Source organism: Stenotrophomonas terrae, assembly GCF_001431465.1.
Classification (GTDB): domain Bacteria; phylum Pseudomonadota; class Gammaproteobacteria; order Xanthomonadales; family Xanthomonadaceae; genus Stenotrophomonas; species Stenotrophomonas terrae.
In genome coordinates this window covers 1-57,671 of sequence record NZ_LDJJ01000032.1, presented here as the reverse complement: position 1 = coordinate 57,671, position 57,671 = coordinate 1, and the positions used below count along the sequence as shown (strand labels likewise).

Genomic DNA, 57,671 nt, shown 5'->3' with positions numbered 1-57,671 from the left:
GATCCACGCCACCCGCAGCGCCATCACCGAGCATGGCAGCAAGGTTGGCGGCGACGTGATCGGCAAGGTTGAAGCCGCACTGGCCGATCTGGAAACGGCAATGAAGGGCGACGACAAGGCGCAGATTGAAGCCAAGTCGAAGGTCCTGGAAGAAGCTGGTCAGGCGTTGTTTGCCGCCGCTTCGGCCGGTGAGCAGGGCCCGGCTCCGGGTGCTGATGCTGGCGCCCAGTCCAATGACGACGTGGTGGACGCCGAGTTCACCGAAGTCAAGGACGACAAGAAGTAAGCAAGGCCGGACTTGTGCCTGGGGATTCGGGATACGGAGCTGACGCTCCGGCTCCCGGGTCCCCTTCCGGTATCTGCAATACCCGGCTTTCCGAACCTGATTTCCAACCCCGATTCCAGAACCTCATGTGCCGATGAAACGCGATTATTACGAAGTACTGGGCGTAGCCCGCACCGCAACCGATGAAGAGCTGAAGAAGGCCTATCGCCGTTGCGCGATGAAGCACCACCCGGACCGCAACCCGGGCGATGCTGCTGCCGAATCCGCCTTCAAGGAATGCAAGGAGGCGTACGAAACCCTGTCCGACGGCAATAAGCGGCGCATGTACGACGCCCACGGCCATGCTGCGTTCGAGCACGGCATGGGTGGCGGCGGTGGTGGTCCGGGCGGCCCGGACATGAACGATATCTTCGGCGATATCTTCGGCAATATTTTCGGCGGAGGTGGCGGTGGTCCGCGCCAGCCGCGTCGCGGTGCCGATATCGGCTACGTGATGGAACTGGACCTGGAAGAAGCGGTGGCTGGCGTCGAGCGCCGCATCGAGATCCCGACCCTGGCCGAATGCGGTGATTGCGACGGCAGTGGCTCGGAAGACCGCAAGGTCGAGACCTGCAATGTCTGCGGTGGTCGCGGCCAGGTGCGCGTGCAGCGTGGCATCTTTGCCATGCAGCAGGCCTGCCACAACTGCGATGGTCGCGGTCAGATCATCAGCAAGCCGTGCAAAACCTGCCACGGCAACGGCCGTATCGAAGAAGACAAGGTGTTGTCGGTCAAAGTGCCGGCAGGCGTGGACACCGGTGACCGCATCCGCCTGCAGGGCGAAGGCGAAGCCGGCCCGGCCGGTGCACCGGCAGGTGACCTGTATGTGGAAGTGCGCGTGCGTGAGCATGCGATCTTCACCCGTGACGGTGACGACCTGCACTGCGAAGTGCCGGTGCGCATCTCGCAGGCAGCGCTGGGTGATTCGATCCGCGTGGCAACCCTGGGCGGTGAGGCGGAAATCCGCATCCCGGCCGAGACCCAGACCGGCAAGCTGTTCCGCCTGCGTGGCAAGGGTGTCAAGTCGGTGCGCAGCCGCACCGAAGGCGACCTGTACTGCCGCATCGTGGTGGAAACCCCGGTCAACCTGACCGCCGAGCAGCGCAAGCTGCTGGAGCAGTTTGAGTCCACGTTCAGCGGTGAAGAAGCGCGCAAGCACTCGCCGAAATCGGCCACCTTCATCGATGGCGTCAAGGGTTTCTGGGAACGCATGAAGTCCTGAGCGTCACTGTAGTGCCGAGCCATGCTCGGCATCAGCTCCACCGGTAGTGCCGAGCCATGCTCGGCAATGGCTTTACCGATAGAGGCCCTGCCGAGCATGGCTCGGCACTACATGATTCAAAAGCCGCGGCCTGCCGCGGCTTTTTTCGTTATGCCATCGGCGATTGGTTGCGCGCGCAAGCGTATGCAGTCGCAGCTTGTGCTGCGGACGTAGAATAGGGCGATGAACGAAGTCGACCACAGCCATCTCGTGCACGGTCGTCGGCAACGCCCGGATGGGCCGTCGCCGGTGGACGTGATCTCCGTGCAGTCCCAGCTGGTTTACGGCCATGCCGGCAACAGCGCGGCGGTGCCGCCGCTGCGTGCGCTGGGCCTGCGCGTCGCCGAAATTCCCACCACGCTGCTGAGCAATGCGCCGTTCTACGCGACACTGCGCGGCCGTGTGCTGCCGGCCGATTGGTTTGCCGAGCTGCTGCAGGGCGCCACCGAACGTGGTCTTCCGCAGCGCGCCGGCGCCCTGGTGTCCGGCTACTTCGGCAGCGTCGCCAACGGTGCTGCGTTCGCCGATTGGCTGGATGAGGTGCTGCCACTGTCACCGCAGTTGCGTTACTGCCTGGACCCGGTGATTGGCGATACCCATACCGGCCCCTATGTCGAGCCCGGGCTGGAAAAAATCTTCATCGAACGGCTGCTGCCGCACGCCTGGCTGGTGACGCCCAATGCCTTCGAGCTGGGCCGCCTGACCGGCATGCCGGCGTTGGAGCAGGACGACGCCATCGCTGCCTCGCGCAAGTTGTTGGAGCGCGGCCCGGAATGGGTGATCGCGCATTCGGTCTCCGGTGACCCTGGCGAGCTGGTGACCCTGGCCATTGGCCGCGAACAGATCTGGCGCTGGACCTCACCGCATCTGCCGGTGGATGTCGCCGGTACCGGCGACGTGCTGATGTCGCTGCTGGTCGCGTTCCTGCTCAAGGGCCATAGCTTCGAGGATGCGGTAAGCCGCGCCATCGCCGGTGTGCATGCGGCGTTGGAGGCGACCTTGGCCACCGGCGTGGAAGAGTTCGACGTGCTGGCGGCCGCACCGGCTGCCCTGGGTACGCCGTACCGGTTCCGCGCCGAGCGGCTGGCGTGAGTCTGCGCCCGGTCATCGGCATCGTCGGCAGCGGCGGTGCCTTCGGGCGTTGGCTGCGCGGTTTCTTCGAGTCGCGGATGGGCTTGCAGGTGATCGGTCATGATCCGATCGATCCTGCCTCGCAGACGCCAGAACAATTGCTGGAACAGGCCGATGTGCTGCTGTTCTCCGCGCCGATCCGGCATACGCCGGCACTGATCCGTCAATACATCCAGCAATCGGCCGGGCGTGAGCGCGGCAAGCTGTGGCTGGATGTCACCTCGATCAAGGCCGAGCCGGTGGCGGCCATGCTGGAATCGCAGGCCTCGGTGGCCGGCCTGCACCCGATGACCGCACCGCCCAAGGCGCCGACCTTGAAGGGCAGGGTGATGGTGGTCTGCGAGGCCCGCCTGGATGCACGTTGGCAGGCATGGCTGGACGAACTGTGCACCGCCCTGCAGGCCGAATGCGTGCGTGGCAGCGCCGAACACCATGACCGGGTGATGGCGCTGGTGCAGGCGATGGTGCACGCCACCCATCTTGCCCAGGCCGGCGTGCTGCGTGAGTACGCGCCGATGCTGGGCTCGCTCGCCGAATTGATGCCTTACCGTTCGGCCGCCTTCGAGCTGGATGCGGCGGTGATTTCACGCATCCTGTCGTTGAACCCGGCCATCTACGAAGACATCCAGTTCGGCAATCCGCACGCTGGCGAAGTGCTCGACCACCTGTTGCAGCAACTGCAGCAGTTGCGTGGGCTGGTGGGGCAGGGCGATGACGCCGCGCGTGCGGTCTTCCGCAAGCAGTACCTGGCCGACAACAAGACGGCCGTGGATGAGCAGACCCTGCGCGATGGCAATTACAGCTTCGAGCGCGTCGGCTACCTGCTGGCCGACCTGACCGACACCCGCGCGATGAGCGTGCATCTGCCGGAGGACCGCGCCGGTTCCTTGCGTGAGCTGCTGCATGTATTCGAGCGCCACGGCATCAGTCTGGCGTCGATCCATTCCTCGCGTACGCCCAGTGGTGAAGTGCATTTCCGCATGGGTTTCGTGCAGGCCTATGCCGCCGACGTGCTGCAAGCGGCGGCCGCGGAAATCAACAGCAGCGGTATTGGGCGCGTGCTGGAGCGCTAAAGCATTTGTAGGAGCGGCGTAAGCCGCGAAGCCAGATCATCGGCCGAAGCCGATAGCGCATTGCAATTGCGGAGGTGGGTTGTGGGAGCGGCGTAAGCCGCGAAGCTCACGCCACCCGCCAAAACCGATGGCGCATTGCAGTTTCCAAGGTGCGGTGTCGTCGAGGATCACCTGCTTCGCGGCTGACGCCGCTCCCACAAAAAGCCACCCCCAGCCTGTGTAGAGGGAGGGGGTCAACCCCATCCGCGTCTCACTGGCTGCGACTTAATCCACAGCGGAGTGTGTGCAAGCATGTGGATAATCGCTGACAAGCCTTGGGGCACAAGGCTGTCAAGATGGTTGGTGAAAAAATGAGCAGTCGCGGGCCGAATCGGCAAAGCGTATTCAGAATTACCGGATCAGGCTGCAATGCCAGCACCGGAAGGCGCGCCGGCAATGATCACGGCGCGCGGTTGAAGGGCGATCAGGCCCGGTAAGGCTGGTTCATCGAAAGGCTGACTTCGCCATCGGCACTGAACAGATTGCTGCCACGCCGCAGCAACGGACGGCCATCGGCAAGTTCATAGCGGGGTGGATGGGGGGTATTGCCGGCTTGGATGCTGCTTGGCTCATCAAGGAATTCGATGACGATGCAGCTCTCGCCATCGCGGGTGGTTGCCGGAAATTGTCGGAACGCCATAGCTCGACTCCAGTGCTGGAAAGGTGATCGCCATGCATCCGCTGCGACCACGCCTTGAGCTTGCCGCCGGCGATGTTAGCCATGCGTTAGCGCGATGTTAGGCATCTGAGAGAAAGAGCAGCAGTTATCAGAATGCACGTTTTGCGCGGCCATGGAAGTCAGCTGCCGCCCTCCCATCAGCAGAATGAGTACGTGCAGAAGCTGCATCGCAAGCGTAGTTCTTGAATGCAAACAACAAAGGCATTCAATCAAGCCGCCCCATGGAACGGGGTCGGCTTGACTCAATCGAGATCAATCAATGAACTGCAGCCGCGCCAATTCCGCATACAGGCCGTCCTGCGCCAGCAGCTCGGCATGGGTGCCTTGGGCGACGATGCGGCCGTGGTCCATCACCACGATGCGGTCGGCCTTGAGCACGGTCGCCAGACGATGGGCGATGACCAGCGTGGTGCGGCCTGCCATCAAGCGCTCCAGTGCCTGCTGCACGGCACGCTCGCTCTGTGCATCCAGCGCGCTGGTGGCTTCGTCCAGCAGCAGTACCGGCGCATCCTTGAGCAGGGCGCGGGCGATGGCCACCCGCTGCTGCTGGCCGCCGGACAGGCGTGCACCGCGCTCGCCCAGATCACTGGCATAACCTTCCGGCAACTGCATCAGGAAGTCATCGGCCTCGGCGGAACGGGCGGCGGCGCGGACCTCCTCGTCGCTGGCTTCCAAGCGGCCATAACGGATGTTGTCGGCGGCGCTGGCGGCGAACAGTGCCGGTTGCTGCGGTACCAGGGCGATGTTCTGGCGCAGCTGTGCCGGGTCCAGCTGGCGCAGATCGATGCCATCCAGCCGCAGGCTGCCGCTGTCCGGGTCATGGAAGCGCAGCAACAAGGACAACACGGTGCTCTTGCCGGCGCCGGAGGGGCCGACCAGGGCCACGGTTTCACCCGGCGCCACGGTCAGGCTGAAATCATCCAGCGCCGGATGATCGGGGCGCTGCGGATAGTGGAAGGACACATGCTCGAAGCGGATCTCGCCGCGTATCGGTGCGGGCAGGGGCGTGGGCTGCGCAGGCGTGGTGATCTGCGGGGTTTCGGCCAGCAGCTCGCCGATACGGCCCATGCCGCCGGAGGCGCGCTGCAGCTCGTTCCATACTTCGGCCAGTGCACCTACCGAGCCGCCGCCAATCAAGGCATACAGCACGAACTGCCCCAGCGTGCCGGCGCTCATGCGTCCATCCACGACGTCGTGCGCGCCGGACCACAGCACCGCGACGATGGCCCCGAACACCAGCACGATGGCGATGGCGGTAACAAAGGACTGGGTGCGGATGCGGCGCTTCGCGGTGGCCACGGAGACCGCCAGCGCCGCCTCGAAGCGGCCGCGCTCGTAAGGCTCGCGTGCATGCGCCTGCACCGTGCGCACCGCGCCCAGGGTTTCCGCAGCCAGGGCATTGGCATCGGCGACGCGGTCCTGGCTGGCGCGCGAGATCTTCTGCAACTGGCGTGCGCCGAGCACGATCGGCAGCACGGCCAGTGGAATGCCGATCAGCGAATACACCGCCAGCCGCGGGCTTGTGACGAACAGCATCACCATCGCGCCGACCACGGTCACGCTGCTGCGCAGCGCTACCGACATGGTCGAGCCGATCACGCTGCGCAGCAGTTCGCTGTCGGCGGTGAGCCGCGAGACCAGCTCGCCACTGCGGGTGCGGTCGTGGAAGCCGGCATCCAGTCCGATCAGGTGGGCGTAGAGCTTGGCGCGCAGGTCCGCGACCACTTTCTCGCCCAACAGGGATACAAAGAAGAAGCGCGCGGCGGTGGCCAAGGCCAACACCACCGCGACGATGAAGAGCAGCATGAAGGCACGGTTGATTTCGCCGCCGCCCGAAAAGCCGTGATCGATCATCTGCTTGACCGCCATCGGCAGGCTCAGCGTCGCCGTGGAGGATACCGCCAGTGCAACCAGCCAGGCGCTGAACAGGCCGGCGTGGCGACGAACGAAGGGCCACAGGGTTTTCAGGCTGCCGAGTTTCTGCAGCTTGCGCGGTGAGGGTGCGGTGGGGGTCTCAGTCATGGTCGACAGGTTCGCTCAGGCGTAGGCGGTCGCGGGTGGCGTCGCGCAGGCGCAATGCCAGCGCATCGATCTGGTCTGCCGGCAGGCGCACGTGCAGGCGCAGGCCTTCGGGCAGGAATTGTTCTTCAAGCTTCTCGGCACCGGCGCTGCCAAGCAGGGTGTGCACGATGCCCATGTCCTCGAAGCCGCATTGCAGGATGCGCTCGGTCATCGGCACCAGCGGGCTGCGTTGGGCAAGCCGCAGGCATTCGGCAGCGGTGCCGCCGTAGGCACGGACCAGGCCGCCGGCGCCCAGCTTGATGCCACCGTACCAGCGCGTCACCACCACCGCGATGCGGTCATAGCCCTGGCCGTCGATGGCGGCCAGGATCGGGCGGCCAGCGGTGCCGGCGGGCTCGCCGTCATCGCTGGAGCGGTATTCGTTGCCGTAGCGGTAGGCCCAGCAGTTGTGGGTGGCGTCGGCAACCGACACCGAGGCGATGAACGCCATTGCCTCGTCGGCGCCACTGATGGGCGCCGCCTTGGCGAGGAAGCGGCTGTGTTTGATGTCCAGCTCATGGCTGGCGGTAGCGGCAAGGGTGTCGAGCATTGCCGTCATTCTAGTGGCAGCACTGCAAAGCTGTAGCGGATGCGGCTCAATCCTTGAGCAGCGGCCGCAGGTCACGCGGAATGCGCGCTTCCGGGTAATCGTGGGCGAAACGACGCAGGCTGGCCTTTGCACCGTCCAGATCGCCGGCTTCATGGCGTTCGCGGATACGTTTGATCCATTGGTGGCGCGACAGCGTGGCATCGGCTTCGATGTCCGGGGTGCTGTCGGCGGCGATGGCGGCCGCACGCTGTCGGCGCGCCTCGGCTGCCTTTGTAACGGCCTTGCTGCCGGCATGCGGAATCGGTGCCGGGCCAGTGAACGCAGGGCGCGGTGGCGCCGTGCGGGCCGGTGCGCTTTGGCTGCGATAGAGGTCGCTCGGCGCGGCATCGGCGTTACCAGCCTGCTCGGCGTAGGCCGGGGCTGCGACAGGTGCCGGCATGACGATTGATGCTGGTGGTGCCGGCGGTGCCGGCGGTGCCGGCGGTGCGGGAGGCGCTGGCGGGGCAATGGCCGGCGCCGCTGAGAACGCACGCGGTGCGCTCTGCGCCATATTGCCGCTGGCGGGCTCGGCGACGGTGGCTTCGTCCTTGCGGGAGCTTCCTGTTGGCGCGGGTTGGGGCGTTGCCGCTTTGTGTTGTTTTGCGGCGGCTTCCGCTGGCGGCGAAGCGGCAGCGGGCGCGGCGGCCACGTCGGCCGGAAGCTGATCCATCATCGGAGCTGCGGGCGGTGCCGCGTTTGGCGCCTGCGCGGCTGCCGCAGCAGAGTCAGTAGAGGAATCAGCAGCTGCAACCGCCACGTTTGCTTCAGCTTGCGCTGGCATGGCGGGTGGTGCATCCAGTGGCCGCAGCTGCCAGGCCAGGCCAACCACCAGCACCAGCGATGCAGCCACCGCCAGCGACGACACCAGCCCGCGACGACGGCCCCAGCCGCTGCTGCGACGGGTAGTCGAAGGCAAGGGAATCGGTCCGGTGGCCAGGGTCTGCTCCGGGGCCGGGTTTTCGGTTTCGACGGCGGCCGGCGCCTGTGCTGCGTTGGCCATGGCGATGATCCGCGCATCGAGTTGCGCGCTGGGCGTAGCCGCGCCGCTTCCGGGGCGGCCGAGCAGTCGGGCCAGCTCGCGCTCTTCGGGGGTCAGCATGTCTGCGATCTTCATTCGCTCAACCTCGCGCGCAGCTTGTCCATCGCATAGCGCAGCCGCGACTTGACGGTTTCCCGGCCAACGCCGGTGATCTGCCCGATCTCCTCCAGGCTGAGTTCCTGTTCCAGTCGCAGGATTACGACTTCCTGTTGTTCCGGCGGCAACTCGGCCAAGGCCTGGCGCAGTTGCAGGCGCTGGGCTTGTTCGTCTGCCAGTAATTCGGGGGTGCAGGTATCGGCCAGGCTGGCGGTACGTTCGTCGGCATCGGCCGGTGCGGCAGGCCGATGGCGCGCCGCGCGCCAATGGTCGTTGAGGCGGTTGTGGGCGATGCGGAACAGCCAGGTGGAGAAGGCGGCATCGGGCTTCCAACCGGCCCGGGCATGGATCATTTTCTGCCAGACGTCCTGGAACAGCTCTTCGGCCAGGGGCCGGTCGCGCAGCTGGCCCAACAGGTAATGGAACAGGCGCGCCCGGTGCCGGGCATAGAGCTCGGAGAACGCATCGCTGTCGCCGTCGGCGTAAGCCAACATCAACACTTCGTCGGTAGGGGTCTGGACAGCGGTATCCACCTGCCAAGCGTAGTGGCTGGCTCGGGTTCTGCCTAGCTCGGCGAGGCGGGCGGGTGATGCTTATTCAGACTTGTGAAAGATAATCTTTTTTCTGCGACCCACTGCTCTTGACCGCTGTGAAAGGTATGCTGCGGGATCAGGGGGGAGTTCCGGGAGACCGGAATCCAGAGAGAACGGATAGATGTCGTATAGCGAGCTTGACGCGCGGGCCGAATCCACGCGCGCCGATACTTTTTCGCCGGTCACCAAGGTAGTGGCGACATTGCAGGGCTTGTTGCCCCGCGCCAGCAACGTTGCGCTGGCGTGGCGTGATGAGGTGCTGGGCGATGGCAGCTGCAGTTACCCGGAACCCGCCGAGGGGCTTTGCCGCTTGGCGCGTGAACGCTTGGCCGGGACCGGCGTGGACCTGCCGGGCAGCGTCTTCGAGCTGGCCTGGCGGCATGAGCTGGGCACCGATTGCGTGGTGCTGATCGATACCGACGAAGTGATGTCGATGGTGCGCCGCGAAGCCTGGCAGGGCACCGCGCGGGTACTGATCGGCTCGGCCATGGAGTTGATGCGCCAGCGCCTGCAGATTGAAGAGCTGCAGCGCTCCAAGCAGTTGCAGAAAGCGCTGTTCGAGATCGCCGACCTGGCCGGCGCCGACCTGGCGATGACCGAGATGATGGCGCACTTCCATCGGATCCTCGGCTCACTGATGTATGCCGAGAACTGCTACATCGTCGAGTGCGATGAGAACCAGCAGAGCCTGGAATTTCTGTATTTCGTCGATACCCACGACAGCTATCTACCAGAACCGAGGCGTCGCTACCGCTACGAGGAGATGCCGGCCAGCCTGACCTTTGCGGTGCTGCGCAACGGCCGGGCACTGAGTGGGCCTTCGCGTGAGTTGGCCAAGTTCCTGGAGAAGCAATACGAGGTGTCGGAAGGGGTCGAGAGCACCGATTGGTTGGGCGTGCCGATGTGGCGCGACAACCGCGTATGCGGCGCGATCGTGGTGCAGAGTTACGTTGCCGATGCCTGCTATGGCGAGGAAGAGCGTGCCCTGCTGAACTTCGTCGCCAAGCACATCCTCACCGCGATGGACCGCCATCAGGCACATGCGCAGCTGGAACAACGGGTCTGGCAGCGCACCCAGGACCTGGAGCACATCAACGGCCACCTGCAGGGCGAAATCATCGAGCGGCGGCGCGCGGAGTTGTTGCAGGCGGCGCTGTTCAATATCTCCGAGCTGGGGATGAGCGGCAAGGCCACCGGCGAGTTCTATGCGCAGGTGCACGGGATCATCGGTCGCTTGCTCGATGCCAGTAATTTCTACGTAGCGATGGTGACCGAAGATGCGGCAGGCATCGAGTTCGTCTATTCGGTGGACCGCTTCAATCGCGAACGTGCAACCCGGGTTTTCAGTGCCGGTTTGACCGAGTACGCACTGCAACGGCGCGAGCCGGTGCTGCTGGCGCGAGCGGATATCGATCGGTTGATCGCCGCGGGAACCTTGAAGGAGTTTGGTGCAAAGTCGCAATGCTGGTTGGGGGTGCCGCTGTTCAGTGATGATGAAGTGGTCGGCGTCATAGCCGTGCAGAGCTACAACCCCGAGGTGGCGTTCACTGCCGATGACCAGCGCTTGTTGGTTTTTGTTGCGCGCACCATCGGCAACAGCCTTGCCCGCCAGCGCGACCAGCAACGCCTGTTGCAGGCCCATGCCGAACTTGAGTTGCGGGTGACCGAGCGTACCCGCGAGCTGGGCGAGGTCAACCAGAAGCTGCTGGGGCAGATTGGCGAGCGCATGCGCGCCGAGCAACGGCTGACCCATCTGGCCATGCACGACGTACTGACCGGCCTGCCCAATCGCCTGCACCTGCAGGACCGCCTGGAACGGGCGATCGAGAATGCCGAGCTGGGTATCGCCCCGCATTTCGCGCTGCTGTTTCTCGATCTGGATCGCTTCAAGTGGGTCAACGACAGTATCGGCCACGCTGCCGGTGACCAGATGCTGGTCGAAGTGGCGCGCCGCCTGGTCGGCCTGGTGCGTGGCGAGGATGTGGTGGCGCGGTTGGGCGGCGACGAATTCGCCCTGCTGGTGCCCTGCGAGCGCGGCTCGAACGCGGCGATGGAGTTGGGGCGGCGCCTGCTCAAGGCCCTGGAAGCCCCGATGTGGGTGGACGGGCGCGAGCTGTTTCCGTCCGGAAGCATCGGCATCGCCGTCTGGGATGCGCGCTATACCTCCGGTGCGGATCTGTTGCGCGACGCCGACGCGGCCATGTACCGGGCCAAGCTCAAGGGCCAGGACCGCTGCGTGATGTTCGACGGTGCAATGCACGACGAAGCAATGCGCAGCCTGGAGCTGGAAGCAGACCTGCGCCGGGCGATCAAGAAGCGCGACTTCCTGCCGTATTACCAGCCCATCGTGTCGCTGCTGGATGGTGAAGTGGTTGGCCATGAAGCGCTGCTGCGTTGGCGGCACGAGCGTCGCGGCGTCCTGCTGCCTGGGCAGTTCCTGTCGCTGGGCGAAGAGAGCGGCCTGATCGAGCAGGTGGACTGGCAGATCTACGAGCAGGTGATGGAAGACATGGCGGCGTCGGCTGTCGGCTACATCTCGGTGAATGTCTCACCCCGTCACTTCCGCTCGGTTGAATTCGCACCACGGCTGTTGGGAATGCTGGACGCGGCCGGCGCGGACCCGGGCCGGCTACGCGTTGAGATAACCGAGATGGCCTTGCTTGACGACGAGCCGCGCACCTTGCGCGCCTTGCATCAGCTGCGTGAGCGCGGTGTTGTGGTGCAGTTGGATGACTTCGGTACGGGTTACTCGGCGCTGTCCTATCTGCACCGCTTCCCGATCAGCGCGCTGAAGGTGGATCGCAGCTTTGTTGCCGGCCTGCATGACGAGGGCAGCAACAGCACCTTCGCGCTGGTGCAGGGGGTGCTGTCACTGGCGCGCACGCTGGGCATCGAGACCATAGGCGAGGGCATAGAAGACCAGCGCCAGTTGCAGACCTTGAAGGAGCTGGGCTGCAATTTCGGCCAGGGCTACCTGCTTGGCTATCCCGCGCCGCGCGAAGAGACCCTGCAGCGCGCATAAGCGCTGGCTTTTTTGTAGGAGCGGCGTAAGCCGCGAAGCTGGTATTGCTGCCGCCGCGCATCAGCTGCAACTGCACGATGCATGGTGGTGGTTGCTGTTGCTTGCTTCAAAGACCCGAGGCCTGCGCAGGGTCCGAGCTTCGCGGCTTACGCCGCTCCTACAGCTTCCGCCCCCTCCCTTTTGCGTAGCAAAGGGGAGGGTTGGGCAGGGGGGCTTTGTGCTGTCGCAGTTGCGCCTTCATCGGCGCGGCGGGTGTGTCAGCCTCGCGGCTTACGCCGCTCCCACAGCTCCGACAGCTTCTGCCCCCTCCCTTTTGCGTAGCAAAGGGGAGGGCTGGGGAGGGGTGCTTTGCGCTGTTGCAGTTGCTTTTTCATCGACGCGGCGCGTGCGCCGGCTTCGCGGCTTACGCCGTTCCTACAAAGGCAAAAGCTCGCTGGTTCCTCAGCGCAGTGCGTTGCGCTTCTTCTCGTCGAACCACTTGTCGGCCTGGGCCGGCGAGTAGTTGCGCATCCACTCCAGCATCTGCGTGGCGTCTTCGCCGTACCACAGGTCATCGCGCTGTTCCGGGTGCAGGAAGCGCTCGCTGACCATGGTGTCGATCATGCTGATCAGCGGCTGGTAGAAGCCGTCGATGTCGAGGAAGGCGCAGGGCTTGTGGCCGATACCGAGCTGGCGCCAGGTCAGCATCTCGAAGATTTCCTCGGCGGTGCCGAAGCCGCCGGGCAGGGCGACGAAGGCATCGGACAGGTCGAACATGCGCGACTTGCGCTCATGCATCGAACCGACGATCTCCAGCGAGGTAACGCCCTTGTGCGCCACTTCCATGTCCACCAGATGCTGGGGGATCACGCCGGTGACTTCGCCGCCGGCTGCCAGCACGCCATCGGCCACCGCGCCCATCAGGCCGGTACGGCCGCCGCCGTAGACCAGGCGCAGGCCTTCGTTGGCGATGCGCTTGCCCAGTTCGGTGGCGCGTTCGACATAGATGGGCTTGGCGCCGGGGTTGGAGCCGCAATAGACGCAGATGGACTTCATGGAATATTCCTGATGAATGGGAAGAGGTGGTCGCTCTGTGGCCGCTGAACAGGCGCGCAGACCGGGGAATACAAAAGCAAGAAGGCTCCGCCGGGGCGGAGCCTTCAGGTCACAGGCCGTGGAGCTTAGTTGACCTTGTGGATGGCGCGCTTGGTCACTGCCATCGCCGCGTCGTGCACTGCCTCGGACAGCGACGGGTGGGCGTGGCAGATGCGGGCCAGGTCATCGGACGAGCCGCTGAACTCCATGGTCAGCACGCCTTCGTGCACCAGCTCGGAGACATTGGCGCCGACCAGGTGCATGCCCAGGACGCGATCGGTTTCGGCGTGTGCCAGCACCTTGACGAAGCCAGCCGGCTCGACCATGGCGACGGCGCGGCCGTTGGCGGCGAACGGGAAGCTGCCGGCCTTGTACGGGATGCCCTCGGCCTTGAGCTGGGCTTCGGTCTTGCCGACCCATGCCAGTTCCGGCTCGGTGTAGATCACCCACGGAATGGTGTCGAAGTTGACGTGGCCCGGCAGGCCAGCGATCAGTTCGGCCACGGCGACGCCTTCTTCAAAGCCCTTGTGGGCCAACATCGGGCCGCGCACGCAGTCACCCACCGCCCAGACGCCATCGACGCCGGTGTGGCAATGGTCGTCGACCACGATCTGGCCACGCTCATTGAGCTGCACGCCGGTACCTTCGGCCAGCAGGCCCTTGCTGGCGGCGCGACGGCCGACGGCGACCAGCAGCTTGTCGACGGTCAGGGTCTTGTCGCCCTCGGCATCGGTGTAGCTGACGATGACTTCGTTGCCCTTGATCTCGGTCTTGGAGACCTTGGCGTTGAGGCGGATGTCCAGGCCCTGCTTCTTGAATTCCTTGGCAGCAACCTTGGCCACTTCGGCATCGGCCACGGCCAGGAACTCCGGCAGTGCTTCCAGGATCACCACTTCCGAACCCAGGCGCTTCCACACGCTGCCCAGTTCCAGGCCGATCACGCCAGCGCCGATGACGGCCAGGCGCTTGGGCACTTCGGTGAAGTCCAGTGCGCCGACGTTGTCGACGATGAGGTTGCCGTCAAACTTGGCGAACGGCAGCTCGATCGAATCGGAGCCGGCGGCGATGATGACGTTGGTGCCCTTGAGCTCGACTTCCGAACCGTCGTGCTGCTTGACCTTGACCACGTTGCCGGCCTGCAGCTGGCCGAAGCCGTAGTAGGTGGCAACCTTGTTGGCCTTGAACAGCTGGGCGATACCGCCGGTGAACTGCTTCACGATGGCGTCCTTGCGGCCGACCATCTTGCTCACATCGATCTTGGCGTCGTTGAAGCTGATGCCGTGCTGATCGAAGATGTGGCCCATGTTCCAGTACTGGCGCGAGGAGTCCAGCAGCGCCTTGGACGGAATGCAGCCCACGCGCAGGCAGGTGCCGCCCAGTGCCGGCTTGCCGTCCTTGCCCAGCGCTGCATCGATGCAGGCGGTCTTCAGGCCCAGCTGTGCGGCGCGGATGGCCGCGTGGTAACCGGCCGGGCCAGCACCGATGACGACTACGTCGAATTGTTCAGCCATTTGAGATTCCTTGGTACCAATCCGTTCTCCCTGCGGGAGAAGGTGGCGCGTAGCGCCGGATGAGGGTGCGGGAGGGCCGAGGCCCTCACCCCAACCCCTCTCCCGGAGGGAGAGGGGCTTCGAGCGGAATTACAGGCCGAACAGCATGCGGCCCGGGTTTTCCAGCTGGTTCTTGATGTCCACCAGGAACTGCACCGAATCCTTGCCGTCGATGATGCGGTGGTCATAGGACATGGCCAGGTACATCATCGGCGCGATCACGACCTGGCCGTTCTCGGCGATCGGACGGTCCTTGATGGCGTGCATGCCGAGGATGGCGCTCTGCGGCGGGTTGACGATCGGGGTCGACATCAGCGAGCCGAAGGTGCCACCGTTGGTCACGGTGAAGGTGCCGCCCTGCAGTTCTTCCAGCGACAGCTTGCCGTCACGGGCCTTCTTGGCGTAGTCGGCAATGGCCTTTTCGATGTCGGCGAACGACATGCGCTCGACGTTGCGCAGCACCGGGGTCACCAGACCCTTTTCGGTGGACACGGCGATCGAGATGTCCGAGTAGCCGTGATAGATGATGTCGTCACCATCGATCGAGGCATTGACCAGCGGGAAGCGCTGCAGTGCGTTGGCAGCAGCCTTCACGAAGAAGCTCATGAAGCCGAGCTTGATGCCGTGGGCCTTGACGAACTCTTCCTGCAGTTCCTTGCGCGCAGCCGAGACCTTGGACAGGTTGACTTCGTTGAAGGTGGTCAGCATGGCGGTCGAGTTCTTCGACTGCATCAGACGCTCGGCAATGCGCTTGCGCATGCGGGTCATCGGCACGCGTTCTTCCGGACGTGCGCCGCCGGCCTTGCCGACGCCGCCGTTGCGGGCGAAGTTGACGATGTCTTCCTTGGTGACCGCGCCATGACGGCCGGTGCCGGACACGTCAGCCGGGTTCACGCCTTCGGTGATGGCCGAGAAGCGGGCGCCCGGGGGCAGGGTGTCGGCAGCCGACTTGGCAGCCGGGGCCGGTGCAGCGGCAGCAGCCGGAGCAGCGGCGGCCGGGGCAGCAGCCTTCGGCGCCTCAGCAGCAGCGGCCGGGGCGGCAGCGGCAACCGCGCCTTCCTCGATGATGGCCAGCAGCTGGCTCGAGGTGACGGTGTCGCCTTCCTGGAACTTGATTTCCTTCAGCACGCCATCAACCGGCGCCGGTACTTCCAACACGACCTTGTCGGTTTCCAGGTCGAGCAGGTTCTCATCACGCTTGACGGCATCACCCACCTTCTTGTGCCAGGTGGCGATGGTGGCGTCGGAGACGGATTCGGGCAGTACCGGTACTTTGACTTCGGTGGCCATTTGGCTGATTTCCTGGTTTCGTTTTCTTGTGGAAAAGGGGGCTTATTCGGCGTAGTTGTCGTCGATCTTGTTGACCAGCGCGTCGGCGAGCAGCTGTGCGAGTTCGCGCAGGTGATCGGACATGTGGCCAACAGCAGGCGACGGCGAGCGCGGACGACCGGCATAGTGCAGTGCCTGGCCATCGGCCACGCATGCCTGCAGGTGGTGCTTGATCTGGTACCACGCACCCTGGTTCATCGGCTCTTCCTGGCACCACACGACGTCGGTGGCCTTGCCGTACTTCTTCAGCTCGGCCGCCAGCGCCGGGCGCGGGAACGGGTAGAGCTGTTCGACGCGCACCAGGGCGACATCTTCCTGGCCACGCTTGGTCACGTCTTCCAGCAGGTCGTAGTAGACCTTGCCCGAACACACGACCACACGCTTGACCTTCTTGACGTCCGCGGTGGCATCGCCAATCAGGTGCTGGAACTCGCCATTGGCCATTTCTTCCAGGCTGGACACGGCCAGCTTGTGACGCAGCAGCGACTTGGGCGACATGACCACCAGCGGCTTGCGGGTGTCCATGCGCATCTGGCGACGCAGCATGTGGAATGCCTGCGCCGGGGTCGACGGCACGCAGACCAGCATGTTCTCCAGCGCACACAGCTGCAGGAAGCGCTCAAGGCGCGCCGAGCTGTGTTCCGGACCCTGGCCTTCATAGCCGTGCGGCAGCAGCAGGGTCAGGCCGGAGATGCGGCCCCACTTTGCTTCGCCGGAGGCGATGAACTGGTCGATCACCACCTGGGCGCCGTTGGCGAAGTCGCCGAACTGGCCTTCCCAGATGCACAGGGTGTTCGGATCGGTGGTGGAGAAGCCATATTCGAACGCCATCACGGCTTCTTCGCTGAGCAGCGAATCGATGATGGTGGCCTGTTCCGGCGACTCGACCAGCTGCCGCAGCGGCAGGTAGTAGTTGTCGGTCTTCTGGTCGTGCAGGATCGCGTGGCGGTGGGTGAAGGTGCCGCGGCCGACGTCCTGGCCAACCAGGCGCAGCGCATTGCCTTCGTCCAGCAGCGTTGCATAGGCCAGGTTTTCGGCAAAGCCCCAGTCGCCCAGGATTTCACCGGCGGCCATCTTGCGACGGTCGTCGTACACCTTGGCAACGCGCGAATGCACTTCCACGCCTTCCGGAATGGTGTTGATCATGGTGGCCAGCTGGGTCAGCTTGCCCATGTCGACCTTGGTGCTGACCGGATCGGACAGCTTGCCCGACAGGTACTTGGACCAATCCACGTACATCTTGCTGGTGGCCGGGGTCTTTTCGACTTTGGCCAGCTCGGTGGTGACTTCGCCCGAGTCCAGCTTGTTGCGGTAAGCGTCGACCATTTCCTTGCCGGCGCCGGCAGCGATGACGCCTGCGGCTTCCAGCTGCTCTGCGTAGAGCTCGCGGGTGGTCTTGTGCTTGCGGATCACCTGGTACATCAGCGGCTGGGTGATCGCCGGTTCATCGGCTTCGTTGTGACCCCAGCGGCGGTAGCAGACCAGGTCGATCACGACGTCCTTGTTGAACTGCTGGCGGAAGTCATAGGCCAGCTTGGCCGCGAACACCACGGCTTCGGGATCGTCGCCGTTCACGTGCAGGACCGGGGCAGCGACCATCTTGGCGATGTCGGTGCAGTACAGGGTCGAGCGCGAGTCGTCGCGGTTGGAGGTGGTGAAGCCCACCTGGTTGTTGATGACGATGTGCACGGTGCCGCCGACCGCGAAACCGCGGGCCTGCGACATCTGGAACAGCTCCATCACCACGCCCTGGCCGGCGAATGCGGCATCGCCGTGGATCAGGACCGGCATCACCTGCTTGCGCGCGGTGTCGTTGCGGCGTTCCTGGCGCGAGCGCACCGAGCCGACAACCACCGGATCGGCGATTTCCAGGTGGGACGGGTTGAACGCCAGGGCCAGGTGCACCGGGCCGCCATCGCTGGCGACGTCGGCCGAGAAGCCCATGTGGTACTTCACGTCACCGGCCACGGCGCGGTCGTCGTGCTCGAACTTGCCTTCGAACTCGTCGAACAGCTTGCGCGGGTTCTTGCCGAGGGTGTTGACCAGCACGTTCAGGCGGCCACGGTGGGCCATGCCGATGATCACGTCCTTGACGCCTTCCTTGCCGGCGTCACGGATGATGGTGTCCATCATCGGGATCAGCGAGTCGCCGCCTTCCAGCGAGAAACGCTTCTGGCCGACGTACTTGGTGTGCAGGTAACGCTCAAGGCCTTCGGCTGCAGTCAGGCGCTCCAGGGTGCGGCGCTTGGTGTCGGCATCCAGGTTGTAGTTGCCACCGGCAGCCTCAAGGCGCTGGTAGAGCCACTGGCGCTGCTCGACTTCGGCGATATACATGAACTCTGCGCCGATCGAGCCGGCATAGGTCGCCTTCAGGCGCGCAAGCAGGTCACGCAGCTTCATCCGCGGCTGGCCGCCAACACCGCCGGTGCTGAACTCGTCGTTGAGGTCGGCATCGCTGAGGTGGTGGAAGGGCAGGCCCAGGTCCGGCGGGTTGACCGGCGGGGTCAGGCCCAGCGGATCAAGATTGGCGCCGAGGTGGCCGCGCGAACGGTAGGCGGTGATCAGACGGCCGACATTGCGCTCGCGCTCGTCGCCGGAGCCGGCGTTGCCGCCGACCTTGCCGGCATTCCTGGCGGCTTCGGTGATGTGTGCGATGGCGGCAGAGTGCGGCACATCGCCCGCTTCGCGGCCTTTGAAGCCGTCAAAGTAGGACTTCCACTTGGGGTCCACACTGTCCGGGGAGACGAGGTACTGTTCGTACAGATCCTCGACATAGGAGGCGTTGCCGCCGGCGAGCTGCGATGATTGCGCAAACTGCTTCAGTAGATTGTCCACGATGGAGAGTCGGATTCACTTGTGGGGTAGTTCTGGGAACCGGCGGACCTTGCTGCAGCGTCGCGCGCGGGCGTGTTCTAACCACTGAATTATACCCCTCACTGGACAGGAAGGGGCATGCACTCTGTCCCGCGCATTAATACCTGACCGCATATTGTCCCGGCCCGGTCAGCGCTCAGACACCCAATACGCGAAGCCCGTTGCAATCGCGTGAACGCTCCCAGATGCGCTTGAACAACTCTTCCTGCTGATGTGCGCGGGCCGGCGCGTCCAGCCACAGCTCGCCTTCGACGCGGGCGCCTATTGGACGAAAGTAGCAGTCGCCGTGATCGTTGCCGACCGCGGCCGAGGCCACCTGGCAGTCCGCCGGGTCCACCGGTTCACGCAGCTGGAACACACTGGGCAGGCGCTGTGCCAGGGCGATGAAGGCCGCGGGCAGGGCCGGCAGGTCGGCTTCGTGCAGCAGCAGCTGGACCTGTTTGTCATGGCGGGCGGTGGCAAAGCGGCGCAATGCGTCCAATACCAGGGGCTGGCTGAGCAGGGCGTCGTTGCCCCGTAGCTGCAGCTGGAGGCGGCGGCGCGCGGCATGGATCACCGCTGCGGTTGCCGCACGGGCCTGGTCCGGGTCCTGCACGCGCATGGCGCCGTCCAGCCGCCGGCGCATGTTCTGGTGGCCGATGCCGGCCTCCTCGAATTCGGCCCCTTCCGGCAGAAAGCCGTTGCAGGCGTAGAAGTCGCGGGCATGCAGCTGGGCATGCAAGCTCACCTCGCCCCAGCCGCGTGCGCGGGCAGTGGCCAGCAGGGCGTTCAACAAGGCCTGGCCCACGCCTTTGCCGCGCCAGGCGGACAGTACCGCCATGCGGCCGATGCGCTGGTCCGGGGTGAGACGGGCGGCACCGATGGCCTGGCCGTCTGCGTCCAGCGCCAGGGCGTGGTCGCTGAGCGGGTCCAGGGCATCGATTTCAAGCTCGGCTGGAACGTTCTGTTCGCTGACGAACACCGTATGACGCACGCCGTGCAGCAATGCCTGCTGCACGGCGTAGTCGGCGATCTCTACGTGAAAGATCGCGGTTTGACTCATGCCGACGGCGTTTCCGCGTCGTCTTCGTCTTCTTCATCGCCGTCGTCGCAGATCACCACGACCTCGACGCCTTCCTCGCTGACCAGCACGGTCTCGATGCTGGCGCTGGACGGTTCGCCGTCAGCAGCTTCGCTGTACTCGATGACTTCGATCTCCACTTCCGGGGCATCGGCCTCGTCGTCGAAGTCCTCGTCCTCGAAATCTTCCTCGGCCACGTCTTCCATGGCTTCCAGCGCGTCCTGCTCGGCGAGCATGGCGGCAATGGTTTCAACGTCGAGCAGCTGGTAATGGCCGCCGGTGATCAGCTCCATCAGGGCGTCGCGGCCCTTGTTGCCGAGCTTGTTGAACAGGGCGATATCGATCTGCTCGGCGCCGGCCAGGGTCTGCGCGTCCTTGATCGACAGCTGGAAGGCCAGCCCGGAGCAGTACAGCGAGGCACCACGGGTGGCGCGGCGCCAGGCCAGGCGGGCCCAGGGGTGGCGCTCAAGCACGCCGCCGTTTTCCAGCTCGGCAGTCACTTCTTCCGGCGGCGGCGGGGCCTGCGAGGGCAGGATGTCGCCAGCGGCGCGGTAGGTGGTGATGAAGCGGCCGAACCAGTTGCCGAGGCGGTCCGGGTCATTCATGCGCAGCGCATTGAGCGCGGCGACGACGCGCTTCATGGCGGCTGCGTCGATCTCGTTCGGGTCTTCCGGCAGCTTCAGGTCCGGGTCCTGGAAGCGGATGGATTCGTCGGCATCGGCGACCAGATCGTCCAGGTAGTCGCTGATCAGCTCAGCCGAGGACGGCGCACGCATGCCGAAGGAGAAGGTCAGGCAGGGGTTCACGGCAACGCCGTTGTGCGGCACGTTCGGCGGCAGGTACAGCATGTCGCCCGGGCCCAGCACCCAATCGTGGGTCGCCTTGAACTTCTTCAGCAGCTTCAGTTCCACGTCGGGGCGGAACTCCAGCGACGGGCGCTTGCCCTTGGTCGACTCGCTGGCGTCGATCTGCCAGCGGCGCTGGCCATGGGCCTGCAGCAGGAATACGTCGTACTGGTCGACATGCGCGCCAACCGAACCGCCGGTGGCGGCAAAGCTGATCATCACGTCGTCCATGCGCCAGCGCGGCAGGAAGTTGAAGTACGAGGTCAGGGCGCGCACTTCCGGGTCCCACTTGTCCACGTCCTGCACCAGCAGGGTCCAGTCGTGGTCGGGCATGCCGGGGAAGTCTTCTTCCTGGAACGGGCCGGTACGCAGCTCCCAGCCGTCGGTGGCGCGGTCGTGGCTGACGATACGTGCCAGCGCGCCTTCCTCGCAGGCCAGGCCGGCCAGGTCTTCCGGCAGCACCGGGGTTTCAAAATCCGGGAAGGCGGCGCGGATCAACAGCGGACGCTTCTGCCAGTAGTCGCGCAGGAAGGTGGCTGGGGCCATGCCCAGCGGCAGGCCGGCGCGGGCCTGTACTTCGATCGGATAGGTCTTTTGCTTGCGTGCAGCCATGGGGGAAATCCTTTGCAACGGAGGTCGAACAGGGGTGCGCGTAGCGCACAGGTCCCCATTGTCCCCTTGTTGGCGACAATGCGCACGGCATGCGACTGATCTGAATCAAATGTAATGCCGCGCCAAGCTCGGCAAGAGGCGGTACAGCAATGCACCGTAGTGCCGAGCCATGCTCGGCAGGGGCTGTACCAGCAATGCATCGTAGTGCCGAGCCATGCTCGGCAAGGGCTGTACCAGCAATGCACCGTAGTGCCGAGCCATGCTCGGCAAGAGGCTCTACCAGTAAAGCCCTGCCGAGCATGGCTCGGCACTACAGTCGGTCTTTCCTGGGGGACGACTGGCTTCAGCATCTCGCGATGCTGAAAATTCAGATCGCCTTGGCCAGCTCGGCTGCCAGGCCGGCATAGCCACCCGGGGTCAGCTCGCGCAGGCGCTGCTTGGCATCGGCCGGCAGCTCCAGGGTCTCGATGAACGCGCGCATCGAATCGGCAGTGATGCCGTGGCCGCGGGTCAGCGCCTTGAGCTGCTCATACGGATTGGGCAGGCCATGACGGCGCATCACCGTCTGCACGGCTTCGGCCAGCACTTCCCAGGCTGCATCCAGGTCGGCGTCCAGGCGCTCCGGGTTCACGGTCAGCTTGCCCAGGCCCTTGGCCAGCGATTCCAGGCCGACCTGGCTGTGGCCGAAGGCGGTGCCCACGGCGCGCAGCACGGTGGAGTCGGTCAGGTCGCGCTGCCAGCGGCTGATCGGCAGCTTGGCGCTGAAATGCTCGAACAGCGCGTTGCCGATGCCGAAATTGCCCTCAGCATTCTCGAAATCGATCGGGTTGACCTTGTGCGGCATGGTCGAGGAGCCGACTTCACCTTCCTTGAGCTTCTGCTTGAAGTAGCCCAGCGAGATATAGCCCCAGATGTCACGGGCCAGATCGATCAGGATGGTGTTGGCGCGGCGGGCGGCATCACCGATCTCAGCGACGTTGTCGTGCGGCTCGATCTGGGTGGTGTAGGGGTTGAACACCAGGCCCAGCGAGGTGACGAAGCGTTCGGCGAAGGCCGGCCAGTCCACGTCCGGGTAGGACACGACGTGGGCGTTGTAGTTGCCGACGGCGCCGTTGATCTTGCCGGTCAGCTCGACCGCGCCGATCTGGCGGATCTGTCGTTCCAGGCGGGCGACGACGTTGGCCAGCTCCTTGCCCAGGGTGGTCGGCGAAGCGGTCTGGCCGTGGGTGCGCGACAACATCGGCTGCTCGGCCTGGGCGTGGGCCAGCGTGCGCAACGAGGCGGCGATGCCGGCATAGCCTGGCAGGATCACCTTTTCACGCGCTTCGGCCAGCATCAGGCCGTAGGACAGGTTGTTGATGTCCTCGCTGGTGCAGGCGAAATGCACGAACTCCAGGGCCGGCGCCAGCTCGGCGTCGTCCTTGAGCTGTTCCTTGATGAAGTACTCCACGGCCTTGACGTCGTGGTTGGTGGTGCGCTCGATTTCCTTGACGCGGGCGGCGTTGGCGACCGAGAAGCCGTCGGCCAGCGCGCGCAGCTTGGCCTTGGCGGTGGCCGAGAAGTCGGCCAGCTCGCTGATACCCGATTCGGCGCCCAGCGCCAGCAGCCATTCGATCTCGACCTTTACGCGAGCCTTGATAAGGCCATATTCGGAGAAGATCGGGCGCAATGCGTCGACCTTGCCGGCATAGCGGCCATCAAGCGGGGACAGGGCGAGCAGGGCGGCTTCTTGGCGGGACGTATCCGTCATGGCGGCAGGCGTTGGGCAGTGGCGGGGGCGCATATTCTACGCTGCCGGCGCGCCAGGCGTTGCTGGGCCGTTGTATCCCATCGGCCGCGGATGTCTTTGCCGGGGCGGGCGGGTATTGTGTCGATAGCCGCCAGCCGGGGAGTCTGCCCACCGCCAGCCGCAGCTTTCCCTTCCCCAACAATGAGATTGTGCGGAGTTGATGATGAGCAAGGTTTCCAAGAGTGGTTTCCGGACCGAACACGACAGCATGGGCGAACTGCAGGTGCCCGCCGAGGCCCTGTGGGGCGCACAGACCCAGCGTGCGGTTGAGAATTTCCCGGTATCCGGGCAGCGCATGCCGCGTGCTTTCATCCGTGCGCTGGGCCTGATCAAGGGCGCCGCGGCCGAGGTCAATACCGGCCTTGGGCTGCTGCCCAAGGGCGTGGGCAAGGCAATCCAGTCGGCGGCCACCGAGGTGGCAATCGGCGCGCATGATGGCCAGTTTCCAATTGATGTGTACCAGACCGGCTCGGGTACCTCGTCCAATATGAATGCCAACGAGGTCATTGCCACCCTGGCCAACCTCGGCGGCAAGGCCGGCAAGACCGCCGTGCACCCCAACGACCACGTCAATCTGGGGCAGAGCTCCAATGACGTTATTCCTACGGCTATCCGCGTCTCGGCCCAGCTCGAGGTGGTGGAATCGCTGCTGCCGGCGCTCAAGCACCTGCGCAAGACCATCGACAAGCGTGCCCGCAACCTGGGCAAGATCGTCAAGACCGGCCGTACCCATCTGATGGATGCGATGCCGCTGACCTTTGGCCAGGAGTTCGGGGCGTGGTCGGCACAGCTGGCTTCGGCCGAGGACCGGATTGAAGACGCGCTCAAGCGGCTGCGTCGGTTGCCGCTGGGCGGCACCGCCATTGGCACCGGCATCAATGCCGACCCGCGCTTTGGTGGCAAGGTGGCGCGGGCGCTGTCGGCCAGCACCGGGGTCAAGTTCGAGAGTGCGGCCAACAAGTTCGAAGGCCTGGCCGCGCAGGACGATGCGGTGGAGTTGTCCGGCCAGCTCAATGCGCTGGCGGTGGCCTTGATCAAGATCGCCAACGATCTGCGCTGGATGAATTCCGGGCCGCTGGCCGGGCTGGGTGAACTGGAATTGCCGGCGTTGCAGCCGGGCAGCTCGATCATGCCGGGCAAGGTCAACCCGGTGATCCCGGAGGCGACGGTGATGGTGGCCGCGCAGGTGATCGGTCACCACACCGCGATCACCGTCGCCGGGCAGACCGGCAATTTCCAGTTGAATGTGGCGCTGCCGCTGATTGCGGCCAATCTGCTGGACTCGATCCAGCTGCTGTCCAATGTGATGAACCTGCTGGCCGACAAGGTGTTTGTCGGGTTGGTGGTCAAGCAGGAGCGGGTACGTGAGGCACTGGCGCGCAATCCCATCCTGGTGACCGCGCTGAACCCGATCATCGGCTACGAGAAGGCGGCGGCAATTGCCAAGCGCGCCTACAAGGAACAGCGGCCGGTGCTGGACGTGGCGCTGGAGGACAGTGGGCTGTCAGAGGCCGAGTTGAAGCGGCTGCTGGATCCGGCGGCGCTGACGCTGGGCGGTATTCACGATCATTGAGGTTTGGCGCTACGTCAGGACCATTAGAGGTTCGGCGCTACGCATCTGCCCCCTCCCTTGCGCGTAGCGCAGGGGAGGGTTGGGGAGGGGTTGGCTTTCAGGCCTTGCTTCGCTGTGAATGCCGTTCGCGTATTGCGCAGGCATTGTTGGTAGGGCCCTTGCCGAGCATGGCTCGGCACTACACAGGATCTTTGGTAAGGCCCTTGCCGAGCATGGCTCGGCACTACAGGTCAGCGCAGGGCACGCAGGTTGGCCAGGGCTTCGTCGTACTTTTCGAACTCGGGGATCTGCTTGGCCAGGTCCGGCGGGAATGGCGACTGGCCTTGCGGGATCTGCAGCGGCAGTGAGCGTTCCTGTGCCAGCGCCGGGTCGGCGTCCACCAGCGTGTTCTGGCGCAGGATCTGCAGCTTGACGTAGCTGGTGTGCAGCAACTCCTGCTGCTCGGCGTTCAAGGGGATGACGATGTCATCAACGCGCAGGCGGCCGTCCGGCAGGATGTCCAGGTTCGGGTAGGGCGCGCGGCGGATGGCGATGCGCTCCAGGGTGACTTCGGTCTTGGGCTTGCTGCGCTCGCTGCGGTGTTCGGCGTACTTCTGGCGATCACAGCCGGTGGCCAGGGTGGCGAAGGCAACGAGGATCAACAACAGCAGTTTGTTCATGGCAAGGGCAGCAACAACGACGGAGCGGTGATTCTACCGCTCCGTCTTGCGTGCAGGGTCAGGGGACGTCGACGTTGCCCTCCCGGCAGTCGTCGATGTCACTCTGGTCCATCTTCGCGTAGGGCTTGAACGCCGGCACCGCTGCAGCCAGTTGCTGCTGGGTGACCATCAGGGCGGGCAGCTGGTCGCACAGCTTCATGGCGCTGGCCTTGATCTTCTCGGCCTCGGCATTGACGCGCTCCTCGATCTTGTCGGTATCGCCGGAGAACAGGCCCTTGATCGCCTCGCCGGCAGCCTTGGCGCCAAGGTTCGCACCCTGCACGCCAATTTCGATACCGGCTTCGGCGACGCCGATCATCTGCTTGCGGTATTGCAGGGTGATGGCGCGCTGGCTGTCGTTGAGCGGGATGGAGGTGCCGTTGATCAGCAGGTCACCGCTTGGCGTGAGCTCAACTTTGGCGCCATCGCTGCCAATGCTGACGTTGCCTTCGGCCAGTTCCTTGCGGGCCTTGTCGGTGGCCTCACGGACCTTTGCGCCGATGGTGGTTTCGGTGTCAGGTGCATTGGCCGCTGGCTTTTCGCCGCAGGCAGCCAACGGGATTGCCAGCGCCAGGGCCAGCAGGGGGGCGTTGAGGATCTTCATGGTGTGCGTTCCGTTGCGGTAAGAAGGAATCAGCGTTTTTTTGGCAGGTCGACGGCGCCGGTGATGCCGGAATGGTTCACCGAGCCGCTGCCGACCCGGTCCACCTTGAGGCTGGCGGCGCCACGCACGTCCAGGTCGCCCGAGCCCAGTGAGCCCAGGCTTACCGCGCCGCGGCTGTCGTGAATATCGACATCACCCGAGCCAATGCTCTCGATGCTCACCGCGCCCTGCACGCCGTGCAGCTCGACATCGCCGGAGCCGACGGTGCCGACGCGGGCATTGCCGCGCACACCATTGGCCTTGACGTCGCCCGAACCCACCGACAGCACATACAGCGAACCGATATTGTTGAATTCGATATCGCCCGAGCCCACCGCAGCGGTGGCCAGCCCCTTGATGTCACGGGCACTGACATCGCCCGAGCCGACATCGGCACTCATGCTCTGCGCACCGGCCAGCGAAGCATCACCGGAGCCGACCTTGAGCTGGACCAGGATGTCGTCAGGCAGGCTGCCGGTCAGGTCCAGGTAGGCGTAGGTGTTGCCGAGATTGAAGTGCAGCCCCTGGTTCTTGCGCTCAAGCGTCACCACCAGCTTGTCGCCGACCTTGCGCTGGGTCAGCGAAAGCTGGTCCAGCAGTTCCTGGCTGGAGGCGCAGGCACGTCCGCTGAGGGCGGCCTTGGCAGCGGGGCTGGCCTGCAGGCGCAGGTCATGGCTGTTGACCTCGAAGAGCACGGTCTTGCTGCCAGCCAGATCCAGGTTCAGCGACTGCGGGGCGGTTACCGCGCAGGGCTGGGTGGCGAAGGCGGCGCCCGGCGCCGCCAGCAATGCGGCCAGTAAAAACGTCTTGTGCATGAACATTCTCCTGAGCGAGGGTCAGATGTCGTCGCGACGGCGGCGCAGGTAGACAGCGCCAATGATGAGAGCGATGCCAACCACGGCGCCGATCCAGATGTCGGGGTTGGACAGCACCTTGCCAAGGCTGTGGTGCTGCAGCAGCCACTGCACCAGATCGGCGGGGCTTTGGATGTCATCGTTGCCGATATTGGTGTCAGTCAGGCCGCGCGGCAACCAGGACGAGGGGAAGACGCTGAGCAGGCCGCGGTAGGCAACGGTGTACCAGATCCACCCCAGTGGCAGCTTCACGCCTGGCATGGCGCCGAGGATGCTGATCATCGTGCAGGCCAGCAGCGGCAGCAGCACCGCCCACAGGAAGGGCTTGGAACGCACCAGCGCCGAGCAGAACATCAGCCAGCCGACGGTCGGCAGTGCCCACAGCAGGCTTACCGGCAAGGTGCTCAGGACCAGGCCCAGGATCCGGAACGGGTGCGAGTGGGTGGCAATGGCCCAGGGGCTGGTGGCGCCGGCGGCGGCCGCGCCGATCATGGCAACAACCCATAGCACCAGGCCGACGATCAGGCCGATCGCCATCGCGATCAACGGTGCCAATACCAGTGCCCACAGGGCCTTGGACAACACGGTCTGGGTGTCGGAAACCGGCAGCGATTTCCAGAACAGCACGCTGCGGTCGCGGCGGTCGTCATACAGGCTGCCAAGCGCGTAGAAGAACACCACGAAGGCCAGTATCAGCGAGGCCAGGAAGATGCCTGCCAGCAGCAGGCCATCGCCGAATGCCCCCATCACCTTCAGGTATTCGCTGACATCGCCCATATGGTTGATGCCGTCGGAATTGCGCGCGGCGAATGCACCAATCAGGGCGCCGATGATGGCGAACAGGATGGCAATACCGCCGGTGATGACCTGGGCCCAGACGAAGCCGCCCCGGTTTTCCCAGTACTCACGTTTGAGCAGCCACTTGAATTTGCCGAGCGGGGTGATGTTGTGAGCGGCGTTCATGCGTAGGTTCCCTTCATGGTGGCCACGAACAGGTCGGCCAGGCCGGGGGTGCGGATTTCACCCATGCTGGCAAGTTGGTTGCGGTCGGCGCCATCGAACAGCAGCACGGTCTTGCCGAAGGGCAGGGCGCGCTCGTCGATAGGGGCCAGCGCACGTGCGGCATGCACGCTGTCGGCCGAGGTCAGCAGCTCGGTGTAGCGGTCAGCCAGGCTTTCCATGTCCGAGGACAGCACGATCCTGCCATCGCGGATGAACAGCACGTCGGTGAGGATGTGCTCGACCTCTTCCACCTGGTGGGTGGTGATGATGATGGTCTTCTGTTCGTCGAAGTAATCCTCCAGCAGGCGCTGGTAGAACTCCTTGCGGTACATGATGTCCAGGCCCAGGGTGGGCTCGTCCAGCACCAGGATCTTGGCGTCGATGGCCATCACCAGGGCAAGGTGCAGCTGCACCACCATGCCCTTGGACATCTCGCGCACCCGTTGCTTGGGGTTGAGCTTGGTATTGGCCAGGAAGCGCTCGCAGCGGGCGCGGTCAAAGCGCGGGTGCACGCCGGCGACGAAATCAATGGCTTCCTTTACCCGCAACCAGCGCGGCAGCACCGCCACGTCGGCGATGAAGCAGACATCATTCATCAGGTCGTCGCGCTGGCTGCGCGGGTCCATGCCCAGCACCTGCAGGTCGCCGTCGAACGAGGTCAGGCCGAGCACGGCCTTCAACGCCGTGGTCTTGCCGGCGCCGTTGGGCCCGATCAGGCCGACGATACGGCCCGGTTCAATGGAAAAGCTGGTGTTGTCCAGCGCTGGCTTCTGCTTGTAGGCCTTGCGCAGGCCCTTGGCGGAAACGACGGCTTCGACGGCGGCGTTCATAGAGTGGTCCCCGGTGGCAGCAAATCTTTCATCGTCAGGCCCAGGCGCTGGATACGCTCCAGCACGGCCGGCCATTCGTCATTGAGAAAGCGGTCGCGCTCGCTGCCGCGCAGCTTCTGCGCAGCCTCCTCGGTCATGAACATGCCAAGGCCACGGCGCTTCTCGACCAGATTTTCGTCGGCCAACTCCTGGTAGGCGCGCGAAACCGTGATCGGGTTCAATTGGTACTCGGCCGCAACCTGGCGTACCGAGGGCAGGGCGTCGCCCGGCTTCAGGATTCCGTCCAGCATCATCGCAATCACGCGATCCTTCAGCTGGCGGTAAATGGGAGCGCCATCGCTCCACTGGATATCGCTCATGGGTCAGCTCCGCGAATTCAGCTGTGCGAAAGAAAAGTAAGGCATCGAAAGGCTGGTCCGCATCCGTCGAGCCGGTCGTTTCGCTTTGGGGGTATCGTCGGCATCCTGTCCATCACTGCCCACCTGGGCTGCATAATCCCGGGCATTGGCCAAGCCGTTGCCTAGGGAGGTCGAGCAGCCCAGCAACAGCAAGGTGCCTGTGACCATCAGTGCGTGGAGAGCGTGTCTGCCGTGCTTGGTGTTCATGGAGGCCCCTGTGTAGGGTGGCTGGTGTTGTATGCAACTATAACACCGACACGCCGGTATGCAACTGCTTATGACCCAACTGATGGCCTATGCCGCCCCAAACCTGCTTGCAGCGCCCAGGAGAATCCGGTGAACATTCGTAATATATTGATTTCAATTGCTTTTGTTGCTTCTGTAGGTGGCGCGTTGGATGCGGCGGCCGGCCCGCTGCTGGACCGTAACTACCGTTCTCTGGCCGGAAAAGACGAGGTAAACCTGAATCGCGCGTATGGCGGCAAGGTGTTGTTGGTGGTCAATACCGCCTCCAAGTGCGGTTTCACCCCGCAATACGAAGGCCTGGAGGCATTGCAACAGGAACTGGCGCCGCGTGGTTTTGCCGTGTTGGGCTTTCCGTCCAATGATTTCAAAGGCCAGGAGCCCGGCAGCGAGGCGCAGATTCAGGAGTTCTGCACGCTTACGTATGGGGTGAAGTTCCCCATGTTTGAAAAAGTGCATGTGGTCGGGCCGGAAGCGACCCCGCTGTACCAGGATCTGACCCGCCTCAGTGGCGTGGCACCGGGCTGGAATTTCCACAAATATCTGATATCCCGCGATGGGCGCGTGCTGGCACAGTTCCCCAGCAAGGTGAAGCCGGATGATCCGGAACTGCGCGCGGCAATTGAAGGCGCGTTGGCCGCAGCGGCACCACAGCGCTGAGGCGCCTCGACATCTGCGGCGCGCGTGCGACAATGTCGCCCCTCGCGCCGCCGGTGGCGTTTGTTCACTTCCAGGAATGCAGCGAATGAAGATGGGAAAGCGTGGCGCGGTTGCGTCGCTTCTGATTTTGGCGATGGCGGCCCCAGGGGTCGTTTTTTCGCAACAACCTGCCGCTGCGGCGGCGACCAAGGAGAAGTCTGTTTTGACCTCGGATCGTGAAAAGATTGGTTACGCCATCGGTATCGACGTGGCCAGCTCGTTTGAGCCGATTGCCTCGGAAGTAGACGTGGCTGCATTGCGCCGCGGCGTGGAAAACGCGTTCGCCGGTGGCCAGCCGCTGCTGTCGCAGGAAGAAGCGCAGAAGACCGACCAGGCATTGCGCACCTTGATGATGGTCCGTTCGGGCCAGCAGGTGCCGGGCATGGCGCCGGGCAGCCAGCCGCCGTCGGTTGACCGCGAGAAGGTCGGCCTGATGCTGGGCAGCTTCGCCGTGGGCCCGTCGTTGGCGCGCATCCAGAAGGACATCGATCTGGATTCGGTGTTCCAGGCCGTCACCACCGTGTTCTCCAAGGGCACCCCGCTGATGAACCACGAGCAGGCCCAGGCCGTGCTGCAGGCGTTCAGCAGCACCAAGGAAGCGGAAATGAAGGCTGAGGCCGGCAAGGCCGCCCAGACCAACCGTGAAGAAGGCAATGCCTTCCTCGCCAAGAACAAGACCGTACCGGGCGTGGTGACCACCCCGTCGGGCCTGCAGTACCAGGTGATCCGCGCTGGCAGCGGCGAGCGCCCGGTTGCCAGCAGCCGCGTGCGCGTCAACTACGAAGGCAAGCTGCTCAACGGCGAAGTGTTCGACAGCAGCTACACCCGCGGCCAGCCGGTTGATTTCGGTCTGGACCAGGTCATCAAGGGTTGGACCGAAGGCGTGGCACTGATGCCGGTCGGCTCCAAGTACCGCTTCTGGATTCCGGGCGAACTGGCCTACGGCGAAGCCGGTACCCAGGGTGGCCCGATTGGCCCGAACGCAACGCTGACCTTCGACGTCGAGTTGCTGGGCATCATGCCGTAAGGCTGAGTACGGAGCAGGCGCAACCATGCGTGTAGCTATTTTCGGCACTGGCTATGTGGGTCTCGTCACCGGGACCTGCCTGGCGGAAGTAGGGCACGATGTGGTCTGCGTCGATATCGACCAGTCCAAGGTCGACGGCTTGCAGCGGGGCATCATCCCGATCTACGAGCCCGGCCTGGAACCGATGGTGAAGGCCAACCACGCCTCCGGGCGGCTGGCCTTCACCACCGACGCCGCACAGGCCATCGCCCACGGCGAAGTCATCTTCATCGCGGTGGGTACACCGCCCGATGAAGACGGCAGCGCGGATCTGCAATATGTGCTGGCGGTGGCGCGCACCATTGGCCGCCATCTGGCGCGGCCGACGGTAGTGGTCAACAAGTCGACGGTACCGGTGGGTACCGCTGACAAGGTCCGCACCGCCATTGCCGAAGAGCTGGCGGCGCGCGGCCAGGAAAACGCGTTTGATGTGGTTTCCAACCCCGAATTCCTGAAAGAAGGCGATGCAGTCGCTGACTGCATGCGTCCGGATCGTATTGTCATTGGCGCCAGCAGTGCGCATGCGGTGACGGTATTGCGGCGGTTGTATGCGCCGTTCAACCGCAACCGCGACCGCGTTGTGGAAATGGACGTGCGTTCGGCCGAGCTGACCAAGTACGCCGCCAATGCGATGCTGGCGACCAAGATCAGTTTCATGAATGAAATTGCCAATATCGCCGAGCGTGTCGGCGCCGATATAGAGCAGGTGCGCCAAGGCATCGGTTCGGACCCGCGCATTGGCTGGCACTTCATCTATCCCGGCGCCGGTTATGGCGGCTCCTGTTTCCCCAAGGACGTGCAGGCCTTGGCGCGTACGGCGGCCCAGCATGGCCACCAGCCACAACTGCTCAATGCGGTTGAAGCGGTCAACGCCGCGCAGAAGGGCCATCTGTTCGAGCTGATCCAGCGTCACTACGACCGTGGCGAGGACGAAGGCGTGCGCGGCAAGACCTTCGCGGTGTGGGGCTTGGCATTCAAGCCGAACACCGACGATATGCGCGAGGCGCCGAGCCGCCGGGTATTGGCGCAGCTGTGGGAAGCCGGTGCCAAGGTGCAGGTGTTTGATCCGGAAGCCATGGCCGAGGCGCGGCGCATTTTTGGCGAGCGCGAGGATCTGGTTTTCTGCGATTCGGCGTTTGCAGCACTGCACGATGCCGACGCGCTGGTGGTAATCACCGAGTGGAAGCAGTTCCGCAGCCCGGATTTCGCGCGCATGCGCGAGGCGCTGGGTGATGCGGTGGTATTTGATGGCCGTAACCTGTACGACCCGGCAGAAATTGAAGCCGCCGGTTTGGCCTATTACGGCATTGGCCGAGGACGTTCCGTACATGCATGAGTCACCTTCCGACCAGCGCGAACAGGCGCTGGAAGCACGTCTGGTCGAGTTGGAGATGCGAGTCTCCTTCCAGGAGCAGGCTTTGGCGGAGATGAGCGAGGCATTGGCCGACGCCCGTATGCAGGGCTCGCGCAATGCCGATCTGCTGCGCCATCTCCTTGATGATCTGGGCAAGGTACGCACGACGTTGTACGCCGATGCTGCCGATGAACCACCGCCCCCGCACTACTGATATTTCCCTATGAGTGACAATATTCGCGACCAGCTGCTTGGGCTGGGTTTCAAAGCTGCTCCCAAGCCGGAGCGCAAGCCTGAGCCACGCCGTGACGGACGCCCGCAGGGAAAGCCCGGCCAAGGTCGGCCGCAGGCGGGCAGTAACAAACCGGCACATGCAGGCAGCAACAAGCCTGGCCACGCCGGCAAGCCCGCGCATCCCGGCAGGCCCGGCCAGGGCCGGCCCGCGCAAGGCCCGCGCAAGCCGCGCTCGCAGGAAGACATCGATCTTGCCAAGGCCTATGCGATCCGTGCGCAGAAGGAAAAAGACGAGCGCATGGAAGCCGAGCGGCTCAAGCAGGAAGAAGCACGCCTGCGCCGCGAGGCTCGTGCCAAGCTCGACGAGCTGATCAAGGACAAGGGTTTGAACGACCCCAATGCCGACATCGCCCGTCACTTCCCGTATGGCGGCAAGATCAAGCGCATCTACGTCAATGCCGAACAGCTCAAGGCGCTAAACGCCGGCGAGTTGGGTGTGCTGCAGCAGAACGGCCGCTACCTGTTGGTGACGGCGCAGCTGCTGGCCGAGGCCGAACAGGTATTCGCCCAGGCGGTGGCGCTGAAGGTCGATCCGAACGCGCCAGCCGATGCCGACCCGTATGCCGATCCGCAGTACCAGGTGCCGGACGATCTGGTCTGGTAACCGATTCGATTTGATGCAGACAACGGGCGCCAGTGGCGCCCGTTGTCATGAAAGGGAATGCAATGCAGGGACATCTGAAGCAGGAAGGCTACTTCCCTCATATCGACGGTCTGCGCGCTGTTGCTGTGCTTGCCGTCATTTTGTACCACCTCAATCCAGCCTGGTTGCCGGGCGGCTTCACCGGTGTGGACGTGTTTTTCGTCATATCCGGTTTTGTCGTCAGCGCGTCGGTAGCGCGCTCTTCTGCGCTGATGGGTTGGCGAGGTGTATTGGGTTTCTACGCACGGCGCATGCGTCGGATCATGCCGGCGCTGTTTGTCTGCCTGCTGGTGACGGGGTTGCTCAGCACGCTGTTCATTCCCGAATCCTGGCTCAGTGAAACCAGTGGTAAAACCGGTCGCATGGCCTTTGTCGGGCTGAGCAACTGGGTGCTGGCAAGCACCGGTAATGACTATTTTTCACCGCGTAGCGAATTCAATCCTTATACGCACACCTGGTCGCTGGGCGTTGAGGAACAGTTCTATCTGCTGTTCCCCCTGCTATTTCTGGGCTGGGTAAAAGGGGGCAAGGGGCGCGGGCTGTCCATGCTGCTGTTCGCCCTGGCAACGGCGGGCTCGCTGGGTTTTGCCATCAGCCGCGCGTTGCAGGGTGGCTACGAGATTCAATCCTTCTATCAGACGACGACGCGGTTCTGGCAATTGGGCGCGGGCGTGTTGTTGTTTCAGCTGCTGTCGACGCGAGCGCGAGCGAGCGCGGTTGATGGACAGCCTGGTATCTGGCATTCGCTGTTGCAGGTGGTTTGCGCTGTTGTCTTGGGCTATGGACTCTGGACTGCGCGACCAGGGCATTCGCCATGGATCGATGGCCTGTGGCCGGTGCTGGGTACGCTGGGGCTGCTCGCGCTGCTGCACCGTTCCGCCACGGGTTGGATTGGTGGCTGCCTGTCGCTGCGTCCGGTGCTTGTGATCGGGCGCATGTCGTATTCGTTGTACCTCTGGCATTGGCCCGTATTTGTGCTGTTCCGCTGGACGCTTGGTTTGGAGTCACTGGTCAGTGGTGCACTGGCGCTGCTTTGCACGGCTGTCCTGGCCTGGGTGTCCTGGCGTTGGGTAGAACAGCCGGCACGCTTTGGACGTCGTTGGCGTGGCTCGGATCTGCGCTGGGTGGCCGGCGGTGTGCTGGTGTTGCTGCTGGGTATGGGCCTGCAGAAGCCGCTGGAACGTGCGGCCAAGTACATCTCGCTCAGTACCGTCAGCCGGCACCCGCTGGAGTGGTATCCCTATGCGAAGGGCTTGAAGAAGGAATTTCCCGAATGTGAGCTGGTTTTCTCGCGCCAGCCGGTGGCCGGTGGCCAGGTGCAGCAATTCGAACGAGGTAAGTGCGCGGGCGGCAAAGGGAGCGCGCAGCGCCTGTTTGTTGCCGGGGATTCGCATGCACTGGCTTACGGGGAGATGCTCCGTCGGTTGGTGCTGCTCGATGGTGGGCAGGCGCGACTGTACGCCAACGCAGGCTGCGCCTTTATCGGCCTGCAGGGGCGCCGACAAGCCGATCCCGGCTGTGATGCTTATGTGCGCAATACCCTGGCCGATGTCACTGCACAAGCGCAAGCCGGCGATGTGCTGTTGCTGCCTGGTCTGCGGGTGCCGCGGCTGGTGGAACAATACAGCCTGTTCGATCATCAGCAGGCGTTTGTCACGGTCAACAGTGATGCGTCTGCTGCGCAACGAAAGGTTGATGTAGAGGCGGCAATTGCAGAGTTGAAGCCCTTGGCCGAACGCGGCGTGCGTATCGTGTTGGAGGCGCCCAAGCCAGTATTGGGAGCGCCGCCGTTCCGTTGCTCGGATGCATTCAATCGGCACAATCCGATCTGTGTGCACGGGATGACAGTGTCGCGCGAGCGGATGGAAGCACTACGCGCACCGGCACTGTCCAGCCTGCAGCAGGTGGCGCAGGCCTTGCCGGGCGCTACTGTCTGGGATCCCTTGCCTGTGCTGTGCCCGGGCGCGGAATGCCACCCCGATGATGCCGGCAAACCGTTGTTCTTCGACGGCGATCACCTCAGTGGTCACGGCAACCGGGTGCTGTTGCCATCCTTCCGTACACACCGGGCGGCGCTGCACCGGTAATTACCTGATGCCGGGCACAGTTGGCGCTTTGCGCAAGTCGTCGGGTGCGGCCGGATTGGAACGTTGAATTCAGGGGCCGGCAGTAGTTGAGCTTGCGCCCTGCGCGTCTGGCGCTGGCAACGGGCGTCGCGCGCGCGGTGGCAGCCAGTACCAGGCGATCAGGGTGCCAAGCAGGGCGAAGCAGCCGCCGACCAGGAAGGCGACCTTGCCGTCGCCGAACTGCCACAGCTGGCCGGCGATCAGGGCGCCAAGCACGCCGCCCAGGCCGGACGAGAAGCCATAGAACAGGCCCTGGCCGTGACCGTTGAGGTTGCCCGGGAAATACCTTGCCAACAGCTGCATGGCCGAGGCGAAGAAGGCTGCAAAGCCCAGACAATGGGTGGTCTGCGCGACCAGCATCACCGGCAGGTTGTCCGGCCATAGCGCGGTTGCCCACCAGCGCAGCACCGCACTGGCCATGGAGATGATCAGCAGCCAGCTGGCGTCCCAGCGGCGGAAGAAGCGGGCGATCAGGAAGAACACCGCAACCTCGAACACCACGCCTACCGTCCACATCAGGCCCAGCAGCGAGGTGCTGTAGCCGTGCTGGTCCATGTAGACCGAAAAGAACGTGTAGTACGGGCCGAACGAGAGCTGTTCGAGGAAGGCGGCAATGAAGAACGCCATCACCGGCTTCTGTCGCACGATGCTCCAGAAGCCGCCGTCGTGGTGACTGTGCGAGCCGATGTTGCGGGCGTAGCGGTTGAGGAAGGCCGAGCCGGTCATCAACACGAACAGCGGCAGCATCAACCAGGGAAGCTTGCTGGCGCCATGTTTCTCGATCAGCCAGCCAAACAGGGTGACCACCAGGATGAAGCCCAGCGAGCCCCATACCCGGATCATGCCGTAGCGATGACTGTCCGTGCCCAGATGGGTGAGGGTGATCGATTCGAACTGCGGCATCACCGCGTTGTAGAAGAAGCAGAACGCGATCATCACCGCGTACAACGTCCATTGCGGCGCCGGCACCAGGAAGCCGGCAAAGCAGGCAATCGTCAGCACGCAGCCGATGCGCAGCCAGCGGATCGGCTGCGGCGATACCGCCGCCAGCGAGGTCCAGGTGCTGGGCGCAATCACACGGGTGGCGTACCACAGGCTCATCATCACGCTGATCGCGGTGATGGTCATGCCACGCGATTGCAGGTACAGGCTCCAGTACGGAGTGAACGCACCCAGCGCGGCGTAGTAGAAGAAATAGAAACTGGACAACCGCGCGGTGGGCACGGTCCGGGATGGCAGGGCAGGGGGCGTCATGGGCGGGCGCTGGAGGCGCTGGGAAGGCAGGGGGCACGGTGTTCGCCGCGTCCCCTATTGTGCCTTTTGCTGGCCCTGGATGGCAGTTCGCAGATCAGCGATCCGAACGCCGCTCTATATGCCCTCGATGTAGCGCCTGTAGCCCGGGTAAGCGCAACGCACCCGGGAAGCGGGAAGCAATAGATGCTCTCGGCATGGTGCCAACAGCCCCGGGTGCGCTGCGCTTACCCGGGCTACGGTGCTGGTCAGCGGCTTCGTCAGGGGCTGGTCTTCGCATTCCACTCGGCAACCTGGGCCTTGCTGTCGGACAGCATCCGGTCCAGTGCGGCGCGGTCGTAAACCTTGCCGCGCATCACCACGGTGGTGATTGCGCGGGTGGCGGCAATGTCCTCCAGCGGGTTGCGTTCCAGCAATACCAGGTCGGCAGCCTTGCCTGCGCTCACTGCACCATAGCGGTCGAGCTTGCCGAACCAGGCCGGGCCGGCACGGGTTGCCGACTGCAGCGCCTGCACGGGAGTCAGGCCTTCACGCACATATAGCGCCAGTTCGTTGTGTAGGCCGATGCCGGGGAAGTTGTAAGAGTTCAAAAAGCCCGCATCGGTGCCGGCCATAATCTGCACGCCGGCCTGCTGCAGCATCGGCAGTACCGCGGCTACTTCGGCGTAGTGCGCGTGACGAGCCTGGATCTGCTCGGGTGTGGCCTTGGCGGCGCGCTCCACGCGCCAGGCATAGGTGGCGCGCAGGCCGGGGCCGATATAGGCCAGATAGGGATCCTGGTCACGCGGCTCGACGTCGAGGAAATCGATGATGCGGCCACCGTCCAGGGTGGGCGTTACCGCCACACCGGCCTTGGCGAATCGCTCGTAGGCCTGCATCGCGGTGGCGCGGTCAAAGCCGCTGCGCAGGCGTCGGTTGGCTTCGGCACGGTCGATGCGGCCGGCGGCGAAATCGGCAGCAATGGCGGCTTCGTCCTTGACCCCGGCCTTATAGGCATAGTCCAGGTGCTCGATCGAGCTGATGCCGGCGTCAACAGCCTGTCCCACCGTCAGCGCCATCGGGATATGCCCGGAGGTGCGCAGGCCGCGCTGCTTGGCCTGGCTCAGCGCGTAGAGGAACAGCTCGGGGGTCAGCGTGCTGTCGGTGATCTTGACGAAGTCGACCTGGTCGCGCTGCTCGCGGTCCAGTGCGGCATCCACGCCCGCCTTGTCACCGGCCTCCAGCGTGCCCTTCCAGACCGGGGCGATACCTTCGATCTTGGCGCCGGAGGTGAACAGCTGCGGGCCGAACAATTGGCCACTGGCGATCTGCCCGCGCCAGGACAGCACCTGTTCGGCCAGGTCGCCGGAGGCGTCGCGGACGGTGGTGATGCCATGCGCCACGTACAGCGGCAGCAGCGCCTTGTTTTCCTCGATCAGGGCCGGGCCGCCGCCGAAATGCACATGCATGTCCCAAAGGCCGGGGATCAGATAGCGGCCTTTGGCGTCGATGGTCTGGGCCGCTTTCCATTGCGTGGCCAGTTGCGCGTCGTCGCCAACGGCGAGGATGTCGGTGCCGCGGATGGCCACGGCCTGGCCGGATGTGGCCCGCCCATGTTCCACATCGATGACGGTGGCGTGGCGGATCAGTACGTCGGCGCTGGTTTCGGCGGCAAGTGCCGGTGCGCTGCTGGCGAGCATGGCCGACAGCAGCAGGCAGAGGGTTTTGTTCATGGTGCTTCCAGTGGTGTGCGGCTTGTTCATGTTCATTGCATCGCTCGATAAGGCGCCGCGCGGGTGGCGCTGGCGGCAACCAGGGTTTGGCCTGATATCCGCAGCGATGCTACAAGTGCGCACGGATATCTAAAAATTAAATGTAATGGTAAGGCCCAGTGAAAAACCAAATAGGGTGCACTACGAGCTCGACCTGCTGCGGGCGCTGGTGACGGTTGCCGATTGCGGCAGTTTCACCGTGGCCGCTGCGCGGCTGCATTCCACCCAGTCCACGGTCAGCCAGAAGCTGCGGCGCCTTGAAGACCTGGCGGGGCATCGCCTGCTCGACCGCGGTGTGCGTGATGTGCGGCCCACCGACATCGGTGAAACCGTATTGGGTTATGCGCGACGCATGCTGGCGCTGAACGAACAACTGGGGGAGTTGCTGTCAGGCGAGGGTGTGGCGACGGTGATACGCCTGGGCGTGCCGGAGGACTTCGCGGCCGGGCGTACCACCGGCATGCTGGCCGAGTTCAGCCGCACCCATCCGCAGGTCAAGTTGGAGGTCAGCAGCGGCCTGAGCCGGGCCCTGACCGAGGCGTATGACCGGGGTGAGCTGGACGTGATCCTGGTCAAGCAGCGACGCGGCAGCCGCGAGGCGGTGGCTTGCTGGCCGGAACCCATGTGCTGGGTGGACAGCATCAGTACGCCCTCGCTGCTGCTCAATCCGGTGCCGCTGGTGGCGTTTCCACCGCGCGGCATGTATCGCGAGGACATGATCGACGCGATCGAAGCACTGGGACGGCGCTGGCGTATCAGTTTCACCAGCTCCAGCCTGGGTGGCATCCAGTCGGCGGTGGCCGATGGTCTGGGTATCAGCCTGTTGCCGGCGCGGGCGGTGACGGCAGCGCACAAGGTATTGGGGCAGGAAAGCGGCTTGCCGCCTATCGAGGGGGTGGAATTGGCACTGCTGCACCGTGCCGCGCTGGACCCGCAGGCCAGGGCATTGGCCGGCCTGCTGATACGGATGCTGGAGCAGGGAGCGGCCTGAGCAGGGTGGCTCAGAACAGGTCTTGAACCGGGGTGTCCAGCAACTCTTTGGCGCTGTGGGTGAAGCGGCGCAGGCTGGAGATGCCCAGGTCACGAATCAGCGAATGCGTGGTGTGGGTCAGCGCCGAATTGTAGATGTCCTGCGGGGCCACGTTCTTGCCGTGGACGCCGGGCATCAGGTCAACGCCGGCTGCCGCATAGCAGTGCTGCACCATCGCCGAGCAATAGAGCGCGCCTTCCTTGGACAGCAGGTTGCTGCGGCGGCGCAGGCGGGTGCTGTGCATGGCGAACAGGGTGCCGACCAGTTCGCTGAGCGAGTAGCTGGAAAGGCCCGACAGCAGGTCCAGCGCGGCGATCTGCACTTTGTGGGTCTGCCCGGCATCCAGGCCGAAATCGAGGATGGCCAGGTTGGGAAAGGCCTCGTCGTCGAAATAGCGGTCGGCGCGGTTTTCCTGGGCGCCCAGGCGCAGCTGCCGGTTGCGCAGGTCCAGGTCCGATTCCAGCACCCACCAGTGCCCATCCAGGCGTTGCTCGCTGAACAGGAACGCATGCGACCACAGGCTGCGATGGCCGTCCTGGGTCAGTGGCGCCTGTGCCTTGCGGATCGCCTTGCCGACCCAGTCGTCGGTACCGCATAGACCAATGCGGCCGGCGGCGGCGTGCTTGCGGATCAGCTCGGCGTTGCGGCTAGACATGGGAGATGTTGGCCAAGGGGGCAGCGTGCAGGATAGTGGCTGGCAGCGGCCTTGTCGCCGCTGCCAGGGGCAGGATCATTCCGGATCGTAATCGAGGTTGGAGGCCAGCCAGCGCTCGACCTGGGCGCGGTCCACGCCCTTGCGTCTGGCGTAGTCGCTGACCTGTTCGCGCGATACGCGGCCGACCACGAAGTATTGGCTCTGCGGATGGCTGAAGTAGTAGCCGGAGACCGCGGCGGTAGGCAGCATAGCGAAGCTCTCGGTCAGCGACATGCCGATGCCCTCGGCGCCGAGCAGTTCGAACAGCGCCTGTTTCTCGCTGTGTTCGGGGCAGGCCGGGTAGCCCGGGGCGGGGCGGATGCCGCTGTACTTCTCGGCGATCAGCGCCTCGTTGTCGAGCTGCTCGCCGCTGGCGTATCCCCAGAACTCGGTCCGCACGCGCTGGTGCAGGCGCTCGGCCATGGCTTCGGCCAGGCGGTCGGCCAGGGCCTTGAGCAGGATGGCGTTGTAGTCGTCGTGGTCGGCTTCATAACGCGCGACGTGGGCGTCGATGCCGATGCCTGCGGTCACCGCGAACGCGCCGATCCAGTCCTGCTTGCCGCTGTCTGCCGGGGCGATGAAGTCGGCCAGGCAGAAGTCCGGGCGCTCGGCCGGCTTATCGACCTGCTGGCGCAGGAAGTGCAGGGTGCGCTGCTCAAGCCCCTCTCCCCCCGGGAGAGGGGTTGGGGTGAGGGTGTGAGGTGCAAGCGAAGAAGCTGAAAGCTTGCCCTCATCCGCCCTTCGGGCACCTTCTCCCGCATGCGGGAGAAGGGAAGAAGCGGTACTGTCTCCCGCATGCGGGAGAAGGGAGAGCACGACATCGTCTCCGCTGCTGTTTGCCGGCCACAGGCCGAACACCGCCCGCGCCGTCAGCCACTTCTCGTCAACAATGCGCTTGAGCATCGCCTGCGCATCGGCAAACAGATCGCTGGCCTGTGGGCCTACGATCTCGTCGGTCAGAATCGCCGGGTACTTGCCGGCCAGTTCCCAGGCTTGGAAGAACGGCGTCCAGTCGATGACGGGCAGCAGATCTTCCAGCGGGTAGTCATCGAATACATGTACGCCCGGCTGGTTCGGCGTCGGCGGCGTGTACTGGCTCCAGTCGCAGCTGAAACGCTGGCCGCGCGCATGTTCCAGCGAGACCAGGCGTTTGGCGTCGCCACGGTTGCGGTGGCGCTGGCGGATATCGGCGTAGTCGGCATCGTTGGCGGCGACGAAGCTGGCGCGCAGGTCGCGTGAGATCAGCGACTGCGCAACGCCAACCGCGCGCGAGGCGTCCTTCACCCACACGGTGGGCGCGCTGTAGAACGGATCAATCTTCAGCGCGGTATGCGCGCGCGAAGTGGTCGCGCCGCCGATCATCAGCGGCAACTCAAAGCCCTGTCGCTGCATTTCCTTGGCGACGTGGCTCATTTCCTCCAGCGAGGGCGTGATCAGGCCGGATAGACCGATGATGTCGGCGTTCTCGGCACGGGCCGCGTCTAGGATCTTCTGTGCCGGCACCATCACGCCCAGGTCGACCACTTCGAAGTTGTTGCAGGCAAGCACGACGCCGACGATGTTCTTGCCGATGTCATGCACGTCACCCTTGACCGTGGCCATGATGATCTTGCCGTTGGTCTTGCCGACTTCGCCGGTGCGCGCCTTTTCTTCCTCGATGAAGGGCAGCAGATAGGCCACGGCTTTCTTCATCACGCGGGCGGACTTGACCACCTGCGGCAGGAACATCTTGCCGGCACCGAACAGGTCGCCGACCACATTCATGCCGTCCATCAGTGGCCCTTCGATCACGTCGAGCGGGCGGCTGGACTGCTGCCGGGCTTCTTCGGTGTCTTCTTCAACCCAGGCATCGAGCCCTTGCACCAGCGCATGGGCCAGCCGGTCGCGCACCGGTCGTTCGCGCCAGGCAAGATCCTCGACTTTCTTCTCACCTTTCTTGCCCTTGTAGCGCTCGGCGATTTCCAGCAAACGCTCAGTACCGTCGCGACGGCGGTTGAGGATCACATCTTCCACCCGCTCGCGCAGTTCCGGATCGAGCTGGTCGTAGATCGGCATGGCGCCGGCGTTGACGATGCCCATGTCCATGCCGGCCTTGATGGCGTGGTACAGGAACACCGAATGGATCGCCTGGCGCACGGTTTCATTGCCGCGGAAGGAGAACGAAACGTTCGATACGCCGCCGGATACATGGCAATGCGGCAGCGTGCGCTTGATGATGCGGGTGGCTTCAATGAAGTCCACCGCGTAGTTGTCGTGTTCCTCGATGCCGGTGGCCACGGCAAAGATGTTGGGGTCGAAGATGATGTCTTCCGGGGGGAAGCCAACTTCTTCAGTCAGGATGCGGTAGGCGCGCGTGCAGATCTCGACCTTGCGCTCGCAGGTATCGGCCTGGCCGACCTCGTCGAAGGCCATCACCACCGCCGCGGCACCATAGCGGCGCACCAAGCGCGCATGTTCCAGGAACGCGGCTTCGCCTTCCTTCAGCGAGATCGAGTTGACCACGCTCTTGCCCTGCAGGCACTTCAGACCGGCTTCGATCACGCTCCACTTGGACGAATCGACCATCACCGGAATGCGGGCGATATCCGGCTCGGACATGATCAGGTTGAGGAACCGCGCCATCGCCTTTTCGGAATCGATCAGGCCCTCGTCCATGTTGACGTCGAGGATCTGTGCACCGCTGGCCACCTGCTGGCGGGCGACCTCGACCGCTTCTTCGTAACGCTCTTCCTTGACCAGTTTGCGGAACTGGGCGCTGCCGGTGACATTGGTGCGCTCGCCGACGTTGATGAACAACAGGTCCGGAGTGATGACCAGTGGTTCCAGGCCAGACAGGCGGGTGTAATGGGTTGCGGTGTCGTTGCTCATTACCAGACCTTGAAAACCTGTCCATTGGCGATGCCGTCGATGCTGCGCTGGTAAGCCAGTGCGGCGCGGGCGGCGGAGACCGGTTCAAAGCCGGGGAAGAAATCGCCGTAGGCATCCAGCGCTTCGCTAAGCACACTAGGGCTCACCGCGTTGATGCGCAGGCCGCGCGGCAGTTCGAGCGCGGCAGCGCGTACGAAACCTTCGATGGCGGCATTGACGCTGCTGGCGCTGACACCCTGGGCGATCGGCTGCTCGGTCAGGATGCCGGTGGTCAAGGTGATGCTGCCGCCGTCACGCAGATGCTGTTGGCCCAGTAATGCCAGCCGCACCTGGCCCAGCAGCTTGTCCTGCAGGCCCTGCGCGAATTGTGCCGGGCTCATTTCGGTCAACGGCCCGAAGTGGACACTGCCGGTGGTGGCGACGATGGCATCGAGCGGGCCGACTGCCTGCAGCAGCGCGCTCACGCTGTCGTCGCTGCCAAGATCGACGCTGTGCAGCGGATCCGAGCGCGACGCGGTGATGACCTGATGCTGTTGCCGCAGATGCTGCGCAACCGCCGAACCCAAGGTGCCACTGGCACCGACCAGCAGGATCTTCTTCATCGTGTGTTCCTCATGCGGCCTTGTCCGCAGCCAGCGGCAGCCTGCGTGGCGGCAGCCCGGCGACAGCTTCGGCAATGGCGCGGATATGATCGGGCGAGGTGCCGCAGCAACCGCCCACCAGGTTCAGCAGGCCGGACTGGGCGAACTCCTTGAGCGTGGTGGCCATTTCCTCGGGCGTCTCGTCGTACTCGCCGAAGGCATTGGGCAGGCCGGCATTCGGGTGCGCGCTGACATAGCCACTGGAAATCTGCGCCAGCGTTTCCACATGCGGGCGCATGTCGGTGGCGCCGAGTGCACAGTTGAAGCCGATCGACAGCGGCTGGCCATGCGAGACCGAGGCGTAGAAGGCTTCGGCGGTCTGCCCGGACAGGGTGCGCCCGGAGGCATCGGTGATGGTGCCGGAGATCATGATCGGCAGGCGTCCACCGCGCGCATCGAATACTTCCTCAATGGCGAACAGCGCCGCCTTGGCATTGAGCGTGTCGAAGATGGTTTCCACCATCAGCGTGTCGGCGCCGCCGTCGATCAGGCCTTCAATGGCCTCGCGGTAGGTTGCGCGCAGTTCGTCGAAACTGGTGTTGCGGAAGCCGGGATCGTTGACGTCGGGGCTGATCGAGGCGGTGCGGCTGGTCGGGCCGAGCACACCGATCACGAAGCGCGGCTTTGCCGGGTTGATGGCTTCGATGGCATCACAGCATTGGCGTGCAACCTGGGCACCGGCCTTGTTCAACTCATACACCAGGTGTTCCAGGTGATAGTCGGCCTGGCTGACCGAGGTGGCGTTGAAGGTATTGGTTTCCAGCAGGTCCGCACCGGCTTCAAGGTAGGCGGTATGGATGCCGGCGATCACCTCAGGCTTGGTCAGCAGCAGGAGATCATTGTTGCCCTTCAGGTCGTGCCCGCAGCCGGCGCCGTGGACGTGCTGGCTGTCGAAGCCCTCGGCAAAGCGTTCGCCGCGATAGTCGCCTTCCTCCAGCCGATGGCGCTGGATCATCGTTCCCATCGCGCCGTCGATGATCAGGATGCGCTGGGCCAGGGCATCCAGCAGCTTGCGGACGCGGTCGGGGTGGAGCCAGGGGAGGGCTTGCATAGGGCGGGCCGGGTGCTCGTGTCAGGGTTGGTGCGCGATCAGCGAAATCACTTCGAAATGCGGCGGGCGTTTTTCGCGGGTGACGGTCTCCAGGCTGGAAACCACCAGCCCGGCCTTTTCCACGAACTTGCGCAGTTCCTTGCCGGTGAAGCCCAGGTTGACGTGGCCATAGGCTTCCACCGCGGTCTTGTGCTCGTGGCGGGCCAGGCTGCACAACATCAGCCGGCCTTGCGGACGCAGTACACGGGCGCATTCGGCCACGGCCTTGGCCGGTTGGCTGGAGTAGGTCAGGGCGTGCATCAGCACCACCAGGTCGAAGCTGCCATCGGCGAACGGCAGCTTGTGCATGTCGCCTTCCAGCACCTCGACATTGGGCAACTTGCGCAGGCGCTCGCTGGCGGCGGCGACAACGCGGGCGCTGGTATCGATGCAGACATAGCGTTTTGCATGCGGGGCCAGTAGCTCGGCCAGAACGCCGTCGCCGGAGGCGATGTCCAGCACGTCACCGGTTTCCAGCAATGGCAGCGCGCTGCGCGCCATCGCTTCCCAGGTGCGGCCGGGCGAATAATGGCGCTCCATGTCGCCGGCAACACTGTCTGCCCAGTTCTGGTCGGCGGCACGCATGGCCAGTACCGAGGGCACACGCTCGGCATCCTGGCGCAGCAGGGGATCGTCGCTGCCGCTGCTCAGTGCATGCCACAATGCGCGCTGCGCCGAATCCAGCGCGGCTTCGTCAAAGCGGTAATACGCCGAGACTCCGGCGCGGCGATCGCGCACCAGACCGGCTTCCTTGAGCCGGGCCAGATGGGTGGACACGCGTGGCTGTGCCAGCGTGGTGATGGCCGACAGTTCGGCCACAGTCAGTTCTTCCTGCTCAAGCAGCGTCAACAGACGCACGCGCGTCGCATCGGCGAACACTTTCAGACGGGTTGACCAGTCTTCCAGATCCATAAATATCTACCTATCGCGATATAGAGATATTTTCGTTGTATTGCCGGTTCCGGTCAAGAAGATGCATAGGCTGAACGGGGTTGCGATGGTTACAATCGCAACTTGATAAACCCTGGGAGGGGTGTAGTGGACTTCAGTTTTTCCGACGAGCAGCTGATGCTGCAGGACGTCGCCCGCCGTATCGCCAAAGAAAAGATCGCCCCCAGCGCCGAGCACTTCGACGCCACCGGTGAGTACCCGCTGGAGAACATCCGCCTGCTCGGCGAGAACGGCCTGATGGGCATCGAAGTGCCGGTGGAATACGGCGGCTCGGGTATGGATCCGATCTCCAGCGTGCTGGCGATCATCGAAGTCTCGGCGGCCGATGCGGCCCATGCCACCATCATGTCGGTCAATAATTCGCTGTTCTGCAACGCGGTGCTGGGTTACGGCACCGAGGCGCAGAAGCAGACCTATGTACGTGCGATTGCCGAAGGCAGCGAGATTGGCGCCTTCGCGTTGACGGAGTCGCAGTCCGGTTCGGACGCCACCGCCATGCGGTGTCGCGCGGTCAAGCAGGCTGATGGTTCGTTTGTGATCAACGGCCAGAAGAGCTGGATCACATCGGGCCCGGTCGCCCGTTACATCGTGTTGTTTGCGATGACCGACCCGGACAAGCGCTCGCGCGGCATCACCGCTTTCATGATCGACACCCGCAAGCCCGGCTTCGGCCGTGGCAAGACCGAGCCCAAGCTGGGCGTGCGCGCATCGGCAACCTGCGAGATCGAGTTCCAGGACTATGTTGCCGCTGCCGAGGACGTGATCGGCAACGAAGGCGAGGGTTTCAAGATCGCGATGAGCCTGCTGGATTCGGGCCGCATCGGCATCGCCTCGCAGGCGGTGGGAATTGCGCGCGCGGCGTACGAAGCCTCGCTGGCCTATGTGAAGGATCGCAAGTCGTTTGGCGCGCCGATCGCCAGCTTCCAGATGATCCAGGCCAAGATCGCCGACATGAAGTGCAAGCTGGACGCAGCGATGCTGCTGACCCTGCGCGCCGCCTGGACCAAGTCGCAGGGCAAGCGGTTTTCAACCGAGGCCGCGGTGGCCAAGTTGACCGCCTCGGAGGCGGCGATGTGGATTGCCCATCAGGCGGTTCAGATCCACGGCGGCATGGGCTATTCCAAGGAAATGCCGTTGGAGCGTTATTTCCGTGATGCCAAGATCACCGAGATCTATGAGGGTACCTCGGAGATCCAGCGCTTGGTGATTGCGCGCAACGAAACCGGCGTGCGCTGATCGGGATGCAGTGCCGAGCCATGCTCGGCAGCGGCATTCCCTCATGTAGTGCCGAGCCATGCTCGGCAGGGGCTTTACCGGTAATGCCCTTTGCCGAGCATGGCTCGGCACTACAGTAGAAGCTTTGCCGGTAATGCCCCTAGCCGAGCATGGCTCGGCACTACAGTAGGGGCTTTACCGGTAGTGCCCCTTGCCGAGCATGGCTCGGCACTACATACAGGAGCGTAAAAAAAAGCCCCGGCATTGCCGGGGCTTTTCGTATCAGCGGTTTTCCTGCACCGCGCGAACCTTGTGCTGTTCGATGTACTCCTTGGACTGTTCGTCCAGCTTGTCACCGAGCATGCGCCGCACGCTGACGAAGAACAGCGGGATCAGCAACACGCCGATGACCGTGGCGAACAACATGCCGCCGATTACGCCGGTACCCAGCGAATGACGGGCGTTGGCGCCGGCACCGGTGGAGATGGCCATCGGCAGTACGCCGAGGATGAACGCAAACGAGGTCATCAGGATCGGGCGGAAACGCAGATGTGCCGCTTCGATGGTCGCCTCGCGCAGGGTCTTGCCGGCTGCACGCTGCTCGACCGCGAATTCCACGATCAGGATCGCGTTCTTCGCCGCCAGACCAATCACCGTCACCATGCCGATCTTGAAATACAGATCGTTGGGCAGGCCGCGCAGCAGCGAGAACACCACCGCACCGAGGATGCCGATCGGCACCACCAGCAGCACCGAGACCGGGATCGACCAACTTTCATACAGCGCGGCAAGGCACAGGAACACCACCACGATCGACAGCACCATCAACAGGGTTGCCGCGTTGCCGGCCAGGATTTCCTGGTAGGACATGCCCGACCAGTCATAGCCGAAGCCGGCCGGCAGGTCGTCATGTACCAGTCGCTCCATGGTCGACATGGCCTGGCCGGAGCTGCTGCCCGGGGCCGGTGCACCGACGATGTTGACCGCCGAGTAGCCGTTGTAGCGGTTCAATGCCGGCGGGGCATAGATCCACTCCGACTTGACCACCGAGCTGAGCGGGATCATCGCCGGCTGGCCGGTGGCGTCCTTGCTCAGTGAGCTGGGCACGAAATAACTGTTGAGCGATTCCGGGCCGGTGCGGTAGGCGGCGTCGGCCTGCATGTTGACGCGCTTGATGCGGCCGCCATAGAAGAAGTCGTTGACGTAGACCGGCGCCAGCATCATCTGGATGGCGGTATAGACATCATTGACCGATACGCCCATGGCCTGGGCCTGCACACGGTCCACCTTGAGCTGCAGCTGCGGCGAGTTTTCCAGCGTATTGGGGCGTACCCCGACCAAGGCCTTGTCCTGCCCGGCCGCACCCAGCAAGGTGTTGCGGGCGTTCATCAACGCCTCCTGGCCGGCACCGGTACGGTCCTGCAGCCACATGTCGAAACCACCAAACTGGCCCAGGCCCTGCACGGTCGGCAGGTTGACGAAGAAGATCTGCGCGTCCTTGATGCCGTAGGCCTTCTGGTTCATTTTCTGGATGAACTCAGGCGCGGTCTCCTTGCGTTCGCTCCAATCCTTCAGGCGGACGAAGGCCATACCCACGTTTTCACCGGCACCGATGAAGCTGAAACCGGTGATCTGCATCAGGCCTTCAAACGCATCTTCCTGCTGCAAGGTGCCGAGCAGCTGGTCGAATACGGCGGTGGTACGGGTCTTGGTGGCGCCCGGCGGCAACTGCACGATGGCCAGCGCATAGCCCTGGTCTTCTTCCGGCAGGAAGCTGCCCGGCAGGCGGGTGAACAGGAAGCCACACAGAACCAGCAGCAGTGCGAATACCATCAACCAGCGCGGGGCGTGCTTGATGACGCCGCCGACGGTGCCGACATAGCTCTTTTCCAGCTTGCCGTAGTACTTGTTGAAGGTGCGGTAGACCCAGTTCGGGTGCTCGTTGTGGGTGGGCTTCAGGAACGCGGCACACAGCGCCGGGGTGAAGGTCAGCGCCAGCAGGGCCGAGAATGCCATCGCCATGGCGATGGTCAGCGCGAACTGTTTGTAGATCTCACCGGATGCACCCGGCTGCAGGGCAGAGGGAATGAACACTGCGGCCAGCACCACGGTGATCGCCACCACGGCGCCGGTGATCTGGCTCATTGCTTTCTGCGTGGCTGGCTTCGGGTCGAGCTTCTCCTCGCTCATGATGCGTTCGACGTTTTCGATGACGACGATGGCGTCATCGACCACGATGCCGATTGCCAGCACCATCGCGAACAGAGTCAGCTGGTTGATGGTGAAGCCAATCGCCAGCATGCCCATGAAGGTGCCGAGCAGGGCGACCGGGATGACCAGGGTGGGGATGATCGTCGCGCGGAAGTTCTGCAGGAAGATCAGCATCACCAGGAACACCAGGATGATGGCTTCAACCAGGGTGTGGATCACTTCCTCGATCGAGATGGTGACGAAGGTGGTGCTGTCGTACGGGGTGAACCAGCTCACGCCGGGCGGGAAGCTCGGTGCCAGCTCGTCCATCTTGGCGCGCACCGCCTCGGACACGTCCAGGGCGTTGGCACCGGGCAGCAGCTGGATGGCGAACACTGCCACCGGCTTGCCGTTGTACTTGGTGTCATAACCGTAGTTGGTGGCGCCGAAGGAAACCTTGGCCACGTCCTTGAGCTTGACCACGCTGCCGTCGCTATTGGCCCGCAGGATGGTGTTCTCGAACTCTTCCGGGCTGCTGTAACGGCCTTCGGCGGCGACAGTTGCGGTGAAGGCCTGGCCATTGGGGGCCGGGTCGCCGCCTACCGAGCCTGCCGCGAACTGCAGGTTCTGGGTGCCGATTGCGTTGTACACATCGGTCGCCGACAGGTGGTAGCCCTGCAGCTTTTCCGGGTTCAGCCAAATGCGCATGGCGTATTCGGAACCGAACTGCTGGGTGCTGCCGACGCCGGGAACACGCGAGATCTGCTCCAGCACGCGCGCACCGACAATGTCGTTGAGCGCATCACGGTCGACGTTGCCGTCATCCGAGCGCACGCCCACGGCCATCAGGAAGCCGGCGTTGGCCTTGGCCACCACCACGCCCTGTTTGGTTACTTCCGAAGGCAGTCGCGGGGTTGCCAGCGAGACCTTGTTCTGCACCTGCACCTGGGCGATGTCGGCATTGGTGCCGCTGTCGAAGGTCAGGGTGATGGTGACCCGCCCATTCGATGCCGACGACGAGCTGAAGTACATCAGGTTGTCGATGCCGGTCAGCTGCTGCTCGATCACCTGGGTGACCGATTTTTCCGCGGTGGACGCACTGGCGCCCGGGTAGTTGGCGGTGACGGTCACCTGCGGTGGCGCCACGCTCGGATAGGACTCGATACCCAGGTTGAGGATCGAGATCACGCCGCCAAGCGAGATCAGGATCGCCACCACCCAGGCGAAGACGGGATGCTCGATGAAAAATTTAGGCATGGTGGAGTCCCGTTATTCTTTCTTTGCCGGGGCTGCGGCCGGCGCGCCAGCAGCGGGCTTGGCGGCGTCGGGCTGCCATGGTTTGGCAACGGCCGGGGCGCCTTCCTTGACCTTCTGGATACCGGAAACAATGATCTGATCGCCAGCGGCCAGGCCAGAGGAAACCAGCCAGTTGCTGCCCTGCTGGTTGTCCAGGCTGACGTTCTTGCGTGCGACCTTGCCGTCCTTGCCCACGACCAGCACGTAGCCGCCCTGGGTATCACGCTGCACCGCCTGCTGCGGTACCAGGAAGGCGTTGTGGCGCTCGCCCAGGTTGGCCTTGAAGCTGACGAACGAGCCCGGCAGAAGGATGTGGTCCGGGTTGGGCAGCTGCGCACGCAGCGATACCGTGCCGGTGGCCGGATCGACCGTGGTCGAGGAGAAGTCCAGGCTGCCTTCGTGGGCGTAGGCACTGCCATCGGGCAGGTTGACCTGGACGGTGGTCTTGCCGTCGCCGGCCAATGCCACCGCGCCCTTGTCCTGGGCCGCACGCAGCAGGCTCAGTTCGTCGGCGGTCATCGAGAAGTTCACATACAGCGGATCGATCTGGTCGACGGTGGTCAGCAGGGTTACATCACCCTGGCCTACCAGGGCGCCTTCGGTGACCTGCTGTTTGCCGGCCTGGCCAGCGATGGGCGAGGTGACCCGCGCATAGCCCAGGTTGATGCGGGCAGCGGTGACGGCGGCTTCGGCCTGCTGCACGGCGGCGGCCGAGGAGCGTTCGGCGGCTTCGGCACTGTCCAGGTCGGACTTGGATACATAGCTCTGCGGTGCCAGCGAGCGCGCGCGGTTGGCGGTGGCACGGGCGTTGACGTAGGTGGCGCGGGCGGCAGCCAGCGCACCTTCGGCAGAGGCCAGCGACGCCTGTAGCGGCGCAGGGTCGATCAGGAACAGCACCTGACCTTCCTTGACCGTGCTGCCTTCTTCGTAGACGCGCTTCTGCAGCACGCCGGCCACGCGGGCACGGACGTCGGCCGATCGGAACGGCGACAGCCGGCCAACCAGCTCACGCTGCAGGGGCAGGGTCTGCGGTTTGGCGTCCACCACGCCGACCTCCTGCGGAGGCGGAGCGGCTTGCTCCTGCGGCTTTTTGCAGGCGGCAAGGCTCAATGTCGCTGCACAGGTGAGAGCGAGGAGACGGAGTGGGGCGGTCATCAGGAGAAACTCCGGGTGTTGTTTTTATTTGAGGCCGTGGTGGCTTCATGCGCCGGCGCAAACGCACGCAGGAAACCATCGGTGGCAAATTCGGCCCAGCGGCGACGGTCCTGCGGATCGTCGCGGTGGGGGGCATGGAATCGCTGTCGTTCAAAATCCTGGCCAGCAATCATGCTTACTAACAGCTCGGCCATGAAATGCGGGTCGTCATGGTTGAGGCGGCCGCGGAGCATTTCGGTATGCATCCATTCAGCTACATGGTTCCGCAGCGCCTCGCTGCTGCCTCGGTACATGTATTGCGCTTCGTCACGGAACTCATGCGCGCTGGCGCCGATCAGCTGGGCAGTACGGCGGGCGCTGGGTTTGTTGCGATGTTCGAGGTAACCAACGGCGAAGTCGAGCAGGATCTGACGCAAAGGTTTGTCTTCGTCCACCACCAATGCGGCGGTGGCGGTGGAAACGTGCAACTGCATGGCCTGGCGCAACAGCTCGCGTTTGCAGCCATAGCGGCTGTACAGCGTCTGCTTGGAACAGCCTGCAGCTGCCGCGACGGCATCCATACTCAGGCGTATTCCCTGCTTGGCCAATAGCTCCCGCACCGCTTCGAACACGCGCTCATCACGCGCGTCGATTGGCGCGGGGCTGATAGGAGGGTTTGGCATAAGCGGTGGACTATACCGTCCAGTTCAGAAACACCGCAACGTAATTCGTCTTTCACTCCTGTTGGTGAGCAAACGAGATTCAGGTGGCGGACATCGTCGCGGCACCGGCTACCACCAAATACATGGCTGTCGCCATCGTTTCTGCCCGGATTGCGCTGCAGATAATGCGGCCCTGCAGCAAGGTTCTTTTTGTTACCAGCGATACAATCGCGGTTTCTCCAACCGAGCAACACCCAAAGCTCTGCCATGAAATCGCAAAACAGTGCTGCCAAGTCCGTAAAGACGAAATCCAAACCGGCTGTAAAGCAGAACATCGCAGACGCCGGCCTCTCGCTAGAACCGGTATTTGCAGCCTTGCGGAAGCGTTATCCCGCTGCAGCCGCGCAGGCGCAGGCAGTGGCATTTGCTACGGCGTTCTACAAGCGCATGGAGGCCGACGAGTTCAAGCTGCACTCGGCCGACGACTGGGCGGTGCTGGCCGCCGGCATGCTCGAGTTCGCCCGCAGCCGCAAGCCGGGCAAGGCCAATGTGCGTGTGTTCAATCCCACGCTGAAGGCTGATGGTTGGGAATCGGCGCATACCGTGCTGCAGATCGTCAACGACGACATGCCGTTCCTGGTGGATACGGTGACGCTGGCATTGGCCGAGCAGGGCATCGGCGTGCACGTGCTGGGTCACCCGGTGATCAACATCGCGCGCGACAAGGCCGGCAAGCTCAGCGGCGTTGGCAATGGTGCGCTGGAGTCGGTGATGCTGCTGGAGATTGATCGCCAGCCGGCCGACGCGCTGGACGCGATCGCCAAGCGTGTCACCGCGGCGGTGGACGACGTGCGTGCCATCGTCAATGACTGGCAGCCGATGACCGACAAGGCGCTGGCACTGGCCGATGACCTGGGCAAGCGTTCGCTGCCGGTCAGCAAGGCCTCGCGTGCCGAGGCGCAGGAGTTCCTGCGCTGGGCCGCCGACAACCATTTCACCTTCTTCGGCTACCGCGAGTACAAGGTCGAGAAGAAGGGCAAGGAAGAAGTGCTGGTCGCCCAGAACGGCACCGGCCTGGGCCTGATGCGCGGCAAGGACACGATGGTCGCGCGCCCGGTCAAGGGCCTGGCGGCGGAAGGCCTGAATGCCACCAGCAGCCTGCATGACGCGCTGATCCTGACCAAGACCAATGCCCGTTCGCATATCCATCGCGGCGGCTACATGGACTACATCGGCGTGCTGGAATTCGACGCCAAGGGCAAGATCATCGGCGAGCAGCGCTTCCTCGGCCTGTTCACCTCCAGCGCCTACAACCGCCGCCCGTGGGAAATCCCGCTGGTGCGCCAGCGCTACGAAAACGTGATGGCACGTTCGGGCCTGAGCCTGTCCAGCCACAGCGGCAAGGCACTGCGCCATATTCTGGAGTCGTTGCCGCGCGAAGAACTGTTCCAGTCCAGCGAGGATGAGCTGTTCCGCACCGCCATGGGCGTTCTCGGCCTGCAGGAGCGCGTGCGCAGCCGCCTGTTCCTGCGCCGCGACAAGTTCAGCCGCTTCATCTCGGCGCTGGTGTTCCTGCCGCGCGAGCGCTTCAACACCGACGTGCGCCTGCGCGTTGAAAGCATGCTCAAGGACGCCCTGCAGGGCGAATACGTCGATTCCAGCGTGGTGCTGGGCGACTCGCCGCTGGCCCAGGTGCACCTGATCGTGCGTCCCAAGGCCGGGCAGAGCCTGGAGCTGGACGTGGAGGGCATGGAGAAGCGCCTGGCCCACGTGCTGCGCAACTGGCAGGACGATCTGCGCGAAGCGCTGGTCAGCAGCCACGGCGAAGGCGAAGGCCTGCGCATCGCCTCGCGTATCGGCAAGGCACTGCCGGCCGGTTACATCGAAGACTCCAGCGCTGAAATCGCTGCGGCCGACGTTGCCCAGCTGGACGCCCTGACCGGTCCGGACGATCTGCGCCTGAGCCTGCAGGCCATCCGTCGCGATGGCGTCGATGGTCTGCGCCTGAAGCTGTACCGCCAGCTGGAAGACATTCCGCTGTCCGACGTGCTGCCGATGATGGAAAACATGGGCCTGCGCGTGATCGCCGAGCGCCCGTACAAGCTGATGGTCGATGAAGCACCTGTCTATGTGCAGGATTTCGAGGTTGAATCCACCATCGGTGCGATCGACCCGGCCAGTGCCAATGCCTCCTTCAGCGATGCCTTCGCCCGCGTCTGGCATGGCGATGCCGAGAACGACGGTTTCAACCGTCTGGTACTCGGCGCCGGCCTGGACTGGCGCCAGGTGTCGATGCTGCGCGGCTACTGCAAGTACCTGCTGCAGATCGGCGTGCCGTTCTCGCAGACCTATGTGGAAGGCACCTTCAACCGTTATCCGCTGCTGGCACGCCTGATCGTGGAGCTGTTCGAAGCCCGCTTCGAGCCGACCCCGTCGGCCGACAAGGCGGTGCTGGATGCACAGCTGGCCCAGTTCAAGCAGCTGGCCGGTGACGATGCCGCCACCCTCAAGCTGCTCGACGGCGTGGTCAAGGCGCGCAAGAGTGAGCGTGCAGCGCGCATGGCGCTGGTCCACGAAGTGCTGGTCAAGCTGCTCGACGGCGTCTCCAGCCTGGACGAAGACCGCATCCTGCGCAGCTTCATCGGCGTGATCGAAGCCACCCTACGTACCAGCTATTACATGGTGCGCAAGGATGGCGTGCGTGCCGATGGCGGCCCGGCCGATTACATCAGCTTCAAGTTCGATGCCGCCAAGGTGCCGGACCTGCCCAAGCCGCGTCCGTACCGCGAAATCTTCGTTTGCGGCCCGCGCGTTGAAGGTACCCACCTGCGCTTCGGCCCGGTGGCCCGTGGTGGCCTGCGTTGGTCGGACCGTCGCGAAGACTTCCGCACCGAGGTGCTGGGCCTGGTCAAGGCGCAGATGGTGAAGAACACCGTGATCGTGCCGGTTGGCTCCAAGGGCGGTTTCTTCGCCAAGCAGCTGCCGGACCCGGCGGTGGATCGTGATGCATGGTTCGCCGAAGGCGTGGCCTGCTACAAGCGCTTCATCAACGGCCTGCTCGACATCACCGACAACATCGTCAACAACAAGATCGTGCCGCCGCAGGGCGTAGTGCGTCATGACATGGACGATCCGTACCTGGTCGTGGCTGCCGACAAGGGCACCGCCACGTTCTCCGATACCGCCAACGGTATTGCCCGTGCGCACGGCTTCTGGCTGGACGACGCGTTCGCTTCCGGCGGCTCGGTTGGTTACGACCACAAGGGCATGGGCATCACCGCGCGTGGTGCGTGGGAGTCGGTCAAGCGCCACTTCCGTGCGTTGGGCCGTGACTGCCAGAAGCAGGACTTCACCGTGGTCGGTGTCGGCGACATGTCCGGCGACGTGTTCGGCAACGGCATGTTGCTGTCCGAGAAGATCCGCCTGGTCTGCGCCTTCGACCACCGCCACATCTTCCTGGACCCGAACCCGGTAGCTGCAAGCTCGTTCAAGGAACGCGCGCGCATGTTCAAGGTGCCGCGTTCGAGCTGGGCCGATTACGACAGCAAGCTGATCAGCAAGGGCGGCGGCATTTACCCGCGTTCGCTCAAGTCGATCGAGATTACCCCGGAAGTGCGTGAAGCACTGGGCATCGACGCCGGCATCAAGGCGATGAACCCGACCGACCTGATCAACGCCGCGCTGAAGGCGCCGGTTGACCTGCTGTGGAATGGCGGCATCGGTACCTACGTCAAGTCGGCCAGCGAGACCAATGCCGATGTCGGCGACCGCGCCAACAATGCGTTGCGCGTCAACGGCGGCGAGCTGCGCTGCAAGATCGTGGGCGAGGGCGGCAACCTGGGCATGACCCAGCTGGGCCGCATCGAGGCGGCGCAGGTAGGTGTGCTGCTCAACACCGACTTCATCGACAACTCGGCCGGTGTGGATACCTCCGACCATGAAGTCAACATCAAGATCCTGCTCAACGACGTGGTGCGCGCCAAGAAGCTCACCGTCGACCAGCGCAACAAGCTGCTGGCCTCGATGACCGACGAAGTCGGCGAGCTGGTGCTGATGGACAACTACCGTCAGAACCAGGCGCTGAGCCTGATGGAGCGGATGAGCAGCAAGCGTCTGGGCTCCAAGCAGCACTTCATCCGCACGCTGGAGAAGCAGGGTCTGCTGGATCGCCAGATCGAGTTCCTGCCGTCCGACGCCGAGCTGTCGGCACGCAAGCTGCGTGGCCAGGGTCTGACCCGTCCGGAGCTGGCGGTACTGCTGTCGTACTCCAAGATCGTCGCCTTCCAGCAGCTGCTGGAATCCGATATTCCGGAAGACCCGTACCTGTCCAAGGAGCTGCTGCGCTACTTCCCGCTGCCGCTGCAGAAGAAGTACGCCGATGCGATGGAGCGTCACCGCCTGAAGCGCGAAATCATCGCCACGGCCGTGACCAACCAGACCATCAACCGCATGGGCGCCACCTTCCTGATGCGCATGCAGGAAGATACCGGCCGTACCGTGGCCGAGGTCGCCAAGGCCTATACCATCAGCCGCGAAACGCTGGACGCACGTGCGCTGTGGACGCAGATCGATGCCCTGGACGGCACCTTGCCGGAAGCGGTGCAGGTGGATGCACTGGAAGTGATCTGGAAGCTGCAGCGTTCGTTCGTGCGTTGGCTGCTGACCCGTCCGGGCGCGATGCCGGGCATCACCGCCGCGGTGGACCGTTACCAGGGGCCGTTCAACGACATCCGTGTCGCCTCCGGCGTGCTGCCGGATTCGCAGCGTCCGGCCTATGAGGCCAGCGTTGTGGCATGGAAGGAGAAGGGCTTGCCGGCAGCATTGGCACAGCAGTTGTCCGAGCTGCAGTTCCTGGAGCCGGCGTTCGACATCATTGAACTGGCGCGTCCGCGCAAGCTCAAGCCGGTGGACGTATCCAAGGTCCACTTCCGCCTGGGCGAAGCCCTGCAGATGCCGTGGCTGTTCGAGCAGATCGACGCGCTGGAGGTCAATGGCCGTTGGCATGCGGTTGCCCGCGGCGTGCTGCGCGACGAGCTGGCTGCACATCAGCGCGCATTGGCCGGCCAGGTGCTGTCGATGAAGGGCGCGACCGCCGAGGCCAAGGTGGCTGCGTGGTTGGGCCGTGATGACAGCGGCCTGCGCTTCACGCTGGCGATGCTGGCCGAACTGGCCGAGCAGAAGACGCTGGATTACCCGACCGTTTCGGTTGCGGTGCAGCGCTTGGGCCAGCTGGCTGCGCACGGCGCTTAAAGCGTTGGGTTTTTGTTTTGGAGAACGGGCCCTTTGGGGCCCGTTCTTTTTTGGGGTGAGGGGAAGCTTTTGGGCATTACCGGGAAAGCCTCTGCCGAGCATGGCTCGGCACTACAGGCCCCCCTCCCGCTCGCGGGAGAGGGGTTGGGGTGAGGGGAAGCTTTTGGGCATTACCGGGAAAGAG

Annotated in this window: 43 protein-coding genes and 1 pseudogene (1 of these 44 running past the window's edge); 15 read left to right on the top strand and 29 right to left on the bottom strand. The window is 64.2% G+C overall.

Features of this window, described 5'->3' with window-relative positions; genetic code table 11:
• From dnaK to ABB27_RS10020, 4 genes are all read left to right on the top strand, one after another.
• A protein-coding gene (dnaK, locus tag ABB27_RS10040; protein ID WP_057628562.1) for a molecular chaperone DnaK crosses the window boundary here: on the top strand, positions 1-286 show its final stretch. 1,631 nt of this gene lie to the left of the window's left edge; only the last 286 of its 1,917 coding nucleotides appear in the window; its start codon lies beyond the left edge, outside the window; its stop codon occupies positions 284-286.
• 133 nt (positions 287-419) lie between these two features.
• A complete protein-coding gene (gene dnaJ, locus ABB27_RS10035) occupies positions 420-1,547 on the top strand; it encodes a molecular chaperone DnaJ (RefSeq protein WP_057628561.1) in 1,128 nt (375 codons plus the stop codon).
• Between the two features lie 222 nt (positions 1,548-1,769).
• Entirely contained in the window at positions 1,770-2,678 is a 909-nt protein-coding gene (gene pdxY / locus ABB27_RS10025; RefSeq protein WP_057628559.1) for a pyridoxal kinase, read from the top strand.
• Positions 2,675-3,790 (top strand): prephenate dehydrogenase, encoded by a 1,116-nt coding sequence (locus ABB27_RS10020; RefSeq protein WP_057628558.1) that lies wholly within the window; start codon positions 2,675-2,677, stop codon positions 3,788-3,790. The genes pdxY and ABB27_RS10020 overlap by 4 nt, the downstream gene beginning before the upstream one ends.
• Before the next feature lie 463 nt (positions 3,791-4,253).
• On the opposite strand, the gene ABB27_RS10015 is transcribed toward ABB27_RS10020, so the two are convergent.
• The 5 genes from ABB27_RS10015 to ABB27_RS09995 form a co-directional block, all read right to left on the bottom strand.
• Positions 4,254-4,469, bottom strand: coding sequence for a hypothetical protein (locus ABB27_RS10015; protein ID WP_057628557.1), 216 nt, complete (start codon positions 4,467-4,469; stop codon positions 4,254-4,256).
• Between the two features lie 291 nt (positions 4,470-4,760).
• Entirely contained in the window at positions 4,761-6,530 is a 1,770-nt protein-coding gene (locus ABB27_RS10010) for an ABC transporter transmembrane domain-containing protein (protein WP_057628556.1), read from the bottom strand.
• Entirely contained in the window at positions 6,523-7,119 is a 597-nt protein-coding gene (locus ABB27_RS10005; protein WP_057628555.1) for an IMPACT family protein, read from the bottom strand. The genes ABB27_RS10010 and ABB27_RS10005 overlap by 8 nt, the downstream gene beginning before the upstream one ends.
• Positions 7,120-7,165: 46 nt before the next feature.
• Positions 7,166-8,272 carry a hypothetical protein gene (locus tag ABB27_RS20055; protein WP_057628554.1) on the bottom strand — a complete coding sequence of 369 codons (1,107 nt, stop codon included), beginning with the start codon at positions 8,270-8,272 and terminating at the stop codon, positions 7,166-7,168.
• On the bottom strand, positions 8,269-8,826 hold the full coding sequence (locus ABB27_RS09995; RefSeq protein WP_057628553.1) for an RNA polymerase sigma factor: 558 nt from the start codon (positions 8,824-8,826) through the stop codon (positions 8,269-8,271). Before ABB27_RS09995 ends, ABB27_RS20055 begins: the two co-directional genes overlap by 4 nt.
• A gap of 181 nt (positions 8,827-9,007) precedes the next feature.
• On the opposite strand from ABB27_RS09995, the gene ABB27_RS09990 reads away from it, so the two are divergent.
• Complete coding sequence (locus tag ABB27_RS09990) at positions 9,008-11,908, top strand: bifunctional diguanylate cyclase/phosphodiesterase (protein WP_083491243.1); 2,901 nt, start codon at positions 9,008-9,010, stop codon at positions 11,906-11,908.
• Between the two features lie 441 nt (positions 11,909-12,349).
• On the opposite strand, the gene ABB27_RS09985 is transcribed toward ABB27_RS09990, so the two are convergent.
• The 7 genes from ABB27_RS09985 to purB form a co-directional block, all read right to left on the bottom strand.
• On the bottom strand, positions 12,350-12,943 hold the full coding sequence (locus ABB27_RS09985; protein WP_057628552.1) for an LOG family protein: 594 nt from the start codon (positions 12,941-12,943) through the stop codon (positions 12,350-12,352).
• Positions 12,944-13,068: 125 nt separating this feature from the next.
• The gene (gene lpdA / locus ABB27_RS09980) at positions 13,069-14,493 is read right to left on the bottom strand and encodes a dihydrolipoyl dehydrogenase (RefSeq protein ID WP_057628551.1); all 1,425 of its coding nucleotides are present in this window, start codon (positions 14,491-14,493) and stop codon (positions 13,069-13,071) included.
• A gap of 129 nt (positions 14,494-14,622) precedes the next feature.
• On the bottom strand, positions 14,623-15,822 hold the full coding sequence (gene sucB / locus ABB27_RS09975) for a dihydrolipoyllysine-residue succinyltransferase (RefSeq protein WP_057628550.1): 1,200 nt from the start codon (positions 15,820-15,822) through the stop codon (positions 14,623-14,625).
• A gap of 42 nt (positions 15,823-15,864) precedes the next feature.
• Positions 15,865-18,696 (bottom strand): 2-oxoglutarate dehydrogenase E1 component, encoded by a 2,832-nt coding sequence (locus ABB27_RS09970; RefSeq protein WP_057628549.1) that lies wholly within the window; start codon positions 18,694-18,696, stop codon positions 15,865-15,867.
• Positions 18,697-18,871: 175 nt separating this feature from the next.
• Entirely contained in the window at positions 18,872-19,762 is an 891-nt protein-coding gene (locus ABB27_RS09965; protein WP_425477525.1) for a GNAT family N-acetyltransferase, read from the bottom strand.
• Between the two features lie 11 nt (positions 19,763-19,773).
• Positions 19,774-21,252, bottom strand: a complete 1,479-nt coding sequence (locus ABB27_RS09960; protein WP_057628547.1) for a ribosomal protein uL16 3-hydroxylase — start codon at positions 21,250-21,252, stop codon at positions 19,774-19,776.
• 367 nt (positions 21,253-21,619) lie between these two features.
• Positions 21,620-23,002, bottom strand: coding sequence for an adenylosuccinate lyase (gene purB / locus ABB27_RS09955; protein WP_057628546.1), 1,383 nt, complete (start codon positions 23,000-23,002; stop codon positions 21,620-21,622).
• 202 nt (positions 23,003-23,204) lie between these two features.
• Between purB and ABB27_RS09950 the strand changes: the two genes are divergently transcribed.
• Positions 23,205-24,614: a class II fumarate hydratase gene (locus ABB27_RS09950; RefSeq protein ID WP_057628569.1), complete on the top strand. Its 1,410-nt coding sequence runs from the start codon at positions 23,205-23,207 to the stop codon at positions 24,612-24,614.
• A gap of 230 nt (positions 24,615-24,844) precedes the next feature.
• Here the strand turns inward: ABB27_RS09950 and ABB27_RS09945 are convergent, their stop codons facing one another.
• Genes ABB27_RS09945 through ABB27_RS20050 form a run of 7 tightly spaced genes read right to left on the bottom strand, consistent with a single transcriptional unit; the run spans position 24,845 to position 29,246 of the window.
• A complete protein-coding gene (locus tag ABB27_RS09945; RefSeq protein ID WP_057628545.1) occupies positions 24,845-25,273 on the bottom strand; it encodes a hypothetical protein in 429 nt (142 codons plus the stop codon).
• Positions 25,274-25,331: 58 nt separating this feature from the next.
• Positions 25,332-25,916, bottom strand: a complete 585-nt coding sequence (locus tag ABB27_RS09940; protein ID WP_057628544.1) for a hypothetical protein — start codon at positions 25,914-25,916, stop codon at positions 25,332-25,334.
• 29 nt (positions 25,917-25,945) lie between these two features.
• A complete protein-coding gene (locus ABB27_RS09935; protein WP_057628568.1) occupies positions 25,946-26,770 on the bottom strand; it encodes a DUF4097 family beta strand repeat-containing protein in 825 nt (274 codons plus the stop codon).
• A gap of 21 nt (positions 26,771-26,791) precedes the next feature.
• The gene (locus ABB27_RS09930; protein ID WP_057628543.1) at positions 26,792-27,772 is read right to left on the bottom strand and encodes an ABC transporter permease; all 981 of its coding nucleotides are present in this window, start codon (positions 27,770-27,772) and stop codon (positions 26,792-26,794) included.
• Complete coding sequence (locus ABB27_RS09925) at positions 27,769-28,641, bottom strand: ABC transporter ATP-binding protein (RefSeq protein WP_057628542.1); 873 nt, start codon at positions 28,639-28,641, stop codon at positions 27,769-27,771. The genes ABB27_RS09930 and ABB27_RS09925 overlap by 4 nt, the downstream gene beginning before the upstream one ends.
• The gene (locus ABB27_RS09920) at positions 28,638-29,000 is read right to left on the bottom strand and encodes a GntR family transcriptional regulator (RefSeq protein ID WP_057628541.1); all 363 of its coding nucleotides are present in this window, start codon (positions 28,998-29,000) and stop codon (positions 28,638-28,640) included. The genes ABB27_RS09925 and ABB27_RS09920 overlap by 4 nt, the downstream gene beginning before the upstream one ends.
• 3 nt (positions 29,001-29,003) lie before the next feature.
• Entirely contained in the window at positions 29,004-29,246 is a 243-nt protein-coding gene (locus tag ABB27_RS20050) for a hypothetical protein (protein WP_152984520.1), read from the bottom strand.
• A 144-nt stretch (positions 29,247-29,390) separates the two neighbouring features.
• Between ABB27_RS20050 and ABB27_RS09915 the strand changes: the two genes are divergently transcribed.
• The 6 genes from ABB27_RS09915 (at position 29,391) to ABB27_RS09890 (ending at position 35,425) form a co-directional block, all read left to right on the top strand.
• Positions 29,391-29,942, top strand: a complete 552-nt coding sequence (locus tag ABB27_RS09915; protein ID WP_425477524.1) for a glutathione peroxidase — start codon at positions 29,391-29,393, stop codon at positions 29,940-29,942.
• A gap of 85 nt (positions 29,943-30,027) precedes the next feature.
• Positions 30,028-31,008, top strand: coding sequence for an FKBP-type peptidyl-prolyl cis-trans isomerase N-terminal domain-containing protein (locus ABB27_RS09910; protein WP_057628540.1), 981 nt, complete (start codon positions 30,028-30,030; stop codon positions 31,006-31,008).
• Positions 31,009-31,033: 25 nt separating this feature from the next.
• On the top strand, positions 31,034-32,383 hold the full coding sequence (locus ABB27_RS09905) for a UDP-glucose dehydrogenase family protein (RefSeq protein WP_057628539.1): 1,350 nt from the start codon (positions 31,034-31,036) through the stop codon (positions 32,381-32,383).
• On the top strand, positions 32,376-32,615 hold the full coding sequence (locus ABB27_RS09900; protein WP_057628566.1) for a SlyX family protein: 240 nt from the start codon (positions 32,376-32,378) through the stop codon (positions 32,613-32,615). The genes ABB27_RS09905 and ABB27_RS09900 overlap by 8 nt, the downstream gene beginning before the upstream one ends.
• A gap of 9 nt (positions 32,616-32,624) precedes the next feature.
• The gene (locus tag ABB27_RS09895) at positions 32,625-33,299 is read left to right on the top strand and encodes a DUF2058 domain-containing protein (RefSeq protein ID WP_057628538.1); all 675 of its coding nucleotides are present in this window, start codon (positions 32,625-32,627) and stop codon (positions 33,297-33,299) included.
• A gap of 62 nt (positions 33,300-33,361) precedes the next feature.
• The gene (locus ABB27_RS09890) at positions 33,362-35,425 is read left to right on the top strand and encodes an acyltransferase family protein (protein ID WP_057628537.1); all 2,064 of its coding nucleotides are present in this window, start codon (positions 33,362-33,364) and stop codon (positions 35,423-35,425) included.
• A 69-nt stretch (positions 35,426-35,494) separates the two neighbouring features.
• Here the strand turns inward: ABB27_RS09890 and ABB27_RS09885 are convergent, their stop codons facing one another.
• Together ABB27_RS09885 and ABB27_RS09880 are read right to left on the bottom strand one after the other, a co-directional pair.
• Positions 35,495-36,718: an MFS transporter gene (locus ABB27_RS09885; protein WP_057628536.1), complete on the bottom strand. Its 1,224-nt coding sequence runs from the start codon at positions 36,716-36,718 to the stop codon at positions 35,495-35,497.
• A 257-nt stretch (positions 36,719-36,975) separates the two neighbouring features.
• The gene (locus ABB27_RS09880; RefSeq protein ID WP_057628565.1) at positions 36,976-38,427 is read right to left on the bottom strand and encodes an amidohydrolase family protein; all 1,452 of its coding nucleotides are present in this window, start codon (positions 38,425-38,427) and stop codon (positions 36,976-36,978) included.
• A gap of 175 nt (positions 38,428-38,602) precedes the next feature.
• Here ABB27_RS09880 and ABB27_RS09875 point away from each other — a divergent pair, with 175 nt between their 5' ends.
• The gene (locus tag ABB27_RS09875) at positions 38,603-39,457 is read left to right on the top strand and encodes a LysR substrate-binding domain-containing protein (RefSeq protein ID WP_244479200.1); all 855 of its coding nucleotides are present in this window, start codon (positions 38,603-38,605) and stop codon (positions 39,455-39,457) included.
• A 10-nt stretch (positions 39,458-39,467) separates the two neighbouring features.
• Here ABB27_RS09875 and ABB27_RS09870 read toward each other — a convergent pair whose 3' ends face one another.
• The 5 genes from ABB27_RS09870 to ABB27_RS09850 form a co-directional block, all read right to left on the bottom strand.
• Entirely contained in the window at positions 39,468-40,151 is a 684-nt protein-coding gene (locus tag ABB27_RS09870; protein WP_057628534.1) for a hypothetical protein, read from the bottom strand.
• A 75-nt stretch (positions 40,152-40,226) separates the two neighbouring features.
• Complete coding sequence (gene metH, locus ABB27_RS09865; protein WP_057628533.1) at positions 40,227-43,058, bottom strand: methionine synthase; 2,832 nt, start codon at positions 43,056-43,058, stop codon at positions 40,227-40,229.
• A complete protein-coding gene (locus tag ABB27_RS09860; protein ID WP_057628532.1) occupies positions 43,058-43,660 on the bottom strand; it encodes a short chain dehydrogenase in 603 nt (200 codons plus the stop codon). The genes metH and ABB27_RS09860 overlap by 1 nt, the downstream gene beginning before the upstream one ends.
• Positions 43,661-43,670: 10 nt before the next feature.
• The gene (locus tag ABB27_RS09855; protein WP_057628531.1) at positions 43,671-44,750 is read right to left on the bottom strand and encodes a homocysteine S-methyltransferase family protein; all 1,080 of its coding nucleotides are present in this window, start codon (positions 44,748-44,750) and stop codon (positions 43,671-43,673) included.
• A gap of 21 nt (positions 44,751-44,771) precedes the next feature.
• On the bottom strand, positions 44,772-45,701 hold the full coding sequence (locus ABB27_RS09850) for an ArsR/SmtB family transcription factor (protein ID WP_057628530.1): 930 nt from the start codon (positions 45,699-45,701) through the stop codon (positions 44,772-44,774).
• A gap of 102 nt (positions 45,702-45,803) precedes the next feature.
• Between ABB27_RS09850 and ABB27_RS09845 the strand changes: the two genes are divergently transcribed.
• Positions 45,804-46,976 (top strand): acyl-CoA dehydrogenase family protein, encoded by a 1,173-nt coding sequence (locus ABB27_RS09845; RefSeq protein WP_425477523.1) that lies wholly within the window; start codon positions 45,804-45,806, stop codon positions 46,974-46,976.
• A gap of 261 nt (positions 46,977-47,237) precedes the next feature.
• On the opposite strand, the gene ABB27_RS09840 is transcribed toward ABB27_RS09845, so the two are convergent.
• The 3 genes and pseudogenes from ABB27_RS09840 to ABB27_RS09830 form a co-directional block, all read right to left on the bottom strand.
• The gene (locus ABB27_RS09840) at positions 47,238-50,402 is read right to left on the bottom strand and encodes an efflux RND transporter permease subunit (protein ID WP_057628528.1); all 3,165 of its coding nucleotides are present in this window, start codon (positions 50,400-50,402) and stop codon (positions 47,238-47,240) included.
• Positions 50,403-50,426: 24 nt separating this feature from the next.
• Positions 50,427-51,596: pseudogene (locus ABB27_RS09835) on the bottom strand (efflux RND transporter periplasmic adaptor subunit); the annotation flags it as partial.
• On the bottom strand, positions 51,596-52,258 hold the full coding sequence (locus ABB27_RS09830; protein ID WP_057628526.1) for a TetR/AcrR family transcriptional regulator: 663 nt from the start codon (positions 52,256-52,258) through the stop codon (positions 51,596-51,598). The gene ABB27_RS09830 and the pseudogene ABB27_RS09835, both read right to left, overlap by 1 nt.
• A 246-nt stretch (positions 52,259-52,504) precedes the next feature.
• On the opposite strand from ABB27_RS09830, the gene ABB27_RS09825 reads away from it, so the two are divergent.
• Entirely contained in the window at positions 52,505-57,487 is a 4,983-nt protein-coding gene (locus ABB27_RS09825; protein WP_057628525.1) for an NAD-glutamate dehydrogenase, read from the top strand.
• Positions 57,488-57,671 lie beyond the last annotated feature (184 nt).

What these genes read in the sequence shown, in the direction of transcription:
- dnaJ (WP_057628561.1), top strand. Translation starts at nt 420, where the DNA reads ATGAAACGCGATTATTACGAAGTACTGGGCGTAGCCCGCACCGCAACC.
- pdxY (WP_057628559.1), top strand. Translation starts at nt 1,770, where the DNA reads ATGAACGAAGTCGACCACAGCCATCTCGTGCACGGTCGTCGGCAACGC.
- ABB27_RS10015 (WP_057628557.1), bottom strand. Translation starts at nt 4,469, where the DNA reads ATGGCGTTCCGACAATTTCCGGCAACCACCCGCGATGGCGAGAGCTGC.
- ABB27_RS10010 (WP_057628556.1), bottom strand. Translation starts at nt 6,530, where the DNA reads ATGACTGAGACCCCCACCGCACCCTCACCGCGCAAGCTGCAGAAACTC.
- ABB27_RS10005 (WP_057628555.1), bottom strand. Translation starts at nt 7,119, where the DNA reads ATGCTCGACACCCTTGCCGCTACCGCCAGCCATGAGCTGGACATCAAA.
- ABB27_RS20055 (WP_057628554.1), bottom strand. Translation starts at nt 8,272, where the DNA reads ATGAAGATCGCAGACATGCTGACCCCCGAAGAGCGCGAGCTGGCCCGA.
- ABB27_RS09990 (WP_083491243.1), top strand. Translation starts at nt 9,008, where the DNA reads ATGTCGTATAGCGAGCTTGACGCGCGGGCCGAATCCACGCGCGCCGAT.
- ABB27_RS09985 (WP_057628552.1), bottom strand. Translation starts at nt 12,943, where the DNA reads ATGAAGTCCATCTGCGTCTATTGCGGCTCCAACCCCGGCGCCAAGCCC.
- lpdA (WP_057628551.1), bottom strand. Translation starts at nt 14,493, where the DNA reads ATGGCTGAACAATTCGACGTAGTCGTCATCGGTGCTGGCCCGGCCGGT.
- sucB (WP_057628550.1), bottom strand. Translation starts at nt 15,822, where the DNA reads ATGGCCACCGAAGTCAAAGTACCGGTACTGCCCGAATCCGTCTCCGAC.
- ABB27_RS09960 (WP_057628547.1), bottom strand. Translation starts at nt 21,252, where the DNA reads ATGGCTGCACGCAAGCAAAAGACCTATCCGATCGAAGTACAGGCCCGC.
- purB (WP_057628546.1), bottom strand. Translation starts at nt 23,002, where the DNA reads ATGACGGATACGTCCCGCCAAGAAGCCGCCCTGCTCGCCCTGTCCCCG.
- ABB27_RS09950 (WP_057628569.1), top strand. Translation starts at nt 23,205, where the DNA reads ATGAGCAAGGTTTCCAAGAGTGGTTTCCGGACCGAACACGACAGCATG.
- ABB27_RS09945 (WP_057628545.1), bottom strand. Translation starts at nt 25,273, where the DNA reads ATGAACAAACTGCTGTTGTTGATCCTCGTTGCCTTCGCCACCCTGGCC.
- ABB27_RS09940 (WP_057628544.1), bottom strand. Translation starts at nt 25,916, where the DNA reads ATGAAGATCCTCAACGCCCCCCTGCTGGCCCTGGCGCTGGCAATCCCG.
- ABB27_RS09935 (WP_057628568.1), bottom strand. Translation starts at nt 26,770, where the DNA reads ATGCACAAGACGTTTTTACTGGCCGCATTGCTGGCGGCGCCGGGCGCC.
- ABB27_RS09930 (WP_057628543.1), bottom strand. Translation starts at nt 27,772, where the DNA reads ATGAACGCCGCTCACAACATCACCCCGCTCGGCAAATTCAAGTGGCTG.
- ABB27_RS09925 (WP_057628542.1), bottom strand. Translation starts at nt 28,641, where the DNA reads ATGAACGCCGCCGTCGAAGCCGTCGTTTCCGCCAAGGGCCTGCGCAAG.
- ABB27_RS09920 (WP_057628541.1), bottom strand. Translation starts at nt 29,000, where the DNA reads ATGAGCGATATCCAGTGGAGCGATGGCGCTCCCATTTACCGCCAGCTG.
- ABB27_RS20050 (WP_152984520.1), bottom strand. Translation starts at nt 29,246, where the DNA reads ATGAACACCAAGCACGGCAGACACGCTCTCCACGCACTGATGGTCACA.
- ABB27_RS09910 (WP_057628540.1), top strand. Translation starts at nt 30,028, where the DNA reads ATGAAGATGGGAAAGCGTGGCGCGGTTGCGTCGCTTCTGATTTTGGCG.
- ABB27_RS09905 (WP_057628539.1), top strand. Translation starts at nt 31,034, where the DNA reads ATGCGTGTAGCTATTTTCGGCACTGGCTATGTGGGTCTCGTCACCGGG.
- ABB27_RS09900 (WP_057628566.1), top strand. Translation starts at nt 32,376, where the DNA reads ATGCATGAGTCACCTTCCGACCAGCGCGAACAGGCGCTGGAAGCACGT.
- ABB27_RS09895 (WP_057628538.1), top strand. Translation starts at nt 32,625, where the DNA reads ATGAGTGACAATATTCGCGACCAGCTGCTTGGGCTGGGTTTCAAAGCT.
- ABB27_RS09890 (WP_057628537.1), top strand. Translation starts at nt 33,362, where the DNA reads ATGCAGGGACATCTGAAGCAGGAAGGCTACTTCCCTCATATCGACGGT.
- ABB27_RS09885 (WP_057628536.1), bottom strand. Translation starts at nt 36,718, where the DNA reads ATGACGCCCCCTGCCCTGCCATCCCGGACCGTGCCCACCGCGCGGTTG.
- ABB27_RS09880 (WP_057628565.1), bottom strand. Translation starts at nt 38,427, where the DNA reads ATGAACAAAACCCTCTGCCTGCTGCTGTCGGCCATGCTCGCCAGCAGC.
- ABB27_RS09870 (WP_057628534.1), bottom strand. Translation starts at nt 40,151, where the DNA reads ATGTCTAGCCGCAACGCCGAGCTGATCCGCAAGCACGCCGCCGCCGGC.
- metH (WP_057628533.1), bottom strand. Translation starts at nt 43,058, where the DNA reads ATGAGCAACGACACCGCAACCCATTACACCCGCCTGTCTGGCCTGGAA.
- ABB27_RS09860 (WP_057628532.1), bottom strand. Translation starts at nt 43,660, where the DNA reads ATGAAGAAGATCCTGCTGGTCGGTGCCAGTGGCACCTTGGGTTCGGCG.
- ABB27_RS09855 (WP_057628531.1), bottom strand. Translation starts at nt 44,750, where the DNA reads ATGCAAGCCCTCCCCTGGCTCCACCCCGACCGCGTCCGCAAGCTGCTG.
- ABB27_RS09850 (WP_057628530.1), bottom strand. Translation starts at nt 45,701, where the DNA reads ATGGATCTGGAAGACTGGTCAACCCGTCTGAAAGTGTTCGCCGATGCG.
- ABB27_RS09840 (WP_057628528.1), bottom strand. Translation starts at nt 50,402, where the DNA reads ATGCCTAAATTTTTCATCGAGCATCCCGTCTTCGCCTGGGTGGTGGCG.
- ABB27_RS09830 (WP_057628526.1), bottom strand. Translation starts at nt 52,258, where the DNA reads ATGCCAAACCCTCCTATCAGCCCCGCGCCAATCGACGCGCGTGATGAG.
- ABB27_RS09825 (WP_057628525.1), top strand. Translation starts at nt 52,505, where the DNA reads ATGAAATCGCAAAACAGTGCTGCCAAGTCCGTAAAGACGAAATCCAAA.